The 56,842-nt window shown below is 44.5% G+C and carries 57 protein-coding genes, 1 pseudogene and 3 riboswitches (1 of these 61 cut by a window edge); of the genes and pseudogenes, 34 read left to right on the top strand and 24 right to left on the bottom strand.

Translation table 11 applies throughout. The features are described from left to right. From ACXAD6_RS15440 to ACXAD6_RS15425, 4 genes are all read left to right on the top strand, one after another. Positions 1 to 637, top strand: partial view of a glycosyltransferase gene (locus ACXAD6_RS15440; protein ID WP_474969637.1) — the 3' portion only. Its footprint begins 566 nt before the window's first position; the window shows 637 of its 1,203 coding nt (coding positions 567–1,203); the start codon falls outside the window, past its left edge; the stop codon is at positions 635 to 637. 73 nt (positions 638 to 710) lie between these two features. Continuing rightward, positions 711 to 1,847 (top strand): O-antigen ligase family protein, encoded by a 1,137-nt coding sequence (locus tag ACXAD6_RS15435; protein WP_474969636.1) that lies wholly within the window; start codon positions 711 to 713, stop codon positions 1,845 to 1,847. 52 nt (positions 1,848 to 1,899) lie between these two features. Then, positions 1,900 to 3,015: a glycosyltransferase family 4 protein gene (locus ACXAD6_RS15430; protein WP_474969635.1), complete on the top strand. Its 1,116-nt coding sequence runs from the start codon at positions 1,900 to 1,902 to the stop codon at positions 3,013 to 3,015. A gap of 223 nt (positions 3,016 to 3,238) precedes the next feature. Continuing rightward, positions 3,239 to 4,669 (top strand): lipopolysaccharide biosynthesis protein, encoded by a 1,431-nt coding sequence (locus ACXAD6_RS15425; protein WP_474969634.1) that lies wholly within the window; start codon positions 3,239 to 3,241, stop codon positions 4,667 to 4,669. Between the two features lie 147 nt (positions 4,670 to 4,816). On the opposite strand, the gene ACXAD6_RS15420 is transcribed toward ACXAD6_RS15425, so the two are convergent. The 5 genes from ACXAD6_RS15420 to ACXAD6_RS15400 form a co-directional block, all read right to left on the bottom strand. Continuing rightward, complete coding sequence (locus tag ACXAD6_RS15420) at positions 4,817 to 5,044, bottom strand: ATP-binding protein (protein ID WP_474969633.1); 228 nt, start codon at positions 5,042 to 5,044, stop codon at positions 4,817 to 4,819. Positions 5,045 to 5,098: 54 nt separating this feature from the next. Further along, positions 5,099 to 5,737: an IS21-like element helper ATPase IstB gene (istB, locus tag ACXAD6_RS15415; RefSeq protein WP_474970438.1), complete on the bottom strand. Its 639-nt coding sequence runs from the start codon at positions 5,735 to 5,737 to the stop codon at positions 5,099 to 5,101. Between the two features lie 133 nt (positions 5,738 to 5,870). Further along, positions 5,871 to 6,632 (bottom strand): IS21-like element helper ATPase IstB, encoded by a 762-nt coding sequence (gene istB, locus ACXAD6_RS15410; protein WP_474969632.1) that lies wholly within the window; start codon positions 6,630 to 6,632, stop codon positions 5,871 to 5,873. Beyond that, entirely contained in the window at positions 6,629 to 7,861 is a 1,233-nt protein-coding gene (gene istA, locus ACXAD6_RS15405) for an IS21 family transposase (protein WP_474970437.1), read from the bottom strand. The genes istB (ACXAD6_RS15410) and istA overlap by 4 nt, the downstream gene beginning before the upstream one ends. Before the next feature lie 637 nt (positions 7,862 to 8,498). Next, complete coding sequence (locus ACXAD6_RS15400) at positions 8,499 to 8,708, bottom strand: hypothetical protein (protein WP_474969631.1); 210 nt, start codon at positions 8,706 to 8,708, stop codon at positions 8,499 to 8,501. Positions 8,709 to 9,210: 502 nt separating this feature from the next. On the opposite strand from ACXAD6_RS15400, the gene ACXAD6_RS15395 reads away from it, so the two are divergent. Next, positions 9,211 to 10,557, top strand: coding sequence for an esterase/lipase family protein (locus ACXAD6_RS15395; RefSeq protein ID WP_474969630.1), 1,347 nt, complete (start codon positions 9,211 to 9,213; stop codon positions 10,555 to 10,557). Positions 10,558 to 10,608: 51 nt separating this feature from the next. Here the strand turns inward: ACXAD6_RS15395 and ACXAD6_RS15390 are convergent, their stop codons facing one another. The 7 genes from ACXAD6_RS15390 to ACXAD6_RS15360 form a co-directional block, all read right to left on the bottom strand. After that, positions 10,609 to 10,803 carry a hypothetical protein gene (locus tag ACXAD6_RS15390; RefSeq protein ID WP_474969629.1) on the bottom strand — a complete coding sequence of 65 codons (195 nt, stop codon included), beginning with the start codon at positions 10,801 to 10,803 and terminating at the stop codon, positions 10,609 to 10,611. Beyond that, a complete protein-coding gene (locus ACXAD6_RS15385) occupies positions 10,796 to 11,056 on the bottom strand; it encodes a helix-turn-helix domain-containing protein (RefSeq protein WP_474969628.1) in 261 nt (86 codons plus the stop codon). The genes ACXAD6_RS15390 and ACXAD6_RS15385 overlap by 8 nt, the downstream gene beginning before the upstream one ends. A gap of 246 nt (positions 11,057 to 11,302) precedes the next feature. Next, complete coding sequence (locus ACXAD6_RS15380; protein WP_474969627.1) at positions 11,303 to 12,802, bottom strand: sodium:solute symporter family transporter; 1,500 nt, start codon at positions 12,800 to 12,802, stop codon at positions 11,303 to 11,305. A 95-nt stretch (positions 12,803 to 12,897) separates the two neighbouring features. Continuing rightward, a complete protein-coding gene (locus tag ACXAD6_RS15375; RefSeq protein WP_474969626.1) occupies positions 12,898 to 13,320 on the bottom strand; it encodes a Zn-ribbon domain-containing OB-fold protein in 423 nt (140 codons plus the stop codon). Beyond that, the gene (locus ACXAD6_RS15370; RefSeq protein ID WP_474969625.1) at positions 13,317 to 14,477 is read right to left on the bottom strand and encodes a thiolase family protein; all 1,161 of its coding nucleotides are present in this window, start codon (positions 14,475 to 14,477) and stop codon (positions 13,317 to 13,319) included. Before ACXAD6_RS15370 ends, ACXAD6_RS15375 begins: the two co-directional genes overlap by 4 nt. After that, complete coding sequence (locus tag ACXAD6_RS15365; protein WP_474969624.1) at positions 14,477 to 16,420, bottom strand: acetoacetate--CoA ligase; 1,944 nt, start codon at positions 16,418 to 16,420, stop codon at positions 14,477 to 14,479. The genes ACXAD6_RS15370 and ACXAD6_RS15365 overlap by 1 nt, the downstream gene beginning before the upstream one ends. Positions 16,421 to 16,440: 20 nt before the next feature. Then, positions 16,441 to 17,595 carry an acetyl-CoA C-acyltransferase gene (locus tag ACXAD6_RS15360; RefSeq protein WP_474969623.1) on the bottom strand — a complete coding sequence of 385 codons (1,155 nt, stop codon included), beginning with the start codon at positions 17,593 to 17,595 and terminating at the stop codon, positions 16,441 to 16,443. A gap of 71 nt (positions 17,596 to 17,666) precedes the next feature. Continuing rightward, positions 17,667 to 17,774: riboswitch (SAM riboswitch) on the bottom strand. Positions 17,775 to 17,841: 67 nt separating this feature from the next. After that, a riboswitch (SAM riboswitch) is annotated at positions 17,842 to 17,946 on the bottom strand. 403 nt (positions 17,947 to 18,349) lie between these two features. On the opposite strand from ACXAD6_RS15360, the gene ACXAD6_RS15355 reads away from it, so the two are divergent. The 3 genes from ACXAD6_RS15355 (at position 18,350) to ACXAD6_RS15345 (ending at position 21,765) form a co-directional block, all read left to right on the top strand. Next, positions 18,350 to 19,393 (top strand): lactonase family protein, encoded by a 1,044-nt coding sequence (locus tag ACXAD6_RS15355; RefSeq protein WP_474969622.1) that lies wholly within the window; start codon positions 18,350 to 18,352, stop codon positions 19,391 to 19,393. 193 nt (positions 19,394 to 19,586) lie between these two features. Further along, positions 19,587 to 20,972 (top strand): TcaA NTF2-like domain-containing protein, encoded by a 1,386-nt coding sequence (locus ACXAD6_RS15350; protein ID WP_474969621.1) that lies wholly within the window; start codon positions 19,587 to 19,589, stop codon positions 20,970 to 20,972. A 25-nt stretch (positions 20,973 to 20,997) separates the two neighbouring features. Then, positions 20,998 to 21,765: a zinc-ribbon domain-containing protein gene (locus ACXAD6_RS15345; RefSeq protein ID WP_474969620.1), complete on the top strand. Its 768-nt coding sequence runs from the start codon at positions 20,998 to 21,000 to the stop codon at positions 21,763 to 21,765. A 177-nt stretch (positions 21,766 to 21,942) separates the two neighbouring features. Here ACXAD6_RS15345 and ACXAD6_RS15340 read toward each other — a convergent pair whose 3' ends face one another. Both ACXAD6_RS15340 and ACXAD6_RS15335 read right to left on the bottom strand, forming a co-directional pair. Then, positions 21,943 to 22,089: a hypothetical protein gene (locus ACXAD6_RS15340; RefSeq protein WP_156896470.1), complete on the bottom strand. Its 147-nt coding sequence runs from the start codon at positions 22,087 to 22,089 to the stop codon at positions 21,943 to 21,945. A 24-nt stretch (positions 22,090 to 22,113) separates the two neighbouring features. Then, complete coding sequence (locus tag ACXAD6_RS15335; RefSeq protein ID WP_474969619.1) at positions 22,114 to 23,367, bottom strand: helix-turn-helix domain-containing protein; 1,254 nt, start codon at positions 23,365 to 23,367, stop codon at positions 22,114 to 22,116. Positions 23,368 to 23,608: 241 nt separating this feature from the next. Here ACXAD6_RS15335 and ACXAD6_RS15330 point away from each other — a divergent pair, with 241 nt between their 5' ends. From ACXAD6_RS15330 to ACXAD6_RS15275, 12 genes are all read left to right on the top strand, one after another. After that, the gene (locus tag ACXAD6_RS15330; RefSeq protein ID WP_027954894.1) at positions 23,609 to 23,953 is read left to right on the top strand and encodes a hypothetical protein; all 345 of its coding nucleotides are present in this window, start codon (positions 23,609 to 23,611) and stop codon (positions 23,951 to 23,953) included. Positions 23,954 to 24,032: 79 nt separating this feature from the next. Beyond that, positions 24,033 to 24,689 carry a DUF5819 family protein gene (locus ACXAD6_RS15325; protein ID WP_474969618.1) on the top strand — a complete coding sequence of 219 codons (657 nt, stop codon included), beginning with the start codon at positions 24,033 to 24,035 and terminating at the stop codon, positions 24,687 to 24,689. Between the two features lie 23 nt (positions 24,690 to 24,712). After that, on the top strand, positions 24,713 to 25,678 hold the full coding sequence (locus tag ACXAD6_RS15320) for an HTTM domain-containing protein (protein WP_474969617.1): 966 nt from the start codon (positions 24,713 to 24,715) through the stop codon (positions 25,676 to 25,678). Next, positions 25,656 to 26,081 carry a thiol-disulfide oxidoreductase DCC family protein gene (locus ACXAD6_RS15315; RefSeq protein WP_474969616.1) on the top strand — a complete coding sequence of 142 codons (426 nt, stop codon included), beginning with the start codon at positions 25,656 to 25,658 and terminating at the stop codon, positions 26,079 to 26,081. Before ACXAD6_RS15320 ends, ACXAD6_RS15315 begins: the two co-directional genes overlap by 23 nt. A 140-nt stretch (positions 26,082 to 26,221) precedes the next feature. Beyond that, the gene (locus ACXAD6_RS15310) at positions 26,222 to 27,277 is read left to right on the top strand and encodes a transglutaminase-like domain-containing protein (protein ID WP_474969615.1); all 1,056 of its coding nucleotides are present in this window, start codon (positions 26,222 to 26,224) and stop codon (positions 27,275 to 27,277) included. A gap of 272 nt (positions 27,278 to 27,549) precedes the next feature. Further along, positions 27,550 to 28,467 (top strand): cell wall-binding repeat-containing protein, encoded by a 918-nt coding sequence (locus ACXAD6_RS15305; protein ID WP_474969614.1) that lies wholly within the window; start codon positions 27,550 to 27,552, stop codon positions 28,465 to 28,467. Positions 28,468 to 28,928: 461 nt separating this feature from the next. Next, on the top strand, positions 28,929 to 30,179 hold the full coding sequence (locus ACXAD6_RS15300; RefSeq protein WP_474969613.1) for a hypothetical protein: 1,251 nt from the start codon (positions 28,929 to 28,931) through the stop codon (positions 30,177 to 30,179). After that, complete coding sequence (gene sipW / locus ACXAD6_RS15295) at positions 30,154 to 30,723, top strand: signal peptidase I SipW (RefSeq protein WP_474969612.1); 570 nt, start codon at positions 30,154 to 30,156, stop codon at positions 30,721 to 30,723. The genes ACXAD6_RS15300 and sipW overlap by 26 nt, the downstream gene beginning before the upstream one ends. A 72-nt stretch (positions 30,724 to 30,795) precedes the next feature. Then, the gene (locus tag ACXAD6_RS15290; protein ID WP_474969611.1) at positions 30,796 to 31,389 is read left to right on the top strand and encodes a CalY family protein; all 594 of its coding nucleotides are present in this window, start codon (positions 30,796 to 30,798) and stop codon (positions 31,387 to 31,389) included. Between the two features lie 60 nt (positions 31,390 to 31,449). Continuing rightward, the gene (locus ACXAD6_RS15285) at positions 31,450 to 32,133 is read left to right on the top strand and encodes a TasA family protein (RefSeq protein ID WP_474969610.1); all 684 of its coding nucleotides are present in this window, start codon (positions 31,450 to 31,452) and stop codon (positions 32,131 to 32,133) included. Between the two features lie 32 nt (positions 32,134 to 32,165). Further along, positions 32,166 to 32,786 (top strand): class D sortase, encoded by a 621-nt coding sequence (locus ACXAD6_RS15280; RefSeq protein WP_474969609.1) that lies wholly within the window; start codon positions 32,166 to 32,168, stop codon positions 32,784 to 32,786. 21 nt (positions 32,787 to 32,807) lie between these two features. Beyond that, positions 32,808 to 33,545: a hypothetical protein gene (locus ACXAD6_RS15275; protein ID WP_474969608.1), complete on the top strand. Its 738-nt coding sequence runs from the start codon at positions 32,808 to 32,810 to the stop codon at positions 33,543 to 33,545. A gap of 81 nt (positions 33,546 to 33,626) precedes the next feature. Here ACXAD6_RS15275 and ACXAD6_RS15270 read toward each other — a convergent pair whose 3' ends face one another. Further along, a complete protein-coding gene (locus ACXAD6_RS15270) occupies positions 33,627 to 33,950 on the bottom strand; it encodes a DUF2628 domain-containing protein (protein ID WP_281658644.1) in 324 nt (107 codons plus the stop codon). A gap of 338 nt (positions 33,951 to 34,288) precedes the next feature. Here ACXAD6_RS15270 and ACXAD6_RS15265 point away from each other — a divergent pair, with 338 nt between their 5' ends. After that, entirely contained in the window at positions 34,289 to 34,636 is a 348-nt protein-coding gene (locus ACXAD6_RS15265) for an aldo/keto reductase (RefSeq protein WP_474969607.1), read from the top strand. Here the strand turns inward: ACXAD6_RS15265 and ACXAD6_RS15260 are convergent. The 4 genes from ACXAD6_RS15260 to ACXAD6_RS15245 all read right to left on the bottom strand — a co-directional run bounded on the left by ACXAD6_RS15260 (position 34,517) and on the right by ACXAD6_RS15245 (position 37,899). Continuing rightward, complete coding sequence (locus tag ACXAD6_RS15260; RefSeq protein WP_474969606.1) at positions 34,517 to 35,212, bottom strand: ABC transporter permease; 696 nt, start codon at positions 35,210 to 35,212, stop codon at positions 34,517 to 34,519. The two genes, ACXAD6_RS15265 and ACXAD6_RS15260, sit on opposite strands and share 120 nt — an antisense overlap. Next, positions 35,209 to 36,057, bottom strand: coding sequence for an ABC transporter ATP-binding protein (locus tag ACXAD6_RS15255; RefSeq protein WP_474969605.1), 849 nt, complete (start codon positions 36,055 to 36,057; stop codon positions 35,209 to 35,211). The genes ACXAD6_RS15260 and ACXAD6_RS15255 overlap by 4 nt, the downstream gene beginning before the upstream one ends. A gap of 102 nt (positions 36,058 to 36,159) precedes the next feature. Then, on the bottom strand, positions 36,160 to 37,155 hold the full coding sequence (locus ACXAD6_RS15250; RefSeq protein ID WP_474969604.1) for a LytTR family transcriptional regulator DNA-binding domain-containing protein: 996 nt from the start codon (positions 37,153 to 37,155) through the stop codon (positions 36,160 to 36,162). Positions 37,156 to 37,440: 285 nt separating this feature from the next. Next, positions 37,441 to 37,899 (bottom strand): Lrp/AsnC family transcriptional regulator, encoded by a 459-nt coding sequence (locus ACXAD6_RS15245; protein WP_474969603.1) that lies wholly within the window; start codon positions 37,897 to 37,899, stop codon positions 37,441 to 37,443. A gap of 226 nt (positions 37,900 to 38,125) precedes the next feature. Between ACXAD6_RS15245 and ACXAD6_RS15240 the strand changes: the two genes are divergently transcribed. From ACXAD6_RS15240 to ACXAD6_RS15210, 7 genes and pseudogenes are all read left to right on the top strand, one after another. Next, a complete protein-coding gene (locus ACXAD6_RS15240) occupies positions 38,126 to 39,100 on the top strand; it encodes a tripartite tricarboxylate transporter substrate binding protein (protein ID WP_027954903.1) in 975 nt (324 codons plus the stop codon). A gap of 15 nt (positions 39,101 to 39,115) precedes the next feature. Then, a complete protein-coding gene (locus ACXAD6_RS15235) occupies positions 39,116 to 39,604 on the top strand; it encodes a tripartite tricarboxylate transporter TctB family protein (protein WP_474969602.1) in 489 nt (162 codons plus the stop codon). Between the two features lie 15 nt (positions 39,605 to 39,619). Continuing rightward, positions 39,620 to 41,134: a tripartite tricarboxylate transporter permease gene (locus tag ACXAD6_RS15230; protein ID WP_474969601.1), complete on the top strand. Its 1,515-nt coding sequence runs from the start codon at positions 39,620 to 39,622 to the stop codon at positions 41,132 to 41,134. A gap of 2 nt (positions 41,135 to 41,136) precedes the next feature. Further along, positions 41,137 to 42,750, top strand: coding sequence for a gamma-glutamyltransferase (ggt, locus tag ACXAD6_RS15225; protein WP_474969600.1), 1,614 nt, complete (start codon positions 41,137 to 41,139; stop codon positions 42,748 to 42,750). Positions 42,751 to 42,773: 23 nt separating this feature from the next. After that, positions 42,774 to 43,337 (top strand): chromate transporter, encoded by a 564-nt coding sequence (locus ACXAD6_RS15220; protein ID WP_474969599.1) that lies wholly within the window; start codon positions 42,774 to 42,776, stop codon positions 43,335 to 43,337. Continuing rightward, positions 43,337 to 43,864: a chromate transporter gene (locus tag ACXAD6_RS15215; RefSeq protein WP_160838616.1), complete on the top strand. Its 528-nt coding sequence runs from the start codon at positions 43,337 to 43,339 to the stop codon at positions 43,862 to 43,864. The genes ACXAD6_RS15220 and ACXAD6_RS15215 overlap by 1 nt, the downstream gene beginning before the upstream one ends. 277 nt (positions 43,865 to 44,141) lie before the next feature. Further along, positions 44,142 to 44,420: pseudogene (locus ACXAD6_RS15210) on the top strand (transposase); the annotation flags it as partial. 56 nt (positions 44,421 to 44,476) lie between these two features. On the opposite strand, the gene ACXAD6_RS15205 reads toward ACXAD6_RS15210, so the two are convergent. Next, positions 44,477 to 44,899, bottom strand: coding sequence for an organic hydroperoxide resistance protein (locus ACXAD6_RS15205; RefSeq protein ID WP_027954908.1), 423 nt, complete (start codon positions 44,897 to 44,899; stop codon positions 44,477 to 44,479). Positions 44,900 to 45,056: 157 nt separating this feature from the next. Between ACXAD6_RS15205 and ACXAD6_RS15200 the strand changes: the two genes are divergently transcribed. Continuing rightward, entirely contained in the window at positions 45,057 to 45,503 is a 447-nt protein-coding gene (locus ACXAD6_RS15200; protein WP_474969598.1) for a MarR family winged helix-turn-helix transcriptional regulator, read from the top strand. A gap of 40 nt (positions 45,504 to 45,543) precedes the next feature. Here ACXAD6_RS15200 and ACXAD6_RS15195 read toward each other — a convergent pair whose 3' ends face one another. From ACXAD6_RS15195 to ACXAD6_RS15185, 3 genes are all read right to left on the bottom strand, one after another. Next, complete coding sequence (locus tag ACXAD6_RS15195; RefSeq protein WP_474969597.1) at positions 45,544 to 47,169, bottom strand: L-lactate permease; 1,626 nt, start codon at positions 47,167 to 47,169, stop codon at positions 45,544 to 45,546. Between the two features lie 27 nt (positions 47,170 to 47,196). After that, positions 47,197 to 48,162, bottom strand: a complete 966-nt coding sequence (locus tag ACXAD6_RS15190; protein ID WP_474969596.1) for an L-lactate dehydrogenase — start codon at positions 48,160 to 48,162, stop codon at positions 47,197 to 47,199. A gap of 236 nt (positions 48,163 to 48,398) precedes the next feature. Next, positions 48,399 to 49,088, bottom strand: a complete 690-nt coding sequence (locus ACXAD6_RS15185) for a hypothetical protein (RefSeq protein ID WP_160837903.1) — start codon at positions 49,086 to 49,088, stop codon at positions 48,399 to 48,401. Between the two features lie 125 nt (positions 49,089 to 49,213). On the opposite strand from ACXAD6_RS15185, the gene ACXAD6_RS15180 reads away from it, so the two are divergent. From ACXAD6_RS15180 to ACXAD6_RS15160, 5 genes are all read left to right on the top strand, one after another. Then, complete coding sequence (locus tag ACXAD6_RS15180) at positions 49,214 to 50,404, top strand: CdaR family transcriptional regulator (RefSeq protein ID WP_474969595.1); 1,191 nt, start codon at positions 49,214 to 49,216, stop codon at positions 50,402 to 50,404. Between the two features lie 142 nt (positions 50,405 to 50,546). Then, a complete protein-coding gene (locus ACXAD6_RS15175; RefSeq protein ID WP_474969594.1) occupies positions 50,547 to 52,253 on the top strand; it encodes a sugar phosphorylase in 1,707 nt (568 codons plus the stop codon). Continuing rightward, positions 52,250 to 53,407 carry a glycerate kinase gene (locus tag ACXAD6_RS15170; protein ID WP_474969593.1) on the top strand — a complete coding sequence of 386 codons (1,158 nt, stop codon included), beginning with the start codon at positions 52,250 to 52,252 and terminating at the stop codon, positions 53,405 to 53,407. Before ACXAD6_RS15175 ends, ACXAD6_RS15170 begins: the two co-directional genes overlap by 4 nt. Next, the gene (locus ACXAD6_RS15165; protein ID WP_474969592.1) at positions 53,404 to 55,029 is read left to right on the top strand and encodes a sodium:solute symporter family protein; all 1,626 of its coding nucleotides are present in this window, start codon (positions 53,404 to 53,406) and stop codon (positions 55,027 to 55,029) included. The genes ACXAD6_RS15170 and ACXAD6_RS15165 overlap by 4 nt, the downstream gene beginning before the upstream one ends. Positions 55,030 to 55,041: 12 nt before the next feature. Continuing rightward, complete coding sequence (locus tag ACXAD6_RS15160; protein ID WP_474969591.1) at positions 55,042 to 55,581, top strand: hypothetical protein; 540 nt, start codon at positions 55,042 to 55,044, stop codon at positions 55,579 to 55,581. Between the two features lie 35 nt (positions 55,582 to 55,616). Here the strand turns inward: ACXAD6_RS15160 and ACXAD6_RS15155 are convergent, their stop codons facing one another. Next, positions 55,617 to 56,483, bottom strand: coding sequence for a 5'-methylthioadenosine/S-adenosylhomocysteine nucleosidase (locus tag ACXAD6_RS15155; RefSeq protein WP_474969590.1), 867 nt, complete (start codon positions 56,481 to 56,483; stop codon positions 55,617 to 55,619). Between the two features lie 133 nt (positions 56,484 to 56,616). Continuing rightward, a riboswitch (purine riboswitch) is annotated at positions 56,617 to 56,719 on the bottom strand. Positions 56,720 to 56,842 lie beyond the last annotated feature (123 nt).

Here is a 56,842-nt window from a genome sequence, read left to right as displayed (position 1 = left end):
TATGACGGGGAAAAGTGGTTTTTTAGTACAATCTGGAGTACCAGACTACATAATGGAAAATCAAGATGATACTACATCTAATATAGTAAACAGAACTCGAAAACCAATAAAATTATTATATGCTGGTAGGTTACAAAAGAGTAAGAATATTGATAAAACTTTAGAAGCATTGGCTATATTGAAAGAAGAATATGAAATCGAATTTTCTATTATTGGTACAGGCCCATTAGAAGAAATTTTAAAAGATAAAGTTAAAATTTTAAATTTACAAAAAAATGTGAATTTCTTAGGTGTAATGGAACGGGAAGAAGTATTAGAAGAAATGTTTAAAAATGACTATTTCATTATGGTGAGTTCACCAGAAACCTTTGGAATATCATATATAGAAGCAATGGGATGTGGATGCATATCAATAGGTGCTGTCGGGGAAGGAATTGATGGTGTAATTACAGATGGTAAAAATGGTTTCTTGGTTAAGCCAAACGATTCTTCTCACTTAGTTAGTACTTTAAGAAAAGCCATAACCATGAATGAACAGCAATTTCATAGTATTCTAAAAAATTCAAAAAAAACTGCACTACAGTATACAGAAGCAAAAGTAGCTGAAAAGTACTTAAGAGAGATAACCCTCCTATGAATGCAAGTATGCTATTATATGAAATGAATTCAATATAGTAATAGATAATAGGTGAGAAAGATGGGTAATTTATATGAATATAAAAAAAACGACACTATTAAATGTATTGTTTCTTTTAATCTTAACTACAGTTTTATTATTCTCTAATCTAGTAGCTATAAATTTTCATGATTTAAAAAATAATGTAGAAAATAAATGGCTACTACTATTGATATTTAGTATAGTTTTAATGGTTTTTACTATTAAAACTAATTTTACCTTATCAAAAATTTCTGCCCTATTCTTGGTGATATGGGAGGTATTCATAGGTCTTATTTATATTTCTATATACCTTAATGGACATTTTCAGTTCATCGAGTATGCAATATTTAGTATTATTATACCAATGTGTTTCTTCTTGAAAAATCACAGAAAATACTTAAACATTATATTCTTATCGATAGTTTTCTCAGTAGCTCCATTAATGTATTTTTTGGCACCGAATAACTCTTTAGGACTTCATATTAGTGTGGTAGGAACCTGTGTAGTAAGTATAGCCGTGTTGAAGAATCTCCGTAATGTATATATATATTTATTTATATTCATAACATGTTTAAGTTTATTTATTACACAATCAAGGACGTCAATTGTCTCGTTTATCCTAGTGGGATGTATATATTTCATGTATACATTGGTGAAAAAACAGAAATCTTATTATAATATAATTAAAAATATGTTTTTATTTTTGATAGTTACTGTATCTGGTATATATATATATTTCAAGTTTATAGAGGATATTATTTTTCATAAATGGGATCGTACTGGTGGTGATATCACCTCAGGAAGAATGGATATGTGGATTTACACCCTGAAAAATGGCATTTCAGCTTTTGGTAATGGAGAGAATTACTTCACGTATCAATACTCAATAGGTGATTCCCACAATACTTTTATTCAAGTTTTAGGTGCATATGGTTTACTACCCTTAATCGTTTTTTTTATACTGTTTATTTTCATTTCTTTAAGACTTACCCAAGTGAATAACTCTTTTTTTTACATTATTTTCTTCATATTTTACGCATTAGTTAGTGTTACAGAAAACCTTTTCTTTATTGATTCTAGATTTATTATTTATCATGTATTATTATTCCTTTATATAGGATTACTTTTACACGAAAAAAGGGAAACAATGGAATCAAATCGAAAAGTTAAATCTGAAACTCTCCAATGATATAATAAATAAAATAAATAATGTTGTTAGATATTAGAACGGAGGGAAATTAATGGATGCTTGTATTCTTACAAATAATTATCCAAATGATAATGATTACTATAAAAATGCCTTTGTACATAGAAGAATTAAAAATTACCAAGAGCGAGATATGAAGGTTGAGGTTTTTGTATATTCAGAAAGAAATACAGAACAATATAATTTTGACGGTGTAAAAGTTACTATAGGTAATGGTGAATATTTTAAACGTTATATGAAAAAGCATTCGCCTAAAACACTTTTAGTTCATTTTTTAGATAGAAAAATGATTGATACAATTTTTCAATTGGATAAAAATTATCCAACTATTGTTTGGATTCATGGTTTTGAAGCATTAGGATGGTATAGGCGACTGTTTAATATTAATAAAAAATTTTGTAAGTATATTTTAAGCAATACTAGACAACTTTGGAAACTTCGGCAATTTATTATACAAAAAGAAAACTTTAAAATAGTGTTTGTGTCAAAATGGATGAAAAAAGTTACAGAAACAGATACTTTAACTAAATTAAATGATTGGGAAGTTATACCTAATGTCATTGACGACAAAGTATTTACATATAAGAAAAAAGATGAAGGTGATACAAAAAACATTTTAGTAATACGCCCTTTTACTTCTAAAAAGTATGCTACCGATATTATTGTGAAATCTATTTTAGAATTATCAAAGTATGCTGATTTTAACAAATTTACAATAAACATATTTGGTGATGGTCCTTTATTTGACAAGACTTTATCTCCTTTAAAATCATTTGAGAATGTTGTTCTTCATAAACGTTTTTTAAGTCAAGAAGAGATAAAGCAGCAACATGATAATCATGGAGTATTCCTTTGTCCCACTAGACAGGATGCACAAGGAGTGTCTATGTGTGAAGCTATGGCCAGTGGTTTAGTTGCAATCTCATCTAATAACACTGCTATCCCTGAATTTGTAGAACATAATAAAACTGGCATTTTAACCGAAAAATCTCCAAAAAAAATTGCTGAGGAGATTATTAGACTAGATAGTAATAAAGCAGACTTTCTTAAAATCTCGGAATCTGGAGCTAATTTTATAAGACAATATTGTTCTCCCGATGTAGTAGTGAATAAAGAAGTGGATTTAATTCAGTCAGTATATAACGAATGAGATATATTTGATTGACTTATATATGCAGGTTGAGTATTGATGGATTATTTTTCTGGTAACAAAGAATGTAAAGATATTAATGTTTTTATGAGATCTATTCGATCTAAAGTATACAAAATATATTCAGTATTTACTTACAGTTAGTAATTCAGTCTATCTAATCGCTCTTATATATGGAATTAATTTCATATATAAATTTTAATACGTAAAAGGATAATATTACATGCGAAATAAACTCTTAAAGAAATTTCTATCTTTCTCATATGGTAGTTTCATTGGTGCAGCTATCTCTTTTTTAACTACAATGTTTACTACTAGGCTTCTTGCACCTGAGGAATTTGGGAAAGTTTCAATGTTTACTTTGTTCATAAATTTAGCTATGATATTAGCCATTTTTGGTACAGATCAGGCTTTCGTACGGTTTTTTTACGAAGAATTTGATAATAAGAGAGGAGCTTTATTATATAATTGTCTTAAAGTAGCTTTTTTTATACTTATTCCAGTAATATTAACTTTCTTTATTATTAGGACTAACTTATTACAGTATTTATTCTCCGAATATGAGTCTATTACTTTTTACTTTCTTTGCATTGCAGTGGTGACGAAGGTCGCTTATCGATATGGAACTCTAGTTGTCCGAATGCAACAAAAAGGAAATATGTATTCACTTTTAGAAATATTAAATAAGTTATTCCTTTTGATTGGGGTGGTAGTATTCTACACCATCTTGGGAGAAACCTATAAGATAATAATATATTCTACAGTTATTAGCTCTATTGTCTTGTTAATATTTTTAATTTATTCACAAAAGGAATTTTGGAGTCTATCTAATATTAAAGTCAAGAATACCATCCACTCTAAAAAAAATATACTTACTTTTAGTTATCCATTAGCATTTACTATTGCTGTTATGTGGGTTTTTGAAGGGTTCGATAAGTTCGCAATTCGTACTTGGTCTAACTTCAATGAGTTAGGGTTATATGCAGCTGCGTTTAAAATTATAAGTCTTATAGCAATATTAAAGGTGGCGTTCAGCACTTTTTGGACTCCGGTAGCATATGAAAGGTATCAAAATAACCCTGATGATACTAAGTTTTATACACAAATATCCAAATTAGTGAGTTTCTTAATGATTTTAGTAGGGTTACTTATTATAATGCTTAAAGATGTATTAATTATGTTGTTAGGGGGGGGTTACGAAAAATCGAGTCTAATGCTTTCCTTTTTAGTTTTAATCCCCATAATGTATACTATTTCGGAAACAACCGTAATAGGAATTAATTTTAAGAAAAAAGTTAAATGGCATGTAGTAATCGCAGGTGTGTCGTGTATATGTAATATCTTTGGTAATTGGTTGCTTGTCCCACAGTATGGTGGTATAGGTGCTGCTGTATCAACTGGGGTATGCTATATTATATTTTTTACATTAAGAACGATAATATCAACGTGGTACTACAAAGTTAATTATGCTCTTGCTAAAGTATACACTTCTACTTTAGTACTTGTTTCGTATGCTTGTTATACTCTTTTAACTTTTCAACCCATTAATGAACAAGTTATAGGAGTAATTGCAATTACCATTGTTACAATTATCTATATAAAAGATCTAAAAGAATTCGTAAAATCTATTTCTATATTCTCTTCTGCAATATAAATTTTAAAAATTGGATTTGTGTAAGCGAGTAATTTTCAAAGCAATATTAACATCTTTGGTCATTTAAAAGATATGGTAGATCATAAATCATGTGAGATATCAACAACGGTTTAAAATTCCCTGTTTTCAACGGAAACAAATTCCCGATTATAAGGATTTTGGCTGTATGCCAGCTTTTTTCTTTTCCCTCAGGCGATAAAAGTCTCCTTTAATATTAAAGGTCGTGGAATGATGGATTAGACGATCCAATATTGCCGTTGGTAAAACTTCACCTCCAAAGATCTTGCCCCATTCAACGTACGACTTATTTGAAGTGATGATCATCGCTCCGTGTTCATATCTTCTTGATATGATTTGGAAAAGTGTGTGTGTCAAGGACGTTTAATTATATACAAAATCGTCGGGTTAAAATTATACAAGTCTGCCGCCTTATTCGGCAGACTTGTTTTTCATCCGGAAGCTTGGACCGTCAATTGAAAATACTCTTGAATGGTGAAGCAGCCGATCCAATATTGCTGTCGCAATAATCCCGTCTCCCAACACTTCTCCCCACTGGCTAAACGTCTTGTTCGACGTTAGAATAATAGAGCTATTCTCATATCTCCGGCTGATCACTTGAAATAAGTAATGACCTCCGTTATCCGATAGATTTAAGTATCCCATTTCATCGATAATCAGGAGGGAGGGCTTAGCGATTCCTCTCATTTTCTTATCCAATTTTCCTTGGGCATCTGCTGTCTCTAGTGACGTAACGAGCTCCTGTGCTGTCATGAAATATGTCTTCAAACCTTTACTGATTGCCTCGAGGGCAATTGAAACCGCAAGGTGTGTCTTGCCTACTCCAGGGGGCCCAAGAAAAATTAAATTCTGGTTTTGTTCGATAAAGCTGAGATTCATGTATTCTTCGATGTCCCTTTTGGACACACCATTAATACGTTGAAAGTCAAACGTATCTAAAGTTTTCTTAAAAGGTAAGTGAGAGAGCTTAAGTAGAGTTTGTCTACTTCGCTCTATTCGTGTTTGATTCTCCATTTCCAATAGTCGCTCAAGAAAGACGTGATATGGTATATTATCTTAGGAAGCTTCTTCGGTGAGGGTACGCCACTCTGATTGAATGGTAGATAATTTAAGTGAATCACAGTATGTATTGTCAACAACGGTTTAAATTTCCCTGTTTTCAACGGAAACAAATTCCCTATTATCAGCGGATTTTGGTTGGCTGTATGCCAGCCTTTTTCTTTTCCCTCAGACGATAAGAGTCTCCTTTAATATTAAAGGTCGTGGAATGATGGATTAGACGATCCAGTATGGCCGTTGCTAAAACTTCATCTCCAAAGATCTTACCCCATTCAACGTACGATTTATTTGAAGTGATAATCATCGCTCCATGTTCGTATCTTCTTGATATGATTTGGAAAAGTGTGTGCGCGCTTAGCTCATCGAAACTGAAGTAACCTAATTCATCAATAATTAGTAATTCTGGTCGACTATATCTTTTAATAATCCGTTGGATTAACCCTTGTTTCTCTGCCTTTTGACACTCAGCTATAAAATCATTGGCTGTGATAAAAAGTGCTTGGTGTCCATTCGTGATAGCTTCAAAAGCCATGGAAATGGCTAAATGTGTTTTCCCTACTCCTGGTGGTCCTAGAAGTAGGATGTTATCTCCATTATGGATATATCTACCCGATAAGACTTCTTTCACTCTTCGTTCGTCAATACTAGGTTGAAAACTGAAGTCGAAGTCATGAATACTCTTGATGTAAGGAAGCTTTGCTTTCTTTAGACGCTTATCTAAAGCTGCCTTTTCCTTTTGTTCAATTTCCTGGGATAATAGCGTGATTAAGAAGTCCGAATATGGTACATTATTTTTAGATGCGTCTTCAAGCAGACCATCTATTTGATCGGCGGTGTAATGCCAACCGATTTCTTCTAAGCGTTCAACTAAAAGGTTTGTGGTCATGATTGATCACCTCCTTCTAGTTGCTCATAAATTTGAAGGGAACGTTGTTCTACTTCAATATCAGGGGACTGTAAACGGCTGTGGGTCGGCAAACCATCAGTAGTCGTTTGCAGTCCTTTATAATGTTCAAGATTTATATGATCTCTTACCTTTCCAGTCATAATAGGGTGTTTAGCTACACATTCATAATGGTCATAAATTTCTAAATGATGATCTAATGTTTCTTTTATCTTCAATTCTTGTCCAACGTACCGAAAGGGTACTGAATACCTCTTACCGAGATAAGAAACAAAGCAATCCTTACTCACTTTTCTAATTTCCCAATGATGAATAGGGAATAATGGTTTCGTATTTGAAGTCATTAAATGCTTTTGTTCATGCTGGAAACGAGTATGAGGTGATTCGAGCGTTGTCTGATGAACCTTACGGTTTGCTACTTGATCTAACCACACTCTTACATCTTCATTTAATGCTTTTAACGTAGGTTCATGCTTGCGTTGCAGAAAGTTCTTCTTTAAGTATCCAACAACATTTTCTACTTTTCCCTTTGTTTGTGGTCGGTGTGGTTTACATGCCTTTGGAACAATTCCATAGTAAGCTAAAAATTCTTCAAACTTCCGATTGAATCTGATTTCGACTGGGCTATGCCTGATAACAGCAGTTTTCATATTGTCATATAAAATTTGCTCAGGGACTCCATTGAAATAAGCGAAAGCGTTCATATGGCACTTCATTAACGTTTCTAAATCCATACTGTCTGTAAACTCTACATATTTAAGCCGCGAATAACTTAGTAAAATCACAAAAGCATAAATATCCTTAATTTCACCATCAACGGTGAACCTACCAATGTGTCCCCAATCCATTTGAGCTTGTTTCCCAGGAGGAGTCTCATATCTTATAGTAGCTTGCTTTTTAGGTCGAACCCTATATGGCCGAATGAAATCCCGAAGGATTGTCATTTTGCCCTCGTACCCCATAGATGTAATCTCATCTAATAATACGGTGCAGTTCGTTGTACCTTCCTTCATGCGTTTCTCTAAGTAATCTTTGAAGGGATCTAGCTTACTACCTTTACTAGGTACTTTTTTCATCCTTGGTAATTCTTCAGATTTTATGTACTTCCTAATAGTTTTTGGATCAAAGCCAGTCTCGTTAGAGATAGCTGTGATTGACCATCCTTTTTGAAATAATTCTCTAATCATTATGAATTCCCCAATCTTGATCATCACTTCTACACTCCAAATCTTTATCTAGTATAGAAATGATTATCTGTTATTATTGGGGAATTTGAAACCGTTGTTATTAGGGATTTTAGCACCGTTGCTTACAGTATCAATGACTTGATTCATCACTTTCACTCTCCCTCTCGAAGAAATTGGTCGTAGACGCTAAGTGGGCGAACAGCGACCTCTATATCTGATGCAGCGTGGAAGGTGCCAGTCTTTTAACGCTGCTTTTTTCTTATCTGTTCGGAGAGTGGTAGGATCTTATCATCCTTTGTATAAGCTAAAATGGCCTCCCCACGATGATAAACAGTGATCTTTCCATCAAGCGTTTCCTTAATCATTACTTCTTGCCCCGCATAAGGGGAGTTCATGAGTATTTTCCGAGCGTGATAATTCATAACGCCATCTTTTGGTTAGAGAACTCACTTCATACTTTGTTGGAAGATCGAGAGATTCTTTCATCCAAAGTTCCACAGGCTTTCGTTCTGTCGTAGAGTGAACACGTGGATTTGCTCTTTCTTCGCCCCCCCCTCATTAATGTACGATTCAATTCCTGTAAGGATCGGACGGACGACGTCTCTAACCAGCCATTCATATACCCTATGAATCGTTTCACTTTTCCTTTGGTCTGAGGACGTTAAGATCGGTGGACCTTCGGTGTAAATCCATAATGATCGACGAAGTCTAAGAACTTTTCATTCCAATCAACTTCAGAACCACTTCTTCGATTTATTATTGTCCTCATATTATCGAACAGGATCTTTTTAGGAACACCTCCAAAGTATTCGAAAGCATTAACTAGACAGTGAAGCAGATGCTCTCGGTCCTGCCTTTCCGCAAAACACATAACTCATCCGTGAATAAGACAGAGTAGCCACAAGTATCATTAACGGAATAATATCTCCATCAACTTGATAAAGGCCAGCTTCTTCCCAGTCTACCTGCATTTGTTCTCCTGGTTCAGTCTCATACTGTCTGATATGACTCTCTTTAAAAGATTCTCGATACGGCTGTACAAATTCTTTAAGGATTGTTTTTCCGCCTGAATATCCCTGATTTCGAATTTCCTGATATAGCTTTTCACAATTGAATACATGGTCTTCGAGTACTCGCCTTAATAGGCACTCTTTATAGTATAGGGATCTAATTTTGACCCTTTCTTCGTACGTTTTGTACATGATTCATTTAGGGTTCTTATTGTATGAGAATTATATTTTTTATTTATTACCATTATATGGAAAAATGTGTATAATTATATCAAATCGTTTTAGTAAATAAACTGTTGAAATTTGGACAAAGGTCAAAAGAGTAAAGTATAATAATTTTCTTTTATAGAGGGTGGGGTATTCATGGAAGAGAAATTCATTGAAGAAAAACAAAGTACTATAACTATGAACACAACAGCTATTACTACATCTAATTATCAAGAAAAGGTTTCAGTTTTAAATGGAAAAGCAACTATTGAGATAGGTACCAATAAAGCATTTGATAAATCTGGGTATTTTGAAAATAAATTTGTTATGGAAGTGGAGATAGATAGGTCTGTATTAGAGGAAGATGTTTCTTTTAAATTAGTTTGTGGTACTAATGAGTATTTTTTTGCAATTCAAGAGTACTATTGGAAACTACTAAATGATAATAATATTAACAACCTAGACCTATTAAATACTATTTCACCTAGGGTTGAATTGTTAGAGCATGTAGAGAATGGAGGTTTTTCTGAAGCTTCCATACAAAAAAGGAATATGAAATATCTATTGAATCATTCCATAGTAGATAGGAGGAAATTAAAGAATTTTCTTGAAGAGAATCATCCACTATTGCGAATAGACTATGCATTATCCAAGTATTCGGGTCATTCCATTTTTGAGCGTTTTTACATTGTACTCAATAGATTTGTTTTTGATTTGAAAAAAGTTAATTATAAGACACGTCTAATAGAATATAGAAATGAAAAAAATATGTTTAAACCATTGAATGAAGGTAAAAAGAAAAATACAGAAACTGAAGTGGCTGTTGCTTTGATAGTACATGGTTTAGCCTCAAGAATTGGAAAAAACTATTACGATATTGCTAATTATCTTTATTCAAAAGGATATAAAGTTTATGGGTTTGACTACTATACTATAAATGAAAGTATAACAGATAATGGTTTTCAGCTATCTAAAATAATACATGAATTAAAGCAGTTACATCCTAAGAGTAAAATATTAATCGTGTCACATAGCATGGGTGGATTAGTGAGTAGGTCAGCAAACATAGAACATTCTGCTAAAATAGATCAGTTAATAATGGCGGGTACGCCAAATAGTGGATCACTTCTTGTAAGCATTCCAATGTTAGCTAGATTAACTTTTATTACTTGTTACTTTCTTAAGAAAAAATCAATTAAAAAAGAAGATTTTATACAATTAGTTAAGTCGAAAAGTTTAAAAGGTTTTAAAGATCTTTCTAATAATGATGGATATATTACTCAACTAAATAGAGCAGATAATTTACATCATACAAAAAAATATTTTGCATTAGCTGGACATTATTGTGGATTGTCTAATGATATGATCGTGAGTAGTGAGAATATAACAAATATAAATAGTGTGAATATGCCACATATATCTAACAATTGGAACCACCTTTCCTACTTTAATAAGCAAAATTTTGATTATTCAGTAGGTAAAGGTATCCAATATTTAAAATAATTAGAAAAACTACGTTTTCTTCAAGTCTACATGTATTAATGTACATGTTTGTTAGAACTGATAAGAGTCTCCAATCATAGCTAAAATCTCTTGGAACGCTTTCATTTTTGTAGGAGCCTCCGCTTTAATGTGGGTCTGTTTCCAAGTGGTCATGGCCATAACAGGATTTTGGCCGAGGAATTCAATAGAGATGGAAGAAGTTGAGGTGGGGAGGATTAGATACTCTTTCTTTAAGGAATCAGTCATCGTTTTCCTCCCCTTTGTTGTCTAATGGAATGGAAGGGATCAGTTGCTTAGGGTGGACGTCCAGCGCATGAGCTAAATAGTAGAAGTTCGTGATGGACGGGTTTCTTCGTCCACGTTCTATGCCGCTGATATACGTCGGGTGCATGCCCGCCCGGTATGCCAGCTCTTCCTGGGAAAGCCCCTGCGCTAACCGTAGATCCCTTAAGTGTTTTCCGACTGCTTTTTGGATGAGTGTATGAGGTATTGGTTTCATAAGAAAATCATCGTATGGATTGGAAGGAACAACCATAGACGATGAGTCAAGTTGCCATTTTCTTTAAAAAAGGTTTGGTTTTTTATAGGGAAAGAGCGGGACCATAAAGGCTGGCGTTCAGGTTCAGTGAGAATGAGAATGTCTTTCTTTACCTGGAGCATATAACATAAAAGAAGCGTATCACCCTTGGGTTTCTACCAGAGGTGATACGCTTCTTTTATAGATCTTTTTTTGATATATGGAAAATTAACTGGATCTCTCCAGCACCAGATTCTCTTCCTTTGCTTTACCAGTCAACACGCTCACGACTCCCATAATGACAAAGGCCGCAGCGGCACTGAAGAACATGGCAATGAAGATATTTCCGAATACGTTCAGCGTCGTAAAGGCGACATATAAGGAAGCGCCTGTAACGACAGCGGCGATCGCGCTGTAGTGATTCGCCCGGTTCCAGAAATACCCGAGGGTGATCGGTGCGATGATCCCGGATATGATCGCGGAGAAACTGAACTGGATAAGGAAGGCGAGCGACTCTGGACGTTCCAGCGAGAAGTAGAGGGACAGCAGGCCGACGACGATCAGGGATCCTTTGGCTACTTTCAACGACTTGTTGTCCAGTTCCTGGGCGGACATTTTCTTCGAGGACAGGATCGGTGCGACGACGCGGTACAAGTCGTTGCCGATGCTTGTCGTGATGCCCAGGTACAGGCTGTCTGTGCTCGATAAGATCGCGGAGATGATGCCGACGATCATGATGGCTGCGATGAAACTCGGGAAGGCTTCGATGACATAGGTCGGAATCGCTGCATCGGCACTCTGCAGGCTCGGGAACAGGACGCGGGCGGCGAGTCCGCCGAGGACCATGAGCGTGGATATGATGCACAGCACCAGTCCTGCGGATAAGGTGAATGGGGCCAGGTCTTCCTCTTTTTCAATCGAGAGCACTTTGTTTAACAGGTGCGGCATCAGCACGAAACTGAAGAGCAGAAACTGGACGGCCATGATCGCGAGCGCACTGTTATAGGGACCGCTGTCGGCAATGGCGGCGGTCAGGTTCGGATCGATGCTGTGCAGGCGGTCGGTGAGCACACCGAAGACGTTCCACCCTCCACCGATCGTCCAGAAAAAGGATACGACGATAAAGATGGAAGTTACGGCCATCAGAATGCCCTGGATGCCGTCGGTAATGATCTGTGCGAAGGCGCCGCCAAGGCCGATGTACAGAATCGTGATGGCGACACCGATGATGATGCTCCAGGAGTAGGGGATGCCGATGACGGTTTCAAAGATAGTCGCAAGCCCGACATTCTGCCCGACGATATAATAGACATTGAATAAGATCAGTAAAGAAACGATCGCCTGCAGGGCTTTCGAGTTATAACGCTTCCCAAGCCACTCGGGAAGGGTCGAGACGTGACCGAATTTTTTTCCGTACCGCCAGAACGTTTTGGCAAAGAGCAGCAGTCCCACCCAGCTGACGCCAAAGCAGCCGAGGGTGTACCAGAGGACGGCCGTTCCGTGTTCATAGGCGAGTCCCGGAACACCGATGAACAGGTTGGCACTGGCGTAACTGGTGGCGAAACTTGCGCCGACAAGCCAGGGGCTCACTTTTCCGCGGGCCGTAGCAAAGCCGGCCATCGACTGGCTGTGTGCCCGGCCTTTTTTACCGACCCACGTCACAGCGGCAAAGTATACAGCTAGTAAGATAATGACGGTCCATAGCAATACGCTGGAGCTGGTAAGCATTGGTTAACGTTCTCCTTTCTTCGTCGTGTAGAAATTCTTCCATAGGATTAATCCGAGCAGCCAGAATAGGGCTACTGCGATGAAGTACGTAAGGATCATGTGGTTTCCTCCTGTTTTTTAAAGAATGGCAAGGGGTGCGGACCGACGTCCGTGATGTCGATTTCGACGTTCAGGTTATGCGTTAAGGCGTTTTCTTCTACCAGGACGTGCGTTAATAAGGAAGGCCCTTCCTCAAGGGCGACGATGCCGACGACATAAGGCGTATGGGCCTGCCAGGCGGGATGTCCCGCACGATGGATGACGCTCCAAGTTTTCAATTTGCCTCGTCCGGATGCTTTTTTCCATGTTAACGAACCATGAAAACAGTGGGGACAGTGTGCGCGGGGATAGAAGACCCACTGCTCACACTTGTCACACTGCTGAAGGCTGAGATGTCCGGCCTGGATGCTCTCCCAAAAAGGCTGGCTGATGGGTGTGGTCGTTGGACCGGGCAGTGAAATGTTTGGCTGCTGGCTCATTGTTCTCCCCCTAACACAAGCGCCGTCGTTTCGCTTAATGTGGCGCCGTTTCCGGTCACAAGGGCCTGCCGGGCATCCTTGATTTGACGGTTCTCGGCTGCGCCTCGCAATTGATGGACGGCTTCTACGACATGGGACATGCCGCCGGCCAGGTCGGCCTGGCCGAAGCCCAGCTGGCCCCCGTGGGTGTTTAATGGATAATCCCCGTCATGGCCGAAGCTGTGGTTTTTGACGAACTCTCCGAACTCCCCGGGCTTACACAAGCCTGCACTCTCCAGGGTGATGGCGACGACGCTCGTATAACAGTCGTACAGGGAGAAAAGGTCGATCTCTTCCACGTTGGTCCCGGCTTGTTCCAGCGCTCTTGGAATGGAAGCGTTGAACGGCAGGCCGTCCAGGGATGGTGCCTGGCTGACCGCACGGTGGGTGATTTTTTCCCCCGCTCCTTTCAAGTAGACCGGTTTATGCTTCCCGTTCGCTGCTTTTTCAGGCGATGTGACGACAACGGCTGCTCCCCCGGCCACAGGCATGACGATTTCCAGCATGTGAAGCGGATCGGAAATCATCGGAGAGGCGAGAATATCTTCAAGGTCGAGCGGCTTATTATAAAAAATCGCCTCCGGGTTCAGCTGGGCATTTTTTCTGTGCCACCAAGCGATCCTTGCAAAGTCTTCCTGAGTGGAGCCGTATTCTTCCATATGCTGTCGTTTTAGCAGGGCATAGGACGTATTCGCTCCGGAAGCCCCAAATGGTACATCAAATTCACGGATCGGATTGCGGTTGGGGGAGCGTAGTGTTTCCCCTTTTTCATTTTTGTTTGCCAAAACACAGACGACGGTTTCACACATGCCTGCCTGGATAGCTGCGGCTGCTCTCCAGATCATCCCCGGTCCGGTCGCACCGCCGAGATCGACGGTGTTGGACATCGTGGGATCGATGCCTAAGTATTCGGAAACCGTTGCCGGCACATGCTGCGGCGTCTCTCCGACTTGAGATCCGACGAGGAGGCCGTCGATGTCATCCTTGGAAAGGCCGGCATCCTGGACGGCGAGGCGGACGGATTCTGCGATCAAGCTTAAGGTGGTTTTTCCTTCAGAATAACGGACGGGCTTCAACTCACCGATGCCGGTGATCGCCCCTTTTATGGCGGTGGTCATTACACGAACGTCCTTTCTAAGAGCTGGCGGAACGCCTGCAGACTGGATGGGTTGCGCAGAGAAGCTTCATTCTTCACTTCTTCTCCCAACGCGGCTGTTTTCGCTGCTCCTTCGACTCTTTTTCCATTGATGGTATGGGGGATCTCCTCCACTTGATAAATCCGCTTCGGAACGTGGCGTGGAGAAGCCTTCTTCCTGATCTGTCCGCGGATGTCTTTCGCCAGGTCTTCTGTCAGCTTTTCAGTCACGATGCAGAGGACGATTTCTTCATCATGATCCTTCGGTAATCCGAATACGACGCTGTCTTGAATGGCCTTGATATGATCCACGACCCCGTAGATTTCTGCCGTCCCGATCCGGACGCCGCCGGGATTCAAGGTCGTATCCGCCCGTCCGTAAATGATGAAGGACTGATCGATTGTTTGTTCAGCTAAGTCCCCGTGTGTCCAAATCCCCGGCCGCTTGGAGAAGTAGCTCTTCCTGTAGCGTTCTTCGCCGCCTTCACCGAAGAAGGTGAGCGGCATGCTTGGGAATGGTTTCGTACACACAAGGTCGCCTTTTTCTTCGTAAACCGATGCGCCGCGCTCATCCAAGACATCCACCGCCATCCCTAACGCTTTGCAGGCGATTTCGCCCTGCTTCAGAGGATGGACCGGAGAGCCCATCACGAAACAGCCGATGATTTCCGTTCCGCCGGAAATGGAAGCGAGGAACAGATCCTCTTTAATGGTTTGATAGATCCAGGTGTACTGCTCGGGTGCCAGGGGAGCCCCGCACGACTGCACACTTTTCAAGGAGTGAAGCGAATGACTGCTTTTCAAATCCACTTCTTCTTTCATCAGTGTGTCTAAATATTTCGGGCTTGTGCCGAAATGGGTGATGCCGGCTTCATCCGCAATGTCCCACAAATGGGTGAGGGATTCCTTTCTTACGGGAGAGCCGTCATACAACAGGATGGCGGCTTCACTGGCGAGTCCGGAAACGAGCCACGGATACATCATCCAGGCGGTGTTGGTGTACCAGAACAACACATCATCCTGCTGAACATCACAGTGGAGCTGGTGTTCTTTTACATGCTGCAGAAGAGTGCCTCCGACAGAATGGACGATCGCTTTCGGAAGCCCCGTCGTTCCGGATGTATATAAAATATACAGGGGATGGTTGAAGGCAACGGGTTGGAACACAGGCTCTTCGGCTTCATTGCGGCAAAGCTCGTCCCAGGATAGAGTCGGGATGCCTTCAATTGACGTTTCTCCTCCGAACGTGACGACCGCGGATAGTCCTTCCAGGTGCTTGGTCGTCTGTTTGATTTTATCTTCGATATCGAAGGGCTTCTGCTTATATTGATAGGAGAGTGCCGCGATCAATACTTTCGGTTTCACCTGACCAATGCGGTCGACGATTCCTTTTGTTCCGAAGTCCGGGGAGCAGGATGTCCAGGTGGCGCCTAGTGATGTCGTAGCAAGCAGAGCGACGAGTCCCTGGATATCGTTCGTCGTGATGCCGGCGACACAGTCACCTTCCTGGACACCCAATTGTTTGAACCCTTCCTGGGCTTTGGCCACGGATTGTTTCAGTTCCTGCAGCGTGATGCTTCGGGTGAGTCCTTCCTCATTCGCTTCATAAGCCGCGATCCGGTCAAGCGACCCGCGCAGCAGGTTTTCAGCGAAATTCAAGCGGGCGTCCGGAAACCATGCACTATCCGGCATCGAAGGACCGGGAACAAACACACGGTCTCCCTTTTCTCCGATGATCCCTGCGTAATCCCATACGGCCGACCAAAACTCGGAAAGGTGGGAAACGGACCAGCGGTGGAAACGTTCATAAGGGAAGAGCGCCTGGTTGGTATAGTTAGCAAAAGCTTTGATATGCGACTGTTCGATGCGTTCGTTTGATGGTTCCCACAGGTAAGGGGAACGCTGAGCTGTAATGGGTGTATTCATGGGACTTGTCTCCTTTCGAATTATGAATGGGGAACGTCGATCAACAGGGCCATCCCCTGGCCGCCACCGCCGCAAAGGGAAGCGATGCCTTTCCCTCCGCCGCGTCGTTTCAGTTCATGGGCAAGCGTCAGAACGAGCCGGAAGCCTGTCCCGCCTAAAGGGTGGCCGAGAGCGATCGCACCGCCGTTCACATTGACGCGGTCATAATCAATTCCGAGTTCCCGGCAGCTGGCAATCACGACACTGGCAAAGGCTTCATTGATTTCAAACAAATCGATATCGTCCGTGGTCAGCTGATGTTTGTCTAACAGCTTCTGAATGGCCTGTGATGGCTTCGTTTGTAAACTCGGATCCGGTCCGGCAATCTCTGACCAGTCGATGATTTCCGCCAGTGGCTGTTGGCCGAGGGCTTCCGCTTTTTCCTTCGTGGTAACGATCCCAACGCTCGCGCCGTCCGTCATTTGAGAGGCATTGCCTGCGGTGATCGTGCCTTCGCGTGAAAAGGCGGGAGAGAGATTTGATAATTTTTCGGCTGTCGTCCCTTTACGGATGCCTTCATCTTCTGCGAGTCGTTCAGTAAAAGGAGCGATTTCCGGCTCCAGCCAGCCATTTTCCTGAGCGTCCGCTGCCCGCTGCTGGGAAAGGGCGGCGTATTCATCTTGTTCCTCCCGGCTGATGTCGAAGGAGCGGTTTTTCTCATCGGTGAGAGCTCCCATCGATACATCGCTCAAGGCGCACCATAACCCGTCGTTCAGTAAGGTGTCCTTCAGCAGGCTGTGACCAAGTCCGGAGGAAGCTCGGACAGGAGCGGTATGAGGAGCATTCGTCATCGAGTCGAATCCGCCGACGATATACAGCTCCCCTTCCTTCAATTGCAGCCTCCGGGAGGCGTCGGTAACTGTAGCGATGCCTCCCAAACAGACATTGTTCAGTGTGATAGCGGGTGTAGCGATATCCACCCCCGCTTGATAAGCGGCCTGTCTCGCAGGATTTTGGCCTCCTCCCGCCTGAATCACCTGGGCGAGGAGCACGCCATCTGCTTTTTTCGCGGCTGGGTTTCTCTCTAATAGAGCGCTCAGCGCATGAGACCCAAGTTCTGCTGCGGATTTCTTTTTCAAAGCCCCTTTCCACTTACCGAAGGGGGTGCGGATGCCGTCTAGAAGTACTGTCGTCATTTATGGAACAACTCCTGTTTTTAAAATAGTAAGAGCCCTCTTCACAAAAATAAGAAGAGGGCTCTCGGCTCTTCTTATCTTCCAGGATTGTCTCCTGCAGGAATTAGCACCTTTTCAAGCTGTTGCTTGCTGGTTGCCGGGCGTCAACGGGCCAGTCCCTCTGCCTCTCTGGATAAGAAATCGGTATTCAATTGGAAACTATAAAACCTCTCTATCAAAGATAGAGAGGTTAGAGATTGTAAGCATCTCTTATCTTCCTGAGCATTCACTCAGTAGGATTTGGCACCTTGCTATCAATATAGCGGTTGCCGGGTTTCACAGGGCCAGTCCCTCCACCTCTCTGGATAAGATGTTCTTCCTTTATTTGGTTAAGTGCCATGTTAGCAGGGGAAAGGATAGGTGTCAATGGATTTGATAGAAAAGTTAGAAAATTCATTTTGTTCTGTGACTGGTGGTGAACGTGTGAACCGCTTTAACATTAGGGCTTGCCGATTCTTTCAATTATGCGGGGCACTTCACGAGAAAAATGAAGGCATCTATCAATTCGTCCATCATCCATTCTCCGATGGTTCCTGCGGCTACATAACGTTTCACTGATTAGATGATACCTTACAGGTAGAGCTGCTTTTAGATTTATGAGCAGAGATTTTAATAACTTTCGATATTCATAAATGGATAATGATTCAGCCTCTTTTGTCTTTATGAGATAATGGGTATGGTAATTACTGATACTATTCAATAAAGGAGTTTTACTATGCCGGAATATGTTGGTTACATCGGTACGTACACCAAACAGGAAAGTAAAGGCGTCTATCAGTTCACCCTGGATACAGACGCTAAGGAACTGAAAAATATTCAGCTGGCTGCAGAATTGCAGAACCCTACGTACGTCACCGTGAGTGATGATCAAAAGAATCTTTACGCGGTTTCCAAAGACGGGGAAAACGGCGGTGTCACGTCCTTTTCTATCAATGCAGAAACGGGAGAACTCACAAAATTAAACGCTCAGACAGCTGCGGGCTCTCCGCCGTGTCACGTGAGCGTGGATCATTTGAATAACAATGTTGTCACGGCTAACTATCATACAAAAGAAGTGGTCTCCTACCTGACCAATGAAGATGGATCGTTGAATCCTGCAGTTTCAATCGTGGAGCATGAAGGTACCGGCCCTCATGAGCGTCAGGAAAAGCCGCACATGCACTATGCAGGCTTTACCCCTGATGAAAAATACGTGATAGCGATTGACCTTGGCAGCGATCGTGTTATTACTTACGCCGTAGACAATGGCGAGTTGAGCCAGGTGCAGGTGTTCAACACGAAACCGGGTTCCGGTCCGCGTCACATTACTTTCCACCCGAACAAAAAGTATGCCTACGTGATGACGGAGCTCAGCTCAGAAGTGCTTGTCCTTCATTATGATGAAAAGGACGGCAGCTTCACCGAGCAGCAGGCCATTGCCGCAATCCCTAAGGACTTTGATGAAACCAATGATGGCAGTGCCATTCATATTTCTTCAGATGGACAGTTTGTTTATGCCGGCAACCGCGGGCATAATTCCATCGCTGTTTATGAAGTTAACCAGGATACAGGGAAACTTACTTTTGTAGAGTGGACCTCGACAGAAGGGAACTGGCCGCGTGATTTCGTGATGGATCCTTCCGAGGAGTTCCTGATTGCGACGAACCAGAAGTCCAATACGATGACGTTGTTCGAGCGGGACAAATCAACCGGCAGGCTGACGCTTGTTCAGTCCGATGTATTCGTACCCGAGCCGGTCTGCGTGAAGTTTATAAAGTAAATAGACAAATAGGAAGAAGAGGGCGTCCCATGGAGGGATGTCCTCTTCTTTTTTATGGAAAAAGGGACAGTCATACACCCCCGGCCGTTTGAGTATAGTTAATTACTCCCCATTATATGGAACTAAATCAGGGGAAGGGAGGAAGGTACATAGCAGGCGGGGAAACACCTTCAAGGGCGAGGGAGGTCGCTGGATGGAAGTATGTAAACACTGCGGTCATGAGATGGGCGGGGAAGAAACCTTTTGTACCGAATGTGGTGCACCCAAGGATGCTCCGCTGACCCGGTCGGGAGCAAAAGCGCCAAGACCACCGATACCGCGGAAAAAGAAAATCACGCTGATCTCGATAGGGGCGGTTTTTGTTGTGCTGCTGACCGCTCATTTGATTTTGTCATCGATGCTTGACCCGACGACGAAGATCCGGGCGATGGATCGTGCGGTCACGAATAATGATGCGGGAGCTTTTGTAAGTGAGTTGTCCCTGGATGAAAAAGCATGGCTGAATGAAAAGGAATACCTGCAGTATATGAAGGAAAATGATTGGGAGACCATCCGTGAACAGATGCTGGAAGCCGTCAGCGGACAACAGCGGTTCGATACCATCATCCGCGATGAATACGGCAGCCCGCTTTTGTCTGTCAAAAAAACAACCGTGATTCCTGGGATGTACAAGACGTATGAAATTGAAGCGGTTCCGACTGAGATCAGATTCTTAACGAACATGGATGATGCTTCCTTTACAGTCGGCAAAGAAAAAATCACCGTGGAGAATGCTGCCGAGGACGAAGTTAATGCCAAAGCCTACCCTGGTGTGTATAAAGTTGAGGGAGAGGCATCGAACGTATATGGGAAGTTCAAGGACACGTGGGAATACCAGGTGCTGGCGGAGGAATCGGATTACTATATGGAACTATATTTTGCAGGGACTACGTATGATGTCGATACCAACCAGCCGGAAGCGATTCTTTTTGTCAACGGAAAGAGTACGAAGAAGTCGCTGAATGAGCTGGGCGTCATCGGTCCTGTGCCGGACGGAAACAAGCTGGCCCTTCATGCGGAGTGGACAAACGATAAGAAAGAGGTGGTCAAGTCCGGACAGATCCGTACGGAGGATGGCGACTACTGGGGTGAGCTGAGTTTTTATTTTGAGGAAGAACTGGAGGAACCGGAGGAATCGGTCTTTGAATACGTACCGGAATCGGATGACTCCGAAGCAGCCGAGGATCACGTGCTCGATTTCCGGGAGGTCTATGAAGAAGCGTTGAATGCGGAGGACTTCTCGATGATTGCTCCTTTCCTCAAGGATGGCAGTCAGGCTTCCGCTGAGTTTCAGGATTATTTGGACGGGATCTCAGGCAAAGGCTTCACCTATGCGTTTACGGAGAATAACATTGTGAAATCTACTGCTTATGGAGTGGATGGTTATGTGGTGACGACGGATGAAGCGTTCATCTTTACCGACTCAGAAGGAGAGAAAACGCACTACGAGCGTACGAAGGATTATACCGTAATCAAAGACGGGGACAGCTGGAAAATCGAAGAGGTAGCCATCAATGAGACCAATCGTTCAGACGGGTGACTTCTAATGAAGGGAATGGGATGTTATGCATTGTGCGACATGCGGAAATCCATTGAATGAAGACAGTAAATTCTGCGGAAAATGCGGGGCCTCTGTTCTTGCGGAGCATGCGTCGGCATCGACGGTGGAAGCGGCCGCATTACCTCCGCAGAAGGATTATACAGAAACGGCTAAACAAACAGGCCGTCAGTTTTACCGTTTTGCCCTCCAAGCGCTGCAGGAACCGTTTCGGGCCAGTCAGCGGGCGGATGCTTCCCACCGGACCAATGGTCTAATTGCTCTGCTGCTGCTCGCTTTTCTCATGCCGTTCTTTTCTTATTTAGCGGCCAGAAACGCGGCTGTGTGGACCTTCGGTGATGCTGTGCCGGATGTATTCTTTGGTGTTCTCGTCCTGCAGCCTTTCCTCTATCAACTGCTCTTTTTAGCGATGTTTATCGCAGTCAACCTCGGCGTAGGGAAATGGATGAGGGTGGAAATCACTTACATGAGCGTCCTTGCGAAATATGGATCGCTCGCCATCCTTCCTGTGACCGGACTTCTAGCCGCCAATCTATTCATGCTACTATCTATGAATACCGTCGGGACGTTTTTCTTTTTTGTGAGTATCGCTTTATATATAACGGCAAGTACAGTTCTTTTATTTTCAATTCAATCGGGTGGAACAGCTAAAGGTCTGGATGTGTTTTACGGCGTTATAATGACGAATGTGGCGATGGCGTTTTTCTTTTTGATTGTGATGATGAGTATGTTTGACCGGATGATAGGGGAAATGGGTGTGCCGTATGGATGGTAAATGAAGAAAAAATCATGATTAAATAGAAGAAGGGATGAAGAAGAGCTCAGTTATTCACCTGGAGATCCTGTTTAAGATTGTTTTGAAGAGTGAACACCCCCCCATATTCAAAGGAATATGGGGGGTGTTTGAAATGGCCACAAAGCTTTATGTAAGGAACAGCAGAAAAATCTTCATTTAATTACTCAACGGAAGTTCATCACCATTCGGGGTGGTTTCAGACACTCCAGGTTTTCCAATTTCAACAGAATCCGCCGTCATGGTTGAAGCTGGACCGGCCATGAACACAAGGACCAAACTAAAGATCAACAATAGTTTCTTCATGATTTCCCCTCCCTGTTGAAGTAGTTAGTAGACAGCGACTGGATTGCTGTCGAGCGCTAATTTATAGTACTCAGCTGCTTTTTTATACCCTCCTTTTCCTTCATAGTATTCTCCCAAAAATCGGGAATACCTTTGTATTTCCTGATTTTTTTGTTCTTTTTTTAGAGAAGGCAGGAATGTTTTTTTGACATAGATTTCCCACTCTTTTTCGGATTGAAAGAAAAAAGAATGGAAGAACCAGTACTCTTTTGTGTGGATATTGTCTTCAGGAAGCTGCTTTGCCACGTCCAGATGTTCGTTCAAGTACTTCATGCAGGTATCTTTTTCGTTCTCCTGATAGTAAATGAGGACCAGCAGCACAAGGGATTTCATATAACTGGTGCTTGTTTTTTTCTTGTAGTAAAGAGCATTTTCTAACTGGTCAAGAGAAATTTGCCTTTCCCTCTTTCTTAAATGCATCGTGGCGATATTATGATAAATAATTCCTAAATGATCTTGATCTCCAATTTCTCGTGCGAGGCTTTCCGCTTTCTCAAAGTTGGAGAGGGAAGAGGGGACATCTCCCAATCGGCTGTAGCAAATACCAAGGTGGATGTGTATCTTTAAACACTGTCTGGATTTGTAGTTGTTTTGAAACAGGAGTAAAGCGGATTGAGCATAAGAAAAGCTTAAGGTCTCATTTTGAGACACATATAAGGTCAGGGCGTAAAGGAAATATAGATCCGCTTGTTCCAATTCGTTTAAATCCACCGAGGAATACTCGGACAAAGCTTTCTCAAAATGTTCTTTTGCGACCATGGGTTGATTCTTCACCCAATAGTAGTTTCCAAGGTGTTTGTAGTAAAAGAAGCGGTTGCGGGATGTGAGAGTATCGTGGATGTCATTGATAAATAAAATGGAATCATTAATATCATCAAATGCTTGAAGGATGATGCAGGCCCTTACTCTTTTTATATGATATTCAGCTTGAAGGTTGGTGTTAGTCACGGGGGTTATGAAAGACTTCAGCTCCTGGTAAATCTTTTCGGACGCCTGCTTATCGTTGTTCAGTAAGGGCTCTTCCCAGTGACGGAGGAGCTTTTTTAATTTTTCTTCATTTGCTTGTATTTCTTCGTAATTCACCCCCACCCTTTCCAAGAGCAGCATAAGGGTTTCCGGTTCTACAGTGGTTTTGTTGTTTTCAATTCTTGATAAGTAGGAGGGGGAAACAATAGATTCTGAGACTTCTTCCTGACTCATGCCTTCTTTCAATCTAAAGTATTTTAATACTCTTCCCATATCCACTCTTCAACACTTCCTTCTCTTATATTGCGCAATAGGATGAAAAAATCGAGAAAAACAGCCCTTTTCTTTCATAACATGCGAAATACATCTTTCATGGTTACCATGATACCATTTATCTAGGAAATAAGTGTAAGAGAAGAAAAGCAATTTTGAAGGGGGGGATACCACAAAGGAGGTACCTGTACTGTATCTGGTTGGCTTATGCTTTGTACGATCATTAAAGGAGGAATATCAAATGAAAGTAAAGAAGCAATTGATGGCAGGTTGTATGGCATTAGGGTTATTTGTTGGAGGGACGACAGCCACATCCGCTTTGGCTAGCACAGATGATATCGAATCCCAAACAACTCTGGAAGTGAAGCAGGTTTCTGAAAATGGAGCCGAGCCGGAAGCTATTCCAGCAGTGGTTGGAGCTTACGCTCTTAAAGGAGCAGCAGTAGCAGGAGGAGCTTTTGTAGCGGGCGTGACAGCCAAGGCTGGTGCTGATGCGTATGACTGGGCGAAAAATCAGATTGGTGGAAACGATGTAATTAAGGGAGAAAGCGATTATGAAGATGTGAAAGTCGTCTTTGATCAATAATACTTAGGTGAGTTATTCCAACGCAAATCTCTGCCCTTTTTATAGAGGGCAGAAGATTTGCCTTTAAAGAGGTGACACGATGATAAAGAAAATTGGAGTCAGCTTAATCCTTTGCGTGTTTGTTTTTCATTTAGTTATAACAGCCTTATATCTAACTCCTTTCAACCCCGTTAAAGCAAAGTACAGCTTCGCCGTCAATGCCTATATGGAACCTTTATTTTCTCAAAATTGGAGGCTGTTTGCTCCCAACCCGGCTTCTACCAACAACCAATTCATGGTTCGGGCTCAGTTTGCCGATGGAGGTACATCAGACTGGCTTGATCTCACAACGTTTATGATTGATAAAAATCAGGCCAACCGTTTTACTCCGTATAACCGTTTAGTTCGAATCCAGAGAGGGGCCTTCACTTCCCTGTATCAAACGGATGAGGTGACGTTGAAAATATCACAGAAAATTGAAGAGAAAAACCTTGATCGAGAGGACTATGATCATCTGCTTGAAAATGAACGGACTCAGAAAAAAGATGAATATGCCCAGGAAGCTCTGAACCGATATGCTCAATCCTATGTAAGAAGTGTCTATCCAGAGAAGGATATTGAAAAAATACAAATTATAATGCAGGAAACAAAAGCTGTTCCATTTTCTGAAAAGGATAATGAGCAGTATGAAAGAGAACAGCAGCTTCATGAATTTGAATGGGTGGATTTCGTGGAAGTTTCTCCTGTATTTGATTGAAATCTATAAAGGAGGTCCTGGTAGTGAAGCGCTTATATGGAATGTTAACGGAAAAAAAACATATGTTGATTGGAGCTGGATTGCTTAGAGTTTCCTTTGGTCTGCTCATTTTGTTTATGTATTTCATTCATTACTCTCAAAGAAGGTTCATCTGGGGGCCTAATGGAATGCAGAATCACGATCATCTCCAAGAACAGATGGCTCTGACCAGTAACTTTTCTTTATACCAGCTCTCAGATTCTCTTCTGTACTTTGACATCATTTTTCACCTCGGCATCTTGTTTGCCCTCTTATTCACCTTGGGAGTGATGACGCGTTTTACTGCTATCGTTAACCTCTTGTTTGTGTGGTCATTACAACATGCCAACGTCTTGATTCTTGACGGTGGAGATAACATTATGCGGATCATTCTACTCTATATGCTGTTTGCGAATACTTCCGCGTATTTTTCGATAGACCGCTCGAGGGCAAATAAAGAAAACAATGCCATAGGGCATGCTCCAGTATGGAATGCCTTACATAACCTGGCCATCCTTACCTCTATTATTCAGTTATGCTTCATGTATCTATCTTCTGGAACCCATAAAGTGATGGGGGAGATGTGGACGAACGGAACAGCGCTCTATTATATTCTCCAAGTTGGTGAATATACACATCCTTTCTTCCAAAATATGATAGCTTATTCTGAGATTTTGCTGCTGGCAGGGGCTTACAGCGCCATTTTTGTCCAGTTGTCCTTTCCTTTTTTTCTATTAAATCGGTATACCAAATACTTTGCTATGTTCAGTGTTATCGGACTGCATATCGGAATAGCCATTGTCATGGGACTGTTTACGTTCTCAGCTTCTATGATTACTATGCAGTTTCTGATGCTCAACGACCAGGAGTATAAAAGAGTCTATAGCTGGATAAAAGGAGCAGTTCTTAGAGTACGAAACAAATTCCAAGGAGCAAAGGTGAAGCGGTATGAAACAAAACAAGTTCAGTGATCAAGCAGCCGTCATCATTTTTTACGATTCTCATTGTCCGGTATGCTCCAAAAGTATGAGATTCCTATCCAAGTTAGACCGGGGACGAAAGTTGCGGTATGAATCGATTAGAGACAACCAAGTACTGGAAAGGTATGCTATAGATAAGACAGAGGCAGAAAAACGGATGCATACGTTTACATTAAAGGATAACCAAATGGAAAAAGGGATCTTCAGTGTGCAGAGAATAGTGAAGCAGCTGCCCTTATTCTGGATAGCGGTTCCCATCCTCCAATTATCCATATGGGCAGGGTTAGGGTCTCCCTTGTATGACTGGCTGGCCAGTAGAAGGACCATATTACCTGTTGGCGGTTGTGAAGGGGATCGCTGCACGATTTCCAATGGAGAAAAGCAGGTGAAGTGATGAGGCAGTTCGACTATTCGTTCCGATACAAGAATAAAACATCTGATCAAGTAAGTGTCTGGCTAGCTAATCCACCAGAGACACAGCGGCAAACGATCCTACAAGAAAAGAAACATCCTCCCCGCCAGGAGGATAAAGACATGATCGGAAATACAATCAGTTACTATGAATTAGCCCCGGGGGAGCAGATCCAGGCCTCCTACGTTGTTGGAATAGAAAAAACGTCAAAAAGCTCTACACCTTTTACGAAAGAAGAACGGGAGCGGTATACACGCTCAAGCCCTATGATTCCTGTTAACGAGGAAATGACTCATATGGCTTCAGCTATTACGGAACATGCCACTACAGATAAAGAAAAAGGATGGGAACTTTTCGTCCACCTAGTGAAAAACTATTCTTATACGTTTCCGGTTAAAGCTAGAGGGGTTTCCCATTTTCTAAAAGAAAAGAAGGGAGATTGTGGCGAATATTCCTTCCTTTATGCCTCTCTTTGCCGTTCACTCGGCATTCCCTGCAGAGTGATGGTCGGGGCCTTTGCTATGGGCCGTCATCAGGCTCATGTTTGGAATGAGATTTATATTGAAGGCGAAGGATGGATGCCGGTCGATACAAGTATGGCTTACACGGTGCGGAGGCAATTGTGGCGCTTCTTTTTTTCCTCTATTCGTACATTAAGCTGGAGACGCTACTTTGGCCATTTAGAGAATCAACGGATTGTCTTTTCTATTGATACGGAGCATACCCCTTCCCCTCCCTATGTAAAGGAAGGCGGAAGTACAGAAAACGTGTATCAATCATTCCCACTAGCCGGTGAGCGGTTTGTTTGGGGGAAAAGCTCCCTGGTCGGAACTATTCCGTATTTTCAGCCTATGTATTTTTATTATCATTCAGACAAACCCTATCAACTGAAAAAGACGGAAGAGGCTTTAGGAGATTGGAACGTGAAAGAGTCCGGAAAACAGAAAGGATTTCTGCTTGCTCGAACGATCTCAGGCTATCTTGCGTTTTTCATGGCATTCCTTTACTTGTTTACTGGTTGGGAAATTGCTAGTATTTTATTCCCTTTTCCAGCTTTGATTTATTGTCTTAGTTTTTTAGTCCGAAAAGAACGGCCGCTCTTTTTCTCACTGGCTTCGTGTTTCTTCGGAGCGGTGTCTTTGCTTGTTACGCTTGGTTTTCTTTCCGAATTTATATAACGAAAGCTCCTTCTCTCTATAAGGGAAGGAGCTTTTTTATGAGTCATTTAAAGGAGTTGAGTGACAGTCATGTGTTGGAGGGAACTATAAGATACACCTCGCAGATGATAAGCATCTATTTAATCGCAGGCCATTTCAACCGATATATAATTATCAGATTTGTTAATAACTGACGTTCATGATTTTAATATTTATAGGGAGTTGTTTAAAAACTAATGCGGAAAACTATGATCTTCCTTTTCTTTCTTATTTTTTTGCTATTTTTTATTCCTATGGCTTCAGCAGCGGATGAAAAGGACCGACTTGCCGGCTCAAACCGCTTCGAAACAGCTGTAGAAATCTCTAAAGCTGGGTGGAACAAGGCTGATACCGTGATTCTATCCACGGCCTCGAATTTTCCGGATGCATTGGCGGGCGGGCCCTTAGCAAAAGAAATCGACGCTCCCATTCTTTTGGTGCAAAAAGACCGGCTGACTGACACGACCCGCGCTGAAATGGAGCGCTTGAAGGCATCCGAAGTTATCATTCTTGGAGGCAGGGGTGTCATTTCTGAATTAGTTGTAACAGAAGTAAAAGCAATGGGACTTACTATTGAGCGGATCGGCGGAAAAGACCGCTATGAAACAGCCGCGCAGATTGCGGAGCGGATGGGGCAGTCAGATACAGCCTTTGTTGTTTATGGAGGTAATTTTCCTGATGCCCTGTCCATTGCCCCTTTTGCCGCCCAGGAAGGACATCCGATTTTACTTACGCGGACAAATGCTCTGCCGAAAGCAACAAGGGAAGTCCTCCGCAGTGTTGATCGGTCTTTTGTCATTGGGGGATTATCCGTGGTCAGTGATGAAGTGATGAACGAATTGCCTGATGCCACGCGTGTCTCTGGAAATAACCGTTTTCGCACATCGGCTGAAATTATCCGAAGGTTTCAAATGGACGCAGACAATGTCTACATCGCCACCGGTTACAGCTTTCCGGATGCATTAACAGGATCGGTGCTCGCCGCAAAAAACAACGGGGCGGTCATTTTAACAAAAACAGACAGTCTTCCTGTAGAAGTGAGCTATCTGCTGAATCAGAAGGTATTTGAAAGAGGGGTTGCCCTTGGAGGGACGAAGGCTGTTTCGGAGGAAGTCATATCTTTGGTAAAGATCATGATTGCAAGGCTGAATTTTTACAGTTGTCCAGTTTAGATTGATTAAAATCCAATTATATCCAGTTACTTGGAGGTATGGATGACTTAAATAGTTTATGAAGATCATGCGTTTTTCCTAATTTGGAAGACGCATTTTTTGCTGTTTTTCTGACTTCTAAATGAATGTGAATCAATGGTGGATTTAGTCTTATTAAGGGGATAATGTAGGTAGTTTTATCGAAATGATGTATTATACCATTCTATATAAAGAACGCACAAACATGAAAAATGTCCCTTTTATATGGTAAAAGGAGTAATTTATTGAAAAAATATGATTTGATGTTCTTTATCAAGAAATTAAGCCTTTTTCAGGGATTTCCATTTAGTATGTAAGGGCTATATAATCAGGTTACAAATTCTTTATAAAGAACGAAGCGTAGCTAGAAAGAACGACACGCTTCCAAAAAGGGGTGAAATCCTCTGCAGTCTAAAAGGGCTAAATTTAAAGAACAATGGAGAATGAAAGCATTGAAAAAAACGAAGCAGTTGACAGTAGGTGTGGCCGTCAGTTCTTTAATTGTTGGAGCAAGTTCTCATTTGGTGGGAAGTACCTTCGGAGCTTTTAACAGTAAAGATACATCTACCTCAGAAATTCAGGCATGCAAGGTGTTCCCTGCATACATAAATGAGCAGTTGCAGGAATTGAAAAAACTTGTAGATGAATATAATATCCATTTCGATGAAATTCCGAAAGTAAACAGTTATTCCGGTGACTTCAAGGATATCGATAATATTGATCAATATTCGGTCGATGAATTGCTTAATGAAAAAAAACGCATGAATAACTTTGTTGAAGATGTAGATAAAGCCATGGATGACCTTAAAAATTTAGAAAAAGAACTGGGAGATTCACGGAAAATTCTAGAAGCAGACAGTATGGCTGTATATGAGAGTTTAAAGGTGATTTCCAGCCTTCCTGAAAAAACGATATCTTCCTGCTTGCAAGGTTCTTACCCATCTGCAGGTCAGAATTTAGTAGAAGCTTTTAATGAACATGGTTTAGACGATAGACAAGTAAACGACCTCCTGAATTACTTTTCTCATAATCAATTTACACAGTCCGATACGCCGGTTATAGGGGAGTCGACACTTACAAACATGGAAAGTTCCTTTCAAGATAAGATTATTAGTTCTGAGGAAAAGATAGAAACGAGCAAAAAGGAAATGAATGCAAAAAAACAAGAAGTGAAGTCCTCTTTGGAGAATGTTGAAAAGGCAATTGAAAAATTGAAGAAAGAGGAAGAGGCTGAAGAAGCTGCCGCTAAAGCAGCTGAGGCAAAGGAAAAAGAATCTGAAGCAGCAGAAAAAGAACGTAAAGCCAATACAGAAACAGATGATCAAAAAGGGTCTTCTCAAAAAAAATCCGAGAAACCCCCTGAGGATAACCAGGAACCAACAGATACTCAATCAGAACCTAAGGATAATCAGCAAAATTCCAAGTCTTCAGAAACAGATATAACGGAAGAAGATGACAATACCGCAACTTCAGAAGGAACCTCGAATCAATCAGTAGATTCTTCCACACCTGAAGAGAAAAAAGAGAAAAATGAAAAAGAAAGTGATTCAGAAGCTTCTGTGACGAGCCAGGAGCAGGAAACTGAAGAGAAGAAAAAGGCAAGTGATGTGGATGCAGCCGTGACCAAGGAAGATGTAGAAAAGTCCAGTCAAGACAGCGAAAAAGGGGATGCACATGAAAAGGATACTAAGTAATCTGGTGACTTTTGTACTCTATGGTGTACTAATTTTCATGGTGGTTATTGTCGGAATATCTAAGGTTTCCGGCGGCGAATCGACGTTTATGGGATATCAGTTGAAAACTGTTCTTTCCGGATCAATGGAACCTACTTTTCAAACGGGGTCCATCATCGCTGTTGAACCAACAGAAGATGGCACGGCTTATAAAGAAGGAGATATCATCACTTTCTTACGTGAGGAAAATGTCCTGGTTACTCACAGGGTTATGGAAGTGAAAGGATCCGGGGAAAGCGTTTCTTATATAACTAAAGGCGACAACAACGACGGGGTCGATTTAGAACCTGTCCTGGCGTCAAATGTGATGGGTAAATATACAGGATTCACCATTCCTTATATCGGCTACATGATGGATTTTGCGAATTCAAAACTTGGATCACTGCTTCTACTGGTTGTACCGGGCATTGGGTTGTTTGGTTATGGCTGCATCTCAATCTGGCGTGAGCTTTCGAAGATTGAAGAAAAGAAGGAAGAATCAGAAGAAAAATCTGCAAAAGTTTGATCAATGGTTGTACTCCTTGTACATAAGCAAGGATTCAATATATCACATATTTTTCAAAGGGAGGAAGTTTGTATGGGTTTGAAAAAGAAATTAGGGTTGGGTGTAGCATCAGCAGCTTTGGGATTGTCTTTGGTCGGAGGGGGAACATTTGCCTACTTCAGTGATTCAGCAGAGGCTAGCGGATCCTTCGCGGCTGGTACATTGGATTTAACCGCTCAACCTACAACTGTCATCTCAGTAGATAATCTTAAGCCGGGAGACACGATGGTACGTTCATTTAATTTGGTGAACGGTGGAAGCTTGGATATTGGTTCTATTGAACTGGCTACAGATTATACAGTCACGGGTGCTGGAAATAATAATGGCGACGATTTTGGTGATCATATTGAGGTTAACTTCCTGTTCAACGCGGACAAGCTGGACACTCCAATTTATTCTACGACTCTATCGGAGTTAAAGTCTATGAGTCCTGATGTTATTGAAGGTAACATCCTTGGAGCATGGCTTGCAGAACGTGGTGGGAAACTGGCTGCTAATACTTCTGACACGCTCTACGTTCAGTATGAGTTTGTAGATAATGGAGAAGACCAAAACCACTTCCAAGGGGACTCTCTATCTCTAGAATGGACATTCAATGGTATGCAATCTGAAGGCGAAGCACGCTAATACAGTAGTCGGGGGATATCCTCCCCCGGCTTTTATATTTTAAATTTAAGGAGAATACATATGAAAAATTCAAGTCTCTTCTTAAAAATCATTTCCATTTATAGTATCTTCATCTTACTCTTTGTCCTCTTTAACCCCGTGGGATCCACACAAGCTTTGGAGAACCAGTCCAGAATTAATATTTCTACTTCACAAAATCGAATGTTAAATATAAAAAACTTCAAACCCGGTGACTATGCCGTCCGGTCGTTCTCTTTAGCTAATGAAGGGACGGTGGCTGTACAGTATGCTATGACTTCTTATCTTAAACAAGGATCCGAAAAATTTTATGAGCAGCTGCAATTCATCCTGGAGATAAATGGTGAACAGACCTATGCCGGGCGTTTGTCGGATTTTCAAGACGTAACTTTAAAGAGTCTGAATGCCAATCACTTGGATGAAATGAAAGTTCGGATTGAATTTCCTTATGAATCAGGGAACGAGTTTCAAGGATTGAAATCCGATGTCGTTTTCCAATTTTATGCTGAATCTTTCCTTCCATCACCAAACAGTGGAGAGGGTAGTGGATTGCAGGAACCATTTATTGATAGATGGAAGGAAGGACTCCTTCCTCAAACAGGAGAGAATTCTCCTTGGGCGTATTACATAACAGGCGCAATCCTTATGATAACGGGAACTGTTTATTATATGTTGAGTCGAAAACGTAGACAGAACCATGAAGTTATGGGAGCAGAATCTTCTTAAGGTTTTGCTCTTTTTTTATAGGAGGGATTAAAGTGGCACGTGGTGCGGTGGTGCTTATCGTAATAGGTTTGAGTATTATGGTTTATCCGTGGTTGGAGGATCGTGCAGCGATTGTTAGGACAGACCGGTATGTACAACAGCTTGAAAATGGAGAATGGCCCCGGAAAGTCCATGCTCAACAGGAATATGAGTTAGAGGATGTAAGTGAGATGTTAGAGGTTGGCTTGAAAGAGGGGATTCCCGCTGGTGATGAGGATGGAGACATTATTGCACTTATTGAAATTCCTTCCATTGATTTGAAACTGCCTGTGTTCACGGGTGTCAGCGAATATAATTTAAACTACGGCGTCGGTTATATGAATGGGGAAAGAGAGTTTGACCATAATGGTAATGCGGCTTTGGCTGCTCATCGCGGATATGCTCACGGGAAATTATTCAACCGCTTAGATGAAGTGGAAAAAGGTGATCATATCCAAGTTAAAACAGAGAACAAGGACTATATTTATGAAGTACAACGTACTCTCCTAGTGGAACCTGATTACTTAGAGGTGTTGGAACCTATTGAAGGAGAAAGTTGGATTACCTTAATCACGTGTGATCCCATTCCAGATCCTACACATAGACTGATTGTACAAGGTGAATGGGTCAAATAAAACGAGAAGGAGAGGTTGAAATTGAAGAAGTGGAAGACAGGGCTGATCCTGGTCAGTGGAGTAACAGCGATCATTCTGCTTAATGAAACGACATCTTTTGGAGCGAAGATTCTGAGTAGTGGATCTGAGCCGGCAGTAGAAGTCAACGAAGAGGTGCCTTCTGGTAAACAGCTGATAGACAAGTCTTTGGGAGCCATGAGCAGCGTAGAAAGCTTCCATTTTCTAAGTGAAGAGTTGAAAGATTCAGGAGAAGTGGAAGTCATGATGGAAGGGTATTACTTAGCGGGTGATACGCCGAAGATTTACACGAAAACCACATCCATGCAAGGAAAAGAGCCACTTGAAATGTATGTGGAAGGGGAGCACCATTATATTCAAGCGGGAAGCGAATGGATCCAGCTTCCTTCCACTAGTAATAAAACTCTTTCTTTGAATAACCTTACAACCGATCCATTTGATGGATGGACTGATATGGAAAGTTTTGTTGTGAATATGGACAAAAATCATTATGTTTTATCCAAGGAAACAGATGTCTCCACTCATGGAAAGAAGAAGGAAGAAAATCCGAGTGACTTCAAAAGCGAATATCCTGTGGAAATGGTAATTGATAAGGATACTTATTTAGTAAAGGAATACAAAGTGGAAACAAGCGATGGAACGTTTATTCATACCCTTAGTTCTGTGAATCAAATTGAGGAAAGTATTTTTCCTCAGGTAAAGGCTGCAGGTTCATATGATAGAAACGATGTTCAAAAATAAACAGAGGCTGCTGAAGTAAGATTGGTTTAACTTAGTTGGAAAAAGGTCTGGGTGCATACACCCAGACCTTTTTCTTAGAAATTAAGCTTGTTGGACAGAAGGGGCAATGATGTCCTGCTGCTCAAGAATTTCACGGTCTCTCTGATTCTTTGGTAGATAGCCTTTTTCAAGGAGTCCCTTGATGTAAATCTTATTATATACGAAAGAAAAAATGATACCTGGTATCCAAGCTCCAAATCCAAGTGTGAAAATACCTGCCAGTAAGGCTGTGATAAACATGATTGCAGACCATTTCAAGTCTCCTCTGATCAAGGCAGGGATGAATCCGAAAAAGAATGTCGTCCAACTGAACCCTACTTTGACTTCTTTTACAACCCCCGCATTGTTTTGTAAGCTGACTTCCATTATGTAACCCCCTAAAATCGATTAGGTGACTATTATACTATAAAAAACATTGTTTAAGACCCATTATATTGAAAAAATGTATGTGAAAGGGTGTATTTATTTTTTGACTATAAAAAGAGATGGAAGTCATGTGGGAAATTACCATGGATATGACTATTAGGGAGAACATTTACGGAATATCTTAGTTCTTCTTTTCACCAGGTAAAGACCATTACCCGCATACAAAATCAGGGAGAGAAAACTTGAAATATAACCAATTGGTAAATACCCTATTGAAAATCTGGGAACTGATATTGGAATAGGGGCTATCAAGGGAAAACGGGTAGGGAAAAAGAAACATGTCTGAGGCTGCTGTGATGTGGATTATGCAGCAGGATGAAGTGACAAGCGTAATCCCTGGATTCCGATATCAAAAGCAGGTCGAGGACAACCTCGCAGCAGTGGATGGGAAGCCGTACAGCGAGGAAAAACTGTCCATGTTAAGAATATCAGAAGGTAGTACACGATCATATCGGAGTCGTATATTAAGAAAGAGGAGCGGGAATCATACCGCTCCTCTTTCTTATTCAACGTCTAAATTTCTTATTATACAGACCGACCGTTACCATAAGTGTAACCACCGTCCAAATCGCAATAACGCCGGCCGGTACCCAAGAGATACGCTGACCGAGGTCCTCAATAAATAGCTGGATTTGATAGTTTGGCAGGTACTCAAGAAACGAAAGGAATTCATAACTCGCCATCAACGATTCAAAAGTAATGTTCATCCCAAACAAAAGTAAAATCGGCATAAGAACGACAGAGGCTTCAATTAACGTACGGGTCAGCAGGCCGATCAGTGTTCCGAGGGTAATGTAGAAAACAAGCAGCAGGAGAAGCATGCCGGTCATCCACACAGGTTCTTGAATGGAATAGCCGACGATCAACAAGCTGACAATCAGTGTGGCAAGCGTCATGACAAACGTGACGAGGCTTTTGCCGGCTAGAATATCCAAGGTGGAAGCGGGCGACATCATTAAACTTCTTAGTGTATTCTTCTCTTTTTCTTCCGCAATCATCGCAGACTGGACAAAGGTCCCGACAGCCGCAAAGCTCAGTGTAATCACTAAGGTGACGCTGGCTGTTGTGACACCTTCCGCCTGACTCATCATGAAAGCCATCATAATCGGAAGAATGATTGTGGAGGATACAAAGAGGTTCCGGTATAATTCCTTCAAATCTTTTTGGAAAATCGCATAAATCCGTTTCATTGAAAATGTCATACAAGATTCCTCCCTGTGACCTCTACGAAAATATCGCCGAGGGTTGGTGTATTCATCTCAATCGTTTCCACTTCGCTGTTCTTCATCCATTCGTAGATCTCCTCTGCACTTGCGGGTTCGTTCGGAAGCATGATTTCCCGGCCGTCTGTCAGTCCCACCATCAGATGTCCGTCACCGAACTGCTTTCTAAGCTTTTTCGGGCAGTCGAGCAGTTGGATACTTCCTTTATCCAGAAATGCGACGGTGCTGCAGAGCGTTTCCGCTTCATTCATATCGTGCGTCGTTAAGAAAATGGTCGTCCCCCGCTCATTTAAAGTCCGTAGACCGTGATGAATGTGCTGAGCGTTGGCCGGATCAAGAGCTCCTGTCGGCTCATCGAGGAAAAGGAGATCGGGCTGATGCAGAAGAGCACGGGCGAGCATCGTGCGCTGCTTCATCCCTTTGGAAAGCTTCGATACCCGCTTATTCTTTTCCGCTGTCAGATGAACGATTTCAAGGACCTCTTCGACTTGTGTAGAAGGCTGATCGTACAATTCACAGAAAAGAAGGAGGTTGTCACGAATCGATAAGCGCTCGTATAAACCGCTCGAATCCGACATCACACCGATCCGCTTCAAATAATGGGGATGGTGCATATCTTTGGAAGGCACGCCAAAGACACGGGCTTCACCGGAAGTCGGGACCTGCTGGCCGGTCAGAATCTCAATGGTTGTCGTTTTTCCAGCTCCGCTTGGTCCGAGAAACCCAAAAATGTCTCCCTTTTTTACTGCGAAGGTTAAATCCCTCAAGGCCTGTTCTTTTCCGAATGTTTTTTGGACATGATTGACTTCAATAATGTGATCCATTTTCATTCCCCCGTTTCGCTTTGTTCTCCTTCAGATTACGGGAGATCAACGAAGCGCACAGCTGTTTTTGCGTAAACGGAGTCACCTGCCGGCTGAACGGAGCTATTTGAGGCCCAGCAGTTCCTTTAGTTCAGCCATTTTACCTTTGGAAAGCGGGACTTCAGTCTTTTCTGCGTTATCGAGCTGGAGGCTGTAGCTGTTTTTGGTCCACGTGATGACTTTTCGGACCTTCTGAAGATTCACGATATAAGACCGGTGGCAGCGGAAGAATCCGAACAGCTTCAATCTGGCTTCCAGATCATTCAGCGTGAACATTCCCTGGAAGGCTTCCCCGCGGATATGGACATATGACTGCCCCTGAATGCTTTCAATGTAATCGACTTCAGGCGGGTCAAATAAAATCATGTTTTCCTGCACTTTAGTCGGGATTTTATGGAAGGTGACGGTTGCACCATCTGCTTCAGGCTCAGCGGACTCTTCGTGCTCTCTTTCCACTTTATGTATACCGTCCTGATGGAGACGGTGGGTGTGATCGCCCATCATAATGGCGCTCTCCAGGTTACTGGTCAAGATCATCACAGTTTTACCTTCTTCTTTCAGTCGTTGTAAGATCTTCATCAACATCTGTTTCGTTTCGAGGTCTACATTTTGATCGGGTTCCTCCATGAGAAAGAATGGAGGGTCCTGTAAAATGAGACAGCCCAGCTGTACCCGTTTTTTCTCAGAGAAGGTCAGTTTTTTCACCTGGTGGTGCTTAAGGTCAGTCAGGTGCGTCCAATCCATGACTGATTCCAAGGAAACGCTGGATTGGTAAAGGTCTCTGTGAAAACGGAACAGCTCCTTCACCTTCAAGCGTTCATAAAGAGGGGCATCCAGGCTGAGCAGTCCTAAAGGAATAGGAGAAGGGCGCCCATGGAAGGAAATACAGCCTCCAGATAACGTCTCGTCTCCAGTAAGAATATCAATCAGCCAGTGTCGGAGATCTGTATGAACGTAAACAGACACGACCTGTCCTGGTTCAATACGTAAATCAAATGGGGAAAAGATCGTCGTGCCGCCGCGGCTCTTTTCCGCCTGCGTAATCGTGAGACCGTCCATAATCAGTGCTCTCCTTTCTATGTAAGCCCTTTATTAGACATGATACAGCATATGGAAAAATTTAAGTAGGAAATTTCCCGGGAAATGATGGAGCTTGTCAAAATAGTGTTGGTCCTAAGAAGATATAGAAGAGGAAATCCAGTGACAGGGGTCACTGGATTTTTCATGTTGAATGAAATCATTAGTTCAATGAACGAAAACATATCCATGTCACTGTTTCGTATGAGGTCCGTTTGATCTGCAGGTATAGGGATTGAGGGATATGCTTCTATTCCACAGGAGGGCTTACAACTTGTATCCTTTCCTGCTTTTAAATCGTTTCAGAATAATTGAACTATCCACTCGGGTGATGCCTTCTACGGAGTAGAGCTCATCATTGATAAAGGCTTCCAGCATTTTGAAATCCTCCACAAGCACGTGCATATGAAGGGTGCTCGGTCCGGTCATTTGGTAGATACTTGCCACACTCGGATTGTCTGCCAGATTCTGGGCCACTGCCTGTAGATTCATTGGCTCGACATCGACTTCGAAAAAGGCGGAAATGTTTTGACCGAACCGCTCAGAATTAATGACGGCTGTAAAGTTTTCAATGACGCCTTTATTGATCAGGCTGTTGATACGATCTTTGACGGCGACTCGGGAAATGCCGACTTTTTCAGCTAATTCCACATACGAAATTCGACCGTCCCTTACTAGTTCATCGACAATGGTACGATCCGTTTGATCAAACTCGTTACTTTTCATAGCAAACTCCTTCCACACTCATTATAGCAAACCACCAAGATGGAACAAACAGATAATCATTTACTTTATGTAAGTGAATATAATCTAATTCAATCTTTTTGTAAGCAATTACACGGATTTATCTTTATTTTTGTTTGAAATTGTATTGACATAGGGACATGCTTTATCTAGTATATTATTTAATTCGAAATTATTTGAAAAATTAAAAATCAGAGGAGGAAGAGGAATGAAAAAAATGATGGGGGCACTTATTCTTGGCGGCAGCTTAGTTTTATCTGCATGTAGTTCAGCAGGGGGTTCGACGGAAGCAGAAGGAGAAAGCTATCCGGAACAGCCGGTTCAGATTGTTGTTCCGTGGGATGCCGGGGGAGATACCGATGCCATTAACCGTGTCATCGCTGAGGAGCTGGAAAAGGAACTGGACCAGGATGTCATTGTTAAAAACATCTCAGGTGGGAGTGGTGTCATTGGAGCTCAGCAGACGCTTGATGCCAAGCCGGATGGTTATACGCTTCTTGCGATTCATGATTCCATGGCCATGTCCGAATTGATGGGGCAGGCAGATTTCGGCTATTTTGACTTCCAGCCTGTATCGCTTATGACATCGACCTATGATCTTGTCGCTACGCACCCGGAAAACCCGTGGGACAATATGGAAGACGTCGTAGCTGATGCAGAAGGAGATCCGGAAAGCATTACATATGCTGCTTCCATCGGCTCTACTTCCCAGCTTGAGCCGGCGTTGATCCAAACCGCTGCAGATATTCAATTCAACATTGTCGGGTATGAAGGAACAGCCAAACGGATGAAAGCGATTGTTGCTAATGATGTGCACTTAGGCAGTGTATCGATTGCTGCTGGTAAGGAGTATATGGCGGATGACCGGATGAAGCTGCTTGGGTACACAGGTGAAGAGCGCAGTGCTGAATTCCCGGATGTACCAACATTGAAAGAACAAGGCATTGACGTCACCTCTGCAGTAAGCCGTGGGATTGCAGCACCGAAAGATACGCCGGAGGCTATTGTAGAGAAGTTGAGTGATGCTCTTCAAAACGTAGCAGAAAGTGAGTCATTCCAGGAAAGAATGGAAGAGCTCGGAAGTGAAGTCTCCTACAAAAACACAGAAGAATACGTTCAGTTCCTGGAAGAAAATGAAGTGGAAATGAAAGAGTCCCTGGAAACAAGCGGGCTGCTTGAATAAGAGGAGGCGTCTGACATGATGACCGTTAAAAGAGATGCCATGAACGCTGTAATCCTCTTAGCCTTTTGCGGACTGGCTTTTTACGGATCCACATTAATCCCGGAAAGAAGCCTCGGCAAAACCGAAGGAGACTTCTTTCCAAATATAATCATTGGTATCCTTGCCGTCCTGAGCCTTCTTTTGCTCGTGAAAAGTGTGTATGCGTATGTAACATCAGAAAAACAGCAGCGCACAGAACCAAAGACAAGTTTGAAAGAGCGGTGGGCGGAAGGGAAGAAAGTGTGGTACACGTTCGCTTTGTTTGGTGCCTACATCTTTATCATGCCATCAGCCGGGTACTTTCTATCTTCAGTTGCTTTTCTGTTCACGCTCTATCTGCTTCTATCATCCAACAGAAAGCGTCTCTGGCTTGTGCTGATCATTTCTATCGTTGTGACGTATGTCTTGAGTTTTATCTTCCAAAAGTTCCTGCTAGTCTTTCTGCCATCAGGAGTTCTTTTTTAAAAAGGGGTTTGAATAATGGATAGTATTTTATTAAGTTTCGAATCCATATTGAATATACAGACGATCCTCATCCTGCTTGCGGGCGTCGTTGCCGGGATCATTGTAGGAAGCATCCCGGGCTTTACTATAACAATGGGGGTAGCCTTGACGCTGCCATTCAGCTTCAGCATGGATCCGGTCAACGGAATTGCGTTAATGATGGGCGTACAGGTAGGGGGAAGCGCCGGAGGTTTGATTACCTCCTGCCTGTTCGGGATTCCAGGGACTCCTTCGTCCGTCGCAACAACGTTCGACGGCTATCCGATGGTGAAAAACGGAGAAGCTGGAAAAGCGCTGGCCATTGGGTTGTGGTCATCGTTTATCGGTACGATTATCTCCGGTGTCATACTTATTTTCACCGCTCCGATTCTTGCGGAATGGGCGCTGGAGTTTGGTCCTTGGGAAATGTTCGCTTTGATGCTGTTTGGCATCAGTGCCATTGCCAGCTTGAGTGATGGATCCTTAATTAAGGGATTGATTTCCGGAATGCTTGGTATATTGTTCGCCCTTGTCGGCTCTGATCCGCTGACCGCGATTCCACGTTTTACATTCGGAATGTCTGAGCTCATGTCAGGTTTCAACTTCCTGCCGGTGCTGATCGGATTGTTTGCCTTTTCCCAGCTGATGAGTGATATCAAAAGACCCCCTGCTCCTGTTCCGTTCAGTGAGGCGTCCAACGTCAGCTACCCACTGCCGAAGCTTTTAAAGGATATGTGGTCGTCCGGAACGAATGTGATAAGGTCGAGCTTTATCGGGACACTTGTCGGTATTCTCCCGGCAGCCGGCGGGAGTATTGCGAATATCTTAAGCTATGATATTGCGAAGAAGTTTTCCAGGAAGTCTCACGAATTTGGAAAAGGGACAAAGGAAGGGATTATTGCAGCAGAATCTGCGAATAACTCTTCCATTGGAGGGTCCTTCGTCCCGATGCTCGCCTTTGGGATCCCCGGCGATGCGGTGACGGCGATGATGCTTGGAGCCCTGCTGATTCACGGCATTCAGCCTGGACCGTTATTGATGGAAAACCAGCCGGTTCTTGTCTATGGAATCTTTATTTCTTTCTTCCTGGCGGCGTTCCTGATGCTGATTGTTCAGAGCCTTGGGATTAAAGTGTTTTTGAAGATCAATAACATTCCCCAGCATGTGTTGATCCCTGTGATTCTACTGCTTTGCGTGCTCGGAAGCTTTGCTGTGAACAACCGGATGTTTGATGTGTGGGTGCTGCTTGCCTTTGGTTTGATCGGGTATTGGATGAAAGCCAATCTATTTCCTCTGGCCCCATTCATTCTTGGCATCATCCTTGGTCCGATGATTGAAGAAAACCTGCGTCAGGCGATTTCCGTAAGTCCCGATTTGACAACCTTCTTTACCAGACCGATTTCAGCTGTGCTTCTGGTGATGGCCGCCGCGTCCTTAACGTACGGGATCATCAGCAGTATGAAGCAGAACAAACCGAATGAATATGAACAAGAGAATAAGGAGAGTGCTTGATTATGATATCATTGAACCACCATGCCCAGCCCTACCCGGTCTCACGCAAGGCCGTCTACGCCAAAAATGGAATGGTCTCGACCTCCCAGCCGCTGGCGGCGCAGGCGGGCCTCGACATTATGAAAAAAGGAGGCAACGCCATTGATGCGGCGATTGCCACGGCCGCCTGCCTTACCGTTGTCGAACCGACCTCCAACGGCATTGGCGGAGATGCCTTTGCGCTGGTTTGGACGAAAGGAAAGCTGCACGGACTGAATGCGAGCGGGCGCTCGCCGCAGTCGATTTCCATTGACCAGGTGAAGGCGGATGGTCATGAGGAGATTCCGAAATACGGCTGGGTGCCTGTCACTGTACCTGGAGCACCGAGCGCCTGGGCTGAACTCAGTGAAACGTTCGGAAAGCTTCCATTAGAAGAGGTGCTTGCACCCGCTGTACAATACGCGGAAGAAGGCTTCCCTGTTTCACCAACCCTTGCGAAATATTGGAACAAGGCTGTCCAGACGTTTGAAAAGGAACTGGAGGATGACGTATTTTCAGAATGGTTCCATACGTTCACACCAAAAGGACGGGCGCCAAAAGCGGGGGAGATCTGGTCGTCCCACGATCATGCAGAAACGCTGCGCTCGATAGGAAAAACGAAGGCCGCCTCTTTTTATGAAGGAGAACTGGCGGAGAAGATCGCTGCTTTTTCAGAGAAGCACGGCGGATACATAACGAAGGAAGATTTAGCTCAGCACCGCTGTGAGTGGGTGGATCCGATCCGTGTGAACTACCGCGGCTATGATGTGTGGGAAATCCCACCGAACGGTCAGGGGCTGATTGCGCTCCAGGCGTTGAATATTTTGAAAGGCTTCGAGTTTCCGGCCAAGGATTCGGTGGATACGTATCATAAGCAGATGGAAGCGATGAAGCTTGCTTTTGCGGATGGGCAGAAACATATTACCGAACCTTCCTATATGAGGCATACGGCAGAAGATCTGCTGAATGAATCCTACGGGGAGGAGCGCCGGCAGCTCATCGGAGAAGAAGCGCGACAGCCGGAAGCGGGTGAACCATCTTTGAGCGGGACGGTTTATTTAGCGACCGCAGACGGGGATGGCAATATGGTTTCCTTCATTCAAAGCAACTATATGGGCTTCGGTTCAGGTTTGGTTGTCCCCGGCACAGGCATTGCCCTGCAGAACCGCGGGCATAATTTTTCCATGGATCCTGACCATGTGAATGCTCTAGAAGGTGGAAAGAGGACGTATCATACAATCATTCCAGGATTTTTAACAAAAGACAACAACCCCCTCGGTCCATTCGGTGTGATGGGTGGCTTCATGCAGCCGCAGGGACATGTGCAGGTCGTCATGAATACCATCGATTTCGGATTGAATCCACAGGCGGCCCTTGATGCGCCGCGCTGGCAGTGGCTGAAGGATAAGCAGGTGGAAGTGGAACAGACCTTCCCCTCCCATATCGCCCAGCAGCTCGTGGATAAAGGCCATGACATTACGGTTCAGGTCGAGCCGAACAGCTTCGGCCGCGGGCAGATGATCTGGAGAGATCCGGAAAGCGGCGTCCTCGTCGGAGGCACGGAATCCCGGACCGATGGGATAACCGCGGGGTGGTAATTGAGGAGAAGGAGTTCTAAATCATGAGAACCTATTGGGATATCTTTATCGCCTTTTTCCGAGTCGGTATGCTCGGTTATGGCGGCGGCCCCGGGTCGATTCCATTGATTCATAAAGAAGTGGTGGACAAATACAAATGGGTAACAGCAGAGGAGTTCGGAGACATCCTGGCGCTCGGCAATACGCTCCCGGGCCCTATTGCAACAAAGCTCGCCGGCTATATCGGCCATCAGGTGAAGGGGATGACAGGGATGCTGATCGGGGTTCTGGCGACGATTATTCCGACCATCCTTCTGATCATCATTCTTTTGACCTCCCTGTCATCCATCAAGCAGTTTGACTGGGTGCAGGGGATGACAGCCGCCGTCATTCCCGTCGTTGGCGTAATGCTGGCGGTATTGACGTGGCAGTTCCTGGAGAAAGCAGGAAAAGGATTGGGGTGGCGGAAAACGGTTATCGCTGCTGTCGTGCTTGTCATCCTGATGGAAGTGCTCTCCATCCACCCGGGCATCATTATCGGAGCCCTGTTAGTATTTGCCCTTGTGAAAAAAGATAAGCAGAAAGCGAAGGAGGCGGGAGCTTCATGATGATTTACTGGCAGCTTTTTCTCGCCTTCTTCATTCCCGGCATTCTCGGTTACGGCGGGGGTCCGGCTTCGATTCCGCTTGTGGAGAATGAAGTGGTCCAGAACTATGAGTGGATGGATGTGCAGGAGTTCAGTGAAGTACTTGCACTCGGGAATTCACTTCCCGGTCCAATTGCGACAAAAATGGCCGGTTATATCGGCTATGAAGTGGCCGGTGTGCCGGGTGCCTTTGTTGCGGTCTTTGCTACGGTGGCCCCGTCCTTGATTTTAATGATCATGCTGCTCGGCCTGTTGTTCAAGTATAAGGATTCACCAAAAGTGAAGCGGATGACGATGTATGTCCGTCCCGTGATTGCCGTACTGCTCGGCGTTATGGCGTGGAGCTTTTTCAAGGAGTCGTTTGAAGGCATCGGCTGGCTGCAGACGGTCATTCTGATTGTGGCCGGCTACGTGCTGATGGAGCGGGTAAAGGTGCATCCCGCTTTCGTGATCGCCGGAGCTTTAGCGTATGGAGGATTTTTCCTTTGAATAGCAATAGAGAGGCCCCTTTTAAGGGGCTTCTTTTCGTCTGTAGAAAAAAGGTTTGTCATTCCGTGTGGTTTGGGACACGTTCCGCTTATCGGTGGGTGCTTGCCGCGGGCACGGCCTCCGCTGACTTGGTCAGGAAAAATCACCTGCCCAAGTGGATCTTCGGGTCGTGCTGTTCCCGCAGGCGTCACCACCGAACGCTCCTCGTGACTCTGCATAACCGCGTTTCCGAGCCTTAAAGAAAAGCAGGATACACTGGGTAACGAGCAGACGGGTCCGCATTCATAAATTCAAAAAAAGCTGCCGAAACGTAGCTCGACAGCCTGAGAAAGTCGAGCGTAGCTTTGCAGATTCAAAAGAAAGGCATGGGCTGCGCTATTTCCGCTTGCTTGGAAAAGAAAAAGTGAAGGAACAGGCGCTGATGACGGCTGCCTGCCGGAATATGAAAAAGCCCCCCAAGGAGCGTTATCCCATCCACTCCTGCGGAAGCTCGGGCGCTCGTCCGCGGAAAGGATGGGATTTCGCTCCTGGCGGTAAGAAAGAAAAAAGCTTGTAAAGAAACAGAGGTTTCTCTACAAGCTGAGAGGTCCTTTAGTAAGGAGCTCTCTTTTTTTATTTTGCAGTTGTTGTCAGTTTAACTTCAATATTGTTGCGAGTCGCACGGGAGTACGGGCACACCTGGTGGGCTTTTTCAACAAGCTCTTCCGCTTCTTCCTGGGAAACGCCTTCGATTTCCACTGCAAGTTCAACAGCAAGACCGAAGCCTTCTCCTTCTTTCCCGATGCTTACGTTGGCTGTAATCGCAGATGTGATTTTTTTCTTCGCCTGAGAGGCAACGAGTTGAAGAGCGCTGTCAAAGCATGCAGAGTAACCGGCTGCAAATAGCTGCTCGGGGTTCGTCGCTCCTTCTTTTCCTGAGCCGCCAAGTTCTTTAGGCATGGATAGATCAAGGTTCAAGGTACCATCACTGGACGTGACCGTACCTTGACGTCCTCCCTGTGCTGTTGCTGCTGCTGTATATAAAGCTTTTTCCATTTTTCTTCACTCCTCATTTAAATTGTGTATAATTAAGTTGTGCACAATTTAATTTATAGCAAAGAGATCAGTTTGTCAACCAGCGGAACTCAAAAACTGGTTTTGTTGTGACAAATGGATGGATTCGCTACATTGAGGGTATAAAGGAGAGATCGATATGGCTGAAGAGCATTTGAAATTGGAAAACCAGATTTGTTTTTCCATTTATGCAGCGGCGCGTGAAATGACGAAAATGTATAAACCCCTGCTTCAAAAGTTGGATGTCACCTATCCGCAGTACTTGGTGCTGCTTGTACTATGGGAAGAGGACAGCATGACGGTGAATGAGCTTGGCAGACGTCTGTATCTGGATTCCGGAACGCTCACACCGATGCTGAAGCGGATGGAAACATCAGGTCTGCTTGAACGGAAACGGTCGCCGGAGGATGAGCGACGGGTGATCGTCACGTTGACTGAGCAGGGAAGAAACGCGGAAAAGGATGCCCGTGACATCCCATTTCAGGTGGTCGACCACCTCGCTATGGATGAAGAAGAGCTAAAGCAGTTCAAAGCTTCGCTCGTGAAGGCTCTTGAACATCTGCATGAAAGAAATGAAACGTCATAAGAAAATCCCCGCTTTCTTAAAGAAGAGCGGGGATTTCTTTTTATACACCGATGAGGGACAAAATGTATGTCGTTACACAGACAACCACCAGCAGGATGAAGCTGTATTTCAGCGTCATCTTGAATAACGTGGACTCCTGGCCGGTCTGCTTAACCGCTGCTGTCGCAATTGCAATGGACTGTGGAGAGATCAGCTTGGCCATCACACCGCCGGCCGTATTCGCTGCCAGGAGCAGTGCCGGATTCGCGGTGATCTGGTCAGCGGTGACTGCCTGTAAGTGACCGAATAAGGCGTTGTTGCTGACGACAGAACCCGTAATGAAAACGCCGATCCAGCCGAGCACAGGACTGACGAGTGGGAACAGGCTTCCCGTTTTGGATAAGGCGAGTCCGATGGTGGAGCTCAGCCCGGCAAAATTGGATAAGTTGGCAAAGCCCATGACGAAGCAGATGGTCAGGATAGGGATCCACAATTCCTGTATCGTCGCTTTCAAGTTTTTCATCCCTTCCGGAAGGGTGATCGCAGAGCTGAACCACCCAGTCAGAAGAACAGCCACCAATATCGCTGTGCCGGTCGCAGAAATAAAATCAAGTTTAAAAATGGCATCAAGCGCGGTTGTTTCCGGCGCAATCGGCGGGGCTTTCTGAATCTGCTGGTGCAGGTATGGAATCGATACCAACCGGGTCGTACCAGCAAGCAGGCCTCCATCATTGAACAGGGCTTTAAAAGCAGGAAGACTCCAGATCGTAATGACGGCCGTTAAGATGTAGAACGGAGACCAGGCTTTAACTATTTCCTTCAGGCTGTACGTTTCGCCGGTCTGAACAGCGGGAGCATCCGCTTCTCTGTGGATCGTTTTCGGCTGCCATTTTCTTAAGAACAGCGCAAGACCAGCCATACTTAAGAGGGCGGCAAGGATGTTGGCAAGTTCAGGTCCGAGAAATAGAATCGTAAACAGCTGGGTGCCTGTGTAAATGCCACTGACGACGAGCAGGGCAGGCAGGGTTTCTTTCACACCTTTCCATCCATTCAGCAAAAAGACGAGCACAAACGGAATGGCAAAGGAGATGGCAGGAAGCAGGTAAGCCAGTGTCCGGGAAAGCTCCATCGTTTCCAGGTTTCCCATCTGGGCACCGACGATGACAGGAATGCCGATCGCTCCGAAGGCACCGGAAGCAGCATTGGCGATCAAGCATAACGCTGCGGCTTTCAACGGGCGGAAGCCTAGTTCCACAAGCAGGGCGGCACTGATGGCAATCGGTACACCGAATCCTGCGGCCCCTTCAAGGAAAGCGTTGAAGCTGAAGCCGATCAGCAGAAGCTGCAGCCGCTGATCCTGAGAGATGTTCGCGATACTGGAACGGATGACCGTGAATTTCCCGGTATGTACAGCAATTTTGTATAACCAGACGGCCATAATGACGATGTAACCGATCGGCCATAGACCGTTCGCTATGCCGTGCAGGGCTGCGGCGAGCGCATTGCCCCATGGCATATCAAACAAGAACACAGCGATACCCAGACTCATGATGAGCGTGAGAAAGGCAGCAAGAATCCCTTTCATACGGAGTCGGGTTAATGCCAAAAAGAAGAAAAAGATGGGGAGAGCGGCTAAAAGCGCGCTCACGCCCAGATTACCAAAAGGATCATACTGTTGGAACCACATGGCAGATCATCTCTTTTCAAAAGAAGTTTAGTTCGTCTGTTTCACATCGAATTGTTCGCTTAGAATATCTTTCAAAACAGTGGCACTGTGATTCAGTTTCCCTTGTTCTTCTTCATTCAGGTTGATTTCCATCACATTACGGATCCCCGTGCGGTTGAGGACAGCTGGAACACCGATATACACGTCATCCACATTGTATTCCCCGTTCAAGTATGCACTGACGGTCATGATGCTGTTTTCGTTGTATAGGATCGCTTTCGTAATGCGGGTCAGACCCATCGCTATGCCGTAATAGGTGGCTCCTTTTTTCTCAATGATCTGATAGGCGGCATCGCGGACATTCACGAAAATTTCGTCGAGATCTTCTTTTGTATAGTTTTCGTGACGTTCGATCAATTCAAGGACTGGAACACCGCCGATGGTCGCGTGGCTCCATACAGGAAGTTCTGTATCGCCGTGTTCGCCGATAATGTTTGCGTGCACGCTGGATGGAGAAACATCGAAGTACTCTCCAAGCAGGTAACGGAACCGGCCGGAATCCAGGATCGTCCCACTTCCAATCACTCGTTCTTTAGGGAGGCCGCTGAATTTCCATGTGGCATAGGTGAGCACATCCACCGGATTGGTGGCCACAAGGAAAATGCCGTCAAATCCGTTGGCCATCACGTCATCTACGATGGATTTGAAAATGACCAGGTTCTTTTTGACGAGGTCGAGACGTGTTTCGCCAGGCTTTTGGTTCGCGCCTGCACAGATGCAGACGATGTCGGCATCACGGCAGTCTTCATACGTTCCATACCATGTTTTCGTCGGATTCGGGGCAAATACTTTTCCGTGGTTCAAATCCATCGCATCGCCCATCGCTTTGTCTTCATTCAGGTCAATGATCACGAATTCCTCGGCTACCGCCTGGTTCAACATCGCAAAAGCGTAGCTGCTTCCGACGGATCCTGCTCCAATTAAAGCGACACGGTTTACATTTTGTTTTGGCATATGAATTCCTCCCTAAAGATAATGAACAAGTTATTGTGAATCATTTCACATTTATATTGTGCAATATTTCCAACATGAAATCAATGAGTTTTGTGAAATAATTCACAATAGGCTTGTCCTGTTTTCATTAAAGCGTTTTCCTGTTCAAAAGTTGGACATATTTGTGTGAGGTCTTGGAGGGAAAGGGAGAGATGTTCCACCCTGCTTCCTATTATAAATGGAAGCAGGGTGGAAAACTATTGAATGGGTGTAAAATGGGCAGATGTGGTCAGTTCGATTTCGTCGCCTTCCAACGCCTCAAAGATATATTCGCTCTCATAGAAGCTTCCACTTCCAATCATGATATTGACTTTAGCTCCTTCATTCACAAAGAAGTTGCCGTTCCCATTCGGGGTTACTTTGTAGCGGGCGGCAGGAATGTCTTTCCCTACAGTGAAGAATCCGGCGGAGAGCGTTTTCGGTTCTTCTTTTAATTCAATGATTTTTCCGGTTACGATGGCCAGTTCTTCCTTCTTCGTATCTATTTCCGCTTCAACAGCATCCAATTCACTGTCCTTGGATTTCTTTGATTCTTCCAGCTTCTTGAGATCTGCCTGAAGTGTATCTTTTTCCGCCACCAGAGCTTCAGCCTCACTTAAATCCTTTTCCAATGCCTTGACCTGTTCATTTATTTCCTCTTTTTTCTCGTCGAGGAGCTCAACATCCTTCTCTAAATCCTTCTGGTCGCCTTGTTTTTGGATGAACCTTTTTTCAACTTTTTCTATTTCCATTGTTACTTCTTCGTACTTCAGCTTTTCTTCATTTAAAGAAATGGTACGGGTGTAGGAACCGATGAAAAATGCAGTAAAGAATATCACCAACGCAGCAGCCGTATGGATCCAGAACATTTTCCTCTTGAAAAATACCGGTTTTTGATCTTCTGTCATTCCATCATTCCTCCCAGAGTATCGTAAGACCACTATATAGGCCGAAAGAGGGGAATATGACCATCTCCTTCCTGGAATCTGTGCTAGGATGAATAATAAGAAGAACGACGGAGAGGGGAATGGGAATGCTGATCCCAAGAGAGGTAGCTCAATCGATTGTTCAGGAAACCGAACCGATCATGAACAAAAATATCAACTTCATGGATGAAAAGGCGAAAATCATCGCCAGTCTTGATAAAAAGCGGATCGGTGATTTTCACGAGGGGGCAGCCAAAGTGCTGGAAACCGGCCATACGTTAGTCATATCGTCGAAAGAAACGTATGAAGGAGCGAAAGCCGGGATCAATCTTCCTGTCCGTCTGCATAAACAGATCGTCGGGGTGATCGGGATCACCGGTGAACCGGAGGAGCTCAGCCAGCAGGGCGCGCTGCTTCAAAAAATGACGGAAATCCTCATTAAGGAAGCGTATCTTGATGAGCAGGTGGAGCTGGAGACGCAGGCAAGGGAAACGTTTGTGAACGAATGGATCCGCAATCAGTATCAGGATGAAAAGCTGTTTGCGACAAGGGGATGGATGTTCGGCATCAACATTTATAAACCCCGGGTGGCTGTGCTGCTGGAGCTCAGCGGTTTTCAGGATTACTGGTATGACAAATTGGGATCCCCTCTCGGAGATGTCAATGATGAAGTGCAGATGCAGCGGTACCGGAGAAACGTAGAAAAGCTGATCCACCGCCACTTTCCGGACTACAATGAACATGTACTGATCCCGGATGGCAGTTCCCGCTATATGATCCTGCTGTCTGTGAACGAACATAAAGATCCGCTCTACCAAAAAGCAAGAGTCAATGCACGGGTACGGGAAATCCAGGAAGCGCTGCTGAAGACGTATGAACAGGAGAGCTCTGGCGGTGTCGGCAGCCTGTGCCGGACCCCCGGTGCGATGTGGAAATCGGTGGAAGAGGCCGACCGTGCGCTCCGCTATGCATCTGATCACCATCAACCGCTTTATTTCTATGAAGATTTAGGCGTGGAGTCACTCATGTATGATGTGCCTGAATCCGTACGTCGTGATTTCATTATAAGAAAGCTCCAGCCCGAAGACCTCGGGTCCATTCCAGACTGGCAGCATACCCTGGAGACATTTTATCAACAAAAGGGTTCGATTAAAGCGACCTCAGAGGTACTTCACATTCATAAAAACACGCTTCAGTACCGGTTGAAGAAAATTAAGGATGTGACCGGTTACGATCCCCGTGATATCAATGATTCGACATTACTGCAGATGGCGCTTGCCTTCCATAAAATCACCTGAAAGAGAAGCGGATTGAGCTTCTCTTTTGTTCTATATACCAAAACAAATCCGTGAAAACGTTTGTATTATTGGTGTTTGTAACATGGAAAGCATCCCTTATTTCCCTTATGATAGCGTTAACATCATTTTTGGAGGGGACAAAATGACTCAAACGGCTGTCGATCAAATTAAACAGAACCTTTATGACGTATATGGAAAGGGAAAAGGAGAGCGTCTTTACAGGAAAACGCTTGATATTATAGATAATTATAAGCAGAAGCCCCAGGCGAAGGACTGGGTGGATGAACGCGATGTGATGCTGATTACGTACGGAGACTCCATCAAGCAGGAGGGGGAAAATCCGCTCACAACGCTGAAACAGTTTCTGCAGGAGTATGTCGGGCAGACCATCAATTCCGTACACATTCTCCCGTTTTACCCGTTCACATCGGATGACGGTTTTTCTGTCCAGGATTATCTGGAGGTCAACCCGGAGCTTGGTGACTGGGATAATGTGCACGAATTGTCCGAGGATTACGACTTGATGTTTGATGCGGTCATCAACCACATTTCAAGAAAAAGTAATTGGTTCCAAAATTACCTAAAAGGGGAAGAGGAATACCAGGATTACTTTGTGGAATCCGATCCTTCGCTTGATTATAGTTCGGTTGTCCGTCCGCGGGCTCTACCACTCTTAACAAAAGTGGAGCACGCCGAAGGGGCAAAATATGTCTGGACCACGTTCAGTGATGATCAGATCGATTTGAATTATGAGAGTGAGGCGTTATTCGCAGAAGTGCTTCAAATTCTTGCCGCATACGTCCAGCATGGCGCGCGCTATCTGCGTCTGGATGCGATCGGCTTTTTGTGGAAGCAGCTTGGCACAACGAGCATCCACCTTGAGGAAACGCACAAAATCGTTCAAGTGATGCGCCACGTCCTGGAGGAAATTTCCCCGGGTACAATCGTGATTACGGAAACCAATGTGCCGCACAAAGATAACATCAGCTACTTCGGGAGCGGACACAATGAAGCGCACATGGTCTATCAATTCCCACTGCCGCCATTGACACTGCACTCGTTTGTTTCCGGAAATGCCCGCCATCTTTCCGAGTGGGCTGATGCGTTGGAAGACACGAGCGATCATACGTCATTCTTCAATTTCCTGGCTTCCCACGACGGCGTCGGACTCCGTCCTGTGGAAGGGATTTTAAATGAAGGGGAAGTACAGAGTCTTGCTGATCGTGCGAAGGAACAGGGAGGATTCGTTTCCTACAAAGATAATGGAGACGGTACAAAGAGTCCATATGAACTGAATATCAACTATTTAAGTGCATTGACGAAGCCGGAAGAGACGCCTCACGATGCGGTCGACCGTTTCCTTGCTGCGCAGACGATCCTTCTTTCTGTCAAAGGTGTTCCCGGCATTTACGTGCACAGTCTGCTCGGGTCACTGAATGACTTGGCAGGAGTCGAAGCGACAGGAAGGAACCGTTCCATTAATCGTGAGAAGCTGGAGGCAGACAAGCTTAAGAAAGACCTCGATACGGAAGGAACTTTGCGAAACCGGGTATTTACGACGTTTATGGACAGAATCGAACTTCGCAAACAGCAGAAAGCCTTCCACCCGAACGCCAAGCAGGAAGTGCTGTTCCTGGATGACCGGTTGTTTACAATCGTCCGCGGTGGTGAACTTGTTTCGATTGTTAACGTCTCTGAAGAAGCTGTGGAAGTGGATACGGAAGAGTTTCAGGCTCCATTGCAGTCAGAAGCGTTTGTTGATGCTTTAAGCGGAGTGTCCTACACGACGGAAGAAAAAATAACGGTCCAGCCTTACGGAGCGCTGTGGCTGAAGGCGGGAGAACAATGAAAATCATTGTAGCGCCGGATTCTTTTAAAGGATCGATGAGCAGTGCAGAAGCCTGCGAAGCGGTGAAGCAGGGACTTAAAGCAAGTGACTCTACGGTTGATGTTCAGTCCATTCCGATGGCGGACGGTGGTGAAGGGACCGTTGAAGCTTTGATGCAGATGTTTGACGGGGAACTGATTGAAGAGACGGTTCATGATCCATTAGGAAGAAAAATAACCGCCTCTTATGGATGGATTCCGGAGGAGCGGATGGCTGTGATTGAAACAGCTTCCGCTTCCGGTCTTCCTCTTTTGAATGACGAAGAAAAGAACCCTCTTCAAGCGTCCACCTACGGGACCGGGGAACTGGCGAAGGCGGCGATTGAAAAAGGAGCAGAAACGATCATCCTCGGCCTTGGCGGCAGTGCCACCGTTGATGCCGGAAGCGGATTTTTCCAGGCGTTAGGCGTTCAGTATGTCGATGAGGACGGAAATGAGCTGGACATGAATGGCAGGGAGCTTGGAAAAGTAGCGGACGTCAAGACAGACGCCTTCAAGCAGAGGGTGAAAGGTGTGGAATGGCGGATTGCCTCAGATGTCTCCAACCCGCTGCTTGGAAAAGAAGGAGCGGTGATGATTTTCGGCCCGCAGAAAGGTGCAGACGAATCGTGCCTGGCCGAACTCGAGGACGGCATGACGAGGTATGCAGCTGTGATCGAACAGCACACCGGAAGGATCGTCCGTGAAAAGGATGGGAGCGGTGCGGCCGGAGGCTTCGGTTTTTCTTTATTCAGTTTGCTGGATGATTACCATGTGGAGAGCGGCTTTGAAATGATTGCTGAACTCGGAAAGCTGGAAGAGCAGATTGCCGGAGCGGATCTTGTGATCACCGGAGAAGGGAAAGTCGATGCCCAGTCGCTGTACGGCAAAGGGCCGATCGGTCTTTCGAGACTGGCGAAAAAGCATCATGTGCCGTGTGTCGCTTTTGCCGGCATGATGGAAGGAGACTTGTCCGAAGCAGAGAAGGAAGGGCTTCTGGCCGTGCTTCCGATCGTCGACAAACCGATGACACTAAAGGAAGCTGTCAGACAGGGACCTGAACTGTTGAAGCAGGCGGCCCGCCGGTTTATGGATGTCTATACGTTAGATCAACGAAATGGGGAGAGGACAAAATGAGCAGTTTTACAGTCATTGATTACATCATTTTTGTCGTATATGTACTTGGAACCGCTTTTATCGGAGCGGCCTTCGGAAAAAACCAGAAGTCGACAAAAGATTATTTTCTTGGTGGGAGAAGCATCCCGTGGTGGGCGATCGGTCTGTCGGTCATGGCGACTCAGGCCAGTGCCATCACGTTTATCGGGGCCCCGGGATGGGGCTATGACGGAGGGCTGACGCGGATCATCACGTTCATCAACGTGCCGCTTGCCATGGCCTTCCTCATTGCGACGATCGTTCCGTTCTTCTATAAAACGGAAGTCTATACGGCCTATGAATATCTGGAACGCCGGTTTGATGTGAAAACGCGTACATTAACAGCTGGATTGTTCCTGATTGCCCGTGGTCTTGCTACAGGGGTCGTCCTGTATGCGCCGGCGCTTGTGTTGTCGGTCATTACTGGTGTTGACGTCAACATCATGATCATCCTCATGGCCGTAATCGCTGTTTCCTATACCGTCCTTGGCGGTATCAGCGCCGTCATCTGGACGGACGTCATTCAGATGGTCGTTCTCTGGATCGGTGCGGGGCTGAGTGTCTTCATCATCTTCCAGGATGTTCCCGGCGGATGGGGAGAAGTCATGTCGACAGCGTCCCAGACGGGCATGCTTGAGTCGATCGATTTCTCTACAGATTTGAGTGTGGAATACAGCATATGGGCCGGAGTGATCGGTGGTTTCTTCCTGCATGCGGCCTATTTTGGTACCGATCAAAGTCAGATCCAGCGTGTGCTGACGAGTAAATCGATTCGTGAAAGTAAGCTGTCTCTTGTACTTAGTGGTGTCCTGTTGATTCCACAGATGCTGTTGTTCCTGCTCATTGGTGTACTGTTGTACATTTTCTATCAATATGCTGGAGATCCGAACATCAATAACCTGAACGAATTGTTCCCGCGTTTTGTTGTGAATGAGCTTCCGGTCGGTATTTCCGGATTGATCATTGCCGGAGTATTCGCTGCAGCGATGTCCAGCCTGGACTCTGCGCTGAACTCCTTGTCTGCTGTATCTGTGCGTGACTTTTACAGCAAATTCATGAAGAAAAACCAGTCCGAAGAACATTACTTGAAAGCGTCCCGTTATGCAACGGTATTCTGGGGCATTTATGCAACGATCTTCGCCTTCTTTGCCGGCAACCTCGGACCGGTAATTGAAGCGGTCAACCAGATTGGTTCCTACTTCTACGGAGCCCTGCTCGGTGTGTTCATCCTTGCGATCTTTACGAAGCGTGTCAATGGAACAGGCGCCTTTGCCGGTGTCATTGCCGGAATGCTTGCCGTCTGGGCCGTGAACGCTTTTGCGGACATTTCCTGGCTGTACAATAACCTTGTCGGTGCGGTAATCGCAGTTGCGGCCGGGTATGCCGTCAGCCTGTTATCGAAAGCGCCTCCAAAGGAAAAGCTGGAAGGACTGACGATCGATCGGACAAAGAAAAACGTCCAGGAAACCCTGCAGGGACGGGCGGAAGCAGCCGCAGCCGTCGAGGAAATCGAGGAAGAGAAGAAAACGAAAAAATGGCCGATCTATCTTGTGGTATATTTCTTCGTCGTCTTTGCCTTCCTGATGTATCTGCAGAATTTATAAGGAGGACAATCCATGACTCACTACCTTCAACCTGTCATTGAAAAAGAGGAAGCCGTCAAAAAAATGGCCGGGCAGCTTCACACCGGCATATGGAAGAAACTCAGAAACACGAAACAGCTGACATCCATGGAGCAGGTATACATCCCCTTTTACTGCTTTGATTATAAGGCGGTCACTCACTCGCTTCCAGACGGTCTGGAAGGACGGATGGCAATCGAACCGTTAAGCCGCATGAGTGCTATTCTGCCTGTTGATCTTCCAGTGGAAGAAAGCAGCCAAAGCTTCTGGCGAGTGCAGGGGGATGTGTCGAAGCAGGAAGCACGTGAAGTGCTGTACTGGGAAATGTTCTCGAAAGAAAAGCGCCGTGAGAAAATTCATGTGGAAATCGTGAACCGCTTTGTCGTCTACGTTCCGTACTGGCTCGGTTATGTCAAAGATGGAAAAGGCTACGATGTGCTGGCTCTGGATGGGTTGAACGGGAAAGTGGATGTTCCGATTAAAGATACAGTGTTGAGCTATGTGTGTGCACAAGATGAAGTGAATTTGGGGTGAAGGAAAGGCAGCTCATGCAGAGCTGCCTTTTGTTTTCATTCTTTGGTTTGGATGTACTCTTGGACAACTTCATAGACGTAGTCCTGGTTGGATGCGGCGGTTTCTGGATTGTATTCGCCGCCGTTGGTTTTATTGTTGGAAAGGATGCGGATGCCGAGGTACGGGGTATCATACGCTTTGGCGATCTGTGCACCGGCGGCTCCTTCCATTTCTTCTACGCTGGATTCGAAGTTTTCGTGGAACCATTGAATGCGGTCGACTTCATTGTTCCAGACATCTGCGGAACCAATGGTACCTTCCACGACTTTCCCTTCCGTGTGCGTTTCCTTGACTGCTTTGGCTGCTTCCAGGAGGCCTTTGTCTCCTTCAAAGTAGCGGATGTTTTCAGCTTCTGGATCTTCCCCGGCACTTCCTTCAGATGCCATCAAGTCCATCGGAATCCATTCCTTCGGTGCGATGCCTTCTCCTTCTGCACGGTTCCCTGTCTTCAAGGAACCGAGGTTGACCGTGCGCTCTCCAAGGACGATATCAAAAACATTCAATTCCGGATCGTGCCCGCCGGATGTGCCCTGATTGATGATGGCTGCCGGGTTGAACTTTTCGATGGCCAAGGCCGTTGCAGCCGCTGTATTTTCCATGCCTTTGCCTGTTTTCATGACGATGACAGGATAGTCATCCACCGTTCCTTTATAAAAAACAAACGTACCGGATTCTTCCTCTTCTACGTTTTCAAGGCGTTCCGCAAAGTTCTCCGCTTCTATCGGCATCGGCCCCTGGATAAGGATGGGCTGCTGTGTTTCTTCTTCTGCGCTGGTTTCTGCATCTGATTCATTGCTGCTGCACCCTGCTAATAAAAGGATGGAAAGAAGTGCAAATGTAAGTGTGCGTGCGAGATAAGACATATGTGAAAGCTCCTTTGATGTTGTTATCCACCTTAACGCCGCCTCAATATAAAAATGCCTGAAAGTAGAAAATGGGTCCTACCTTCAGACATTAAAGTTCACATATACAACAGGACTGTGCCAATGGGGACACAGATGTACACATGTAACTCGTAGTCCGGTTCTTAAATGGGAACCAGGTAGAGACGCTCAGACCGTATTACTGAAAATATACGAGTACGCTATGAAGTTGGATACGGGTTTACTATAACAGAGGACATCTTCTTGCACAACCTAATAAACGAACATTATTTTAATCATATTAAAAATTGTTCGTTTATTCATTCGTTTAAGTAGTATTACAGCTTTATTGGGATTTG

It is taken from the genome of Halobacillus sp. ABH2_015, assembly GCF_056158945.1.
This window is presented reverse-complemented; position numbering and strand designations above follow the sequence as displayed.

Coding starts and splice junctions, on each gene's coding strand:
- ACXAD6_RS15435 (WP_474969636.1), top strand. CDS start 711: ATGAATATAAAAAAAACGACACTATTAAATGTATTGTTTCTTTTAATC.
- ACXAD6_RS15430 (WP_474969635.1), top strand. CDS start 1,900: ATGGATGCTTGTATTCTTACAAATAATTATCCAAATGATAATGATTAC.
- ACXAD6_RS15425 (WP_474969634.1), top strand. CDS start 3,239: ATGCGAAATAAACTCTTAAAGAAATTTCTATCTTTCTCATATGGTAGT.
- istB (WP_474969632.1), bottom strand. CDS start 6,632: ATGACCACAAACCTTTTAGTTGAACGCTTAGAAGAAATCGGTTGGCAT.
- istA (WP_474970437.1), bottom strand. CDS start 7,861: ATGATCAAGATTGGGGAATTCATAATGATTAGAGAATTATTTCAAAAA.
- ACXAD6_RS15400 (WP_474969631.1), bottom strand. CDS start 8,708: ATGTGTTTTGCGGAAAGGCAGGACCGAGAGCATCTGCTTCACTGTCTA.
- ACXAD6_RS15395 (WP_474969630.1), top strand. CDS start 9,211: ATGGAAGAGAAATTCATTGAAGAAAAACAAAGTACTATAACTATGAAC.
- ACXAD6_RS15390 (WP_474969629.1), bottom strand. CDS start 10,803: ATGACTGATTCCTTAAAGAAAGAGTATCTAATCCTCCCCACCTCAACT.
- ACXAD6_RS15385 (WP_474969628.1), bottom strand. CDS start 11,056: ATGAAACCAATACCTCATACACTCATCCAAAAAGCAGTCGGAAAACAC.
- ACXAD6_RS15380 (WP_474969627.1), bottom strand. CDS start 12,802: ATGCTTACCAGCTCCAGCGTATTGCTATGGACCGTCATTATCTTACTA.
- ACXAD6_RS15375 (WP_474969626.1), bottom strand. CDS start 13,320: ATGAGCCAGCAGCCAAACATTTCACTGCCCGGTCCAACGACCACACCC.
- ACXAD6_RS15370 (WP_474969625.1), bottom strand. CDS start 14,477: ATGACCACCGCCATAAAAGGGGCGATCACCGGCATCGGTGAGTTGAAG.
- ACXAD6_RS15365 (WP_474969624.1), bottom strand. CDS start 16,420: ATGAATACACCCATTACAGCTCAGCGTTCCCCTTACCTGTGGGAACCA.
- ACXAD6_RS15360 (WP_474969623.1), bottom strand. CDS start 17,595: ATGACGACAGTACTTCTAGACGGCATCCGCACCCCCTTCGGTAAGTGG.
- ACXAD6_RS15355 (WP_474969622.1), top strand. CDS start 18,350: ATGCCGGAATATGTTGGTTACATCGGTACGTACACCAAACAGGAAAGT.
- ACXAD6_RS15350 (WP_474969621.1), top strand. CDS start 19,587: ATGGAAGTATGTAAACACTGCGGTCATGAGATGGGCGGGGAAGAAACC.
- ACXAD6_RS15345 (WP_474969620.1), top strand. CDS start 20,998: ATGCATTGTGCGACATGCGGAAATCCATTGAATGAAGACAGTAAATTC.
- ACXAD6_RS15340 (WP_156896470.1), bottom strand. CDS start 22,089: ATGAAGAAACTATTGTTGATCTTTAGTTTGGTCCTTGTGTTCATGGCC.
- ACXAD6_RS15335 (WP_474969619.1), bottom strand. CDS start 23,367: ATGGGAAGAGTATTAAAATACTTTAGATTGAAAGAAGGCATGAGTCAG.
- ACXAD6_RS15330 (WP_027954894.1), top strand. CDS start 23,609: ATGAAAGTAAAGAAGCAATTGATGGCAGGTTGTATGGCATTAGGGTTA.
- ACXAD6_RS15325 (WP_474969618.1), top strand. CDS start 24,033: ATGATAAAGAAAATTGGAGTCAGCTTAATCCTTTGCGTGTTTGTTTTT.
- ACXAD6_RS15315 (WP_474969616.1), top strand. CDS start 25,656: ATGAAACAAAACAAGTTCAGTGATCAAGCAGCCGTCATCATTTTTTAC.
- ACXAD6_RS15310 (WP_474969615.1), top strand. CDS start 26,222: ATGATCGGAAATACAATCAGTTACTATGAATTAGCCCCGGGGGAGCAG.
- ACXAD6_RS15305 (WP_474969614.1), top strand. CDS start 27,550: ATGGCTTCAGCAGCGGATGAAAAGGACCGACTTGCCGGCTCAAACCGC.
- ACXAD6_RS15300 (WP_474969613.1), top strand. CDS start 28,929: ATGAAAGCATTGAAAAAAACGAAGCAGTTGACAGTAGGTGTGGCCGTC.
- sipW (WP_474969612.1), top strand. CDS start 30,154: ATGCACATGAAAAGGATACTAAGTAATCTGGTGACTTTTGTACTCTAT.
- ACXAD6_RS15290 (WP_474969611.1), top strand. CDS start 30,796: ATGGGTTTGAAAAAGAAATTAGGGTTGGGTGTAGCATCAGCAGCTTTG.
- ACXAD6_RS15285 (WP_474969610.1), top strand. CDS start 31,450: ATGAAAAATTCAAGTCTCTTCTTAAAAATCATTTCCATTTATAGTATC.
- ACXAD6_RS15270 (WP_281658644.1), bottom strand. CDS start 33,950: ATGGAAGTCAGCTTACAAAACAATGCGGGGGTTGTAAAAGAAGTCAAA.
- ACXAD6_RS15265 (WP_474969607.1), top strand. CDS start 34,289: ATGTCTGAGGCTGCTGTGATGTGGATTATGCAGCAGGATGAAGTGACA.
- ACXAD6_RS15260 (WP_474969606.1), bottom strand. CDS start 35,212: ATGACATTTTCAATGAAACGGATTTATGCGATTTTCCAAAAAGATTTG.
- ACXAD6_RS15255 (WP_474969605.1), bottom strand. CDS start 36,057: ATGGATCACATTATTGAAGTCAATCATGTCCAAAAAACATTCGGAAAA.
- ACXAD6_RS15250 (WP_474969604.1), bottom strand. CDS start 37,155: ATGGACGGTCTCACGATTACGCAGGCGGAAAAGAGCCGCGGCGGCACG.
- ACXAD6_RS15245 (WP_474969603.1), bottom strand. CDS start 37,899: ATGAAAAGTAACGAGTTTGATCAAACGGATCGTACCATTGTCGATGAA.
- ACXAD6_RS15240 (WP_027954903.1), top strand. CDS start 38,126: ATGAAAAAAATGATGGGGGCACTTATTCTTGGCGGCAGCTTAGTTTTA.
- ACXAD6_RS15235 (WP_474969602.1), top strand. CDS start 39,116: ATGATGACCGTTAAAAGAGATGCCATGAACGCTGTAATCCTCTTAGCC.
- ACXAD6_RS15230 (WP_474969601.1), top strand. CDS start 39,620: ATGGATAGTATTTTATTAAGTTTCGAATCCATATTGAATATACAGACG.
- ggt (WP_474969600.1), top strand. CDS start 41,137: ATGATATCATTGAACCACCATGCCCAGCCCTACCCGGTCTCACGCAAG.
- ACXAD6_RS15220 (WP_474969599.1), top strand. CDS start 42,774: ATGAGAACCTATTGGGATATCTTTATCGCCTTTTTCCGAGTCGGTATG.
- ACXAD6_RS15215 (WP_160838616.1), top strand. CDS start 43,337: ATGATTTACTGGCAGCTTTTTCTCGCCTTCTTCATTCCCGGCATTCTC.
- ACXAD6_RS15205 (WP_027954908.1), bottom strand. CDS start 44,899: ATGGAAAAAGCTTTATATACAGCAGCAGCAACAGCACAGGGAGGACGT.
- ACXAD6_RS15200 (WP_474969598.1), top strand. CDS start 45,057: ATGGCTGAAGAGCATTTGAAATTGGAAAACCAGATTTGTTTTTCCATT.
- ACXAD6_RS15195 (WP_474969597.1), bottom strand. CDS start 47,169: ATGTGGTTCCAACAGTATGATCCTTTTGGTAATCTGGGCGTGAGCGCG.
- ACXAD6_RS15190 (WP_474969596.1), bottom strand. CDS start 48,162: ATGCCAAAACAAAATGTAAACCGTGTCGCTTTAATTGGAGCAGGATCC.
- ACXAD6_RS15185 (WP_160837903.1), bottom strand. CDS start 49,088: ATGACAGAAGATCAAAAACCGGTATTTTTCAAGAGGAAAATGTTCTGG.
- ACXAD6_RS15180 (WP_474969595.1), top strand. CDS start 49,214: ATGCTGATCCCAAGAGAGGTAGCTCAATCGATTGTTCAGGAAACCGAA.
- ACXAD6_RS15175 (WP_474969594.1), top strand. CDS start 50,547: ATGACTCAAACGGCTGTCGATCAAATTAAACAGAACCTTTATGACGTA.
- ACXAD6_RS15170 (WP_474969593.1), top strand. CDS start 52,250: ATGAAAATCATTGTAGCGCCGGATTCTTTTAAAGGATCGATGAGCAGT.
- ACXAD6_RS15165 (WP_474969592.1), top strand. CDS start 53,404: ATGAGCAGTTTTACAGTCATTGATTACATCATTTTTGTCGTATATGTA.
- ACXAD6_RS15160 (WP_474969591.1), top strand. CDS start 55,042: ATGACTCACTACCTTCAACCTGTCATTGAAAAAGAGGAAGCCGTCAAA.
- ACXAD6_RS15155 (WP_474969590.1), bottom strand. CDS start 56,483: ATGTCTTATCTCGCACGCACACTTACATTTGCACTTCTTTCCATCCTT.